Origin of the sequence: Sphaerisporangium siamense (genome assembly GCF_014205275.1) — a bacterium.
Lineage (GTDB): Bacteria > Actinomycetota > Actinomycetes > Streptosporangiales > Streptosporangiaceae > Sphaerisporangium > Sphaerisporangium siamense.
The window spans coordinates 1,194,392-1,252,062 of record NZ_JACHND010000001.1; the positions used below are offsets into that span (position 1 = coordinate 1,194,392).

General features: G+C 73.0%; 47 protein-coding genes (1 of these 47 cut by a window edge). 6 read left to right on the top strand and 41 right to left on the bottom strand.

Annotated features, from left to right (window positions below):
- Positions 1–135 precede the first annotated feature (135 nt).
- The gene (locus BJ982_RS05525; protein ID WP_203959286.1) at positions 136–1,194 is read left to right on the top strand and encodes a cytochrome P450; all 1,059 of its coding nucleotides are present in this window, start codon (positions 136–138) and stop codon (positions 1,192–1,194) included.
- A 2-nt stretch (positions 1,195–1,196) separates the two neighbouring features.
- Here the strand turns inward: BJ982_RS05525 and BJ982_RS05530 are convergent, their stop codons facing one another.
- From BJ982_RS05530 to BJ982_RS05600, 15 genes are all read right to left on the bottom strand, one after another.
- Complete coding sequence (locus tag BJ982_RS05530; protein WP_184877183.1) at positions 1,197–1,976, bottom strand: 2-keto-4-pentenoate hydratase; 780 nt, start codon at positions 1,974–1,976, stop codon at positions 1,197–1,199.
- Between the two features lie 69 nt (positions 1,977–2,045).
- The gene (locus tag BJ982_RS05535) at positions 2,046–2,276 is read right to left on the bottom strand and encodes an acyl carrier protein (protein ID WP_184877185.1); all 231 of its coding nucleotides are present in this window, start codon (positions 2,274–2,276) and stop codon (positions 2,046–2,048) included.
- Positions 2,277–2,328: 52 nt separating this feature from the next.
- Positions 2,329–3,312 (bottom strand): beta-ketoacyl-ACP synthase III, encoded by a 984-nt coding sequence (locus BJ982_RS05540; RefSeq protein WP_184877187.1) that lies wholly within the window; start codon positions 3,310–3,312, stop codon positions 2,329–2,331.
- Complete coding sequence (gene dmpG / locus BJ982_RS05545) at positions 3,309–4,334, bottom strand: 4-hydroxy-2-oxovalerate aldolase (RefSeq protein WP_184877189.1); 1,026 nt, start codon at positions 4,332–4,334, stop codon at positions 3,309–3,311. Before dmpG ends, BJ982_RS05540 begins: the two co-directional genes overlap by 4 nt.
- The gene (locus BJ982_RS05550) at positions 4,331–5,224 is read right to left on the bottom strand and encodes an acetaldehyde dehydrogenase (acetylating) (RefSeq protein ID WP_184877191.1); all 894 of its coding nucleotides are present in this window, start codon (positions 5,222–5,224) and stop codon (positions 4,331–4,333) included. The genes dmpG and BJ982_RS05550 overlap by 4 nt, the downstream gene beginning before the upstream one ends.
- A 303-nt stretch (positions 5,225–5,527) precedes the next feature.
- A complete protein-coding gene (locus BJ982_RS05555; protein WP_184877193.1) occupies positions 5,528–6,646 on the bottom strand; it encodes a cytochrome P450 in 1,119 nt (372 codons plus the stop codon).
- Between the two features lie 10 nt (positions 6,647–6,656).
- The gene (locus BJ982_RS05560; protein WP_184877195.1) at positions 6,657–7,946 is read right to left on the bottom strand and encodes an MFS transporter; all 1,290 of its coding nucleotides are present in this window, start codon (positions 7,944–7,946) and stop codon (positions 6,657–6,659) included.
- Positions 7,947–7,973: 27 nt separating this feature from the next.
- Positions 7,974–9,035, bottom strand: coding sequence for an amino acid--tRNA ligase-related protein (locus BJ982_RS05565; protein WP_184877198.1), 1,062 nt, complete (start codon positions 9,033–9,035; stop codon positions 7,974–7,976).
- Positions 9,032–10,411 (bottom strand): FAD-binding oxidoreductase, encoded by a 1,380-nt coding sequence (locus BJ982_RS05570; protein WP_203959287.1) that lies wholly within the window; start codon positions 10,409–10,411, stop codon positions 9,032–9,034. The genes BJ982_RS05565 and BJ982_RS05570 overlap by 4 nt, the downstream gene beginning before the upstream one ends.
- The gene (locus BJ982_RS05575; protein WP_184877200.1) at positions 10,408–17,898 is read right to left on the bottom strand and encodes a non-ribosomal peptide synthetase; all 7,491 of its coding nucleotides are present in this window, start codon (positions 17,896–17,898) and stop codon (positions 10,408–10,410) included. The genes BJ982_RS05570 and BJ982_RS05575 overlap by 4 nt, the downstream gene beginning before the upstream one ends.
- 17 nt (positions 17,899–17,915) lie before the next feature.
- Positions 17,916–19,142 carry a condensation domain-containing protein gene (locus tag BJ982_RS05580; protein WP_184877203.1) on the bottom strand — a complete coding sequence of 409 codons (1,227 nt, stop codon included), beginning with the start codon at positions 19,140–19,142 and terminating at the stop codon, positions 17,916–17,918.
- Between the two features lie 4 nt (positions 19,143–19,146).
- Complete coding sequence (locus BJ982_RS05585) at positions 19,147–21,819, bottom strand: amino acid adenylation domain-containing protein (protein ID WP_203959288.1); 2,673 nt, start codon at positions 21,817–21,819, stop codon at positions 19,147–19,149.
- 1 nt (position 21,820) lies between these two features.
- Positions 21,821–22,867, bottom strand: a complete 1,047-nt coding sequence (locus BJ982_RS05590; RefSeq protein ID WP_184877207.1) for a class I SAM-dependent methyltransferase — start codon at positions 22,865–22,867, stop codon at positions 21,821–21,823.
- 36 nt (positions 22,868–22,903) lie between these two features.
- The gene (locus BJ982_RS05595) at positions 22,904–23,134 is read right to left on the bottom strand and encodes an MbtH family protein (protein ID WP_184877209.1); all 231 of its coding nucleotides are present in this window, start codon (positions 23,132–23,134) and stop codon (positions 22,904–22,906) included.
- An 85-nt stretch (positions 23,135–23,219) separates the two neighbouring features.
- Positions 23,220–24,215, bottom strand: coding sequence for a class I SAM-dependent methyltransferase (locus tag BJ982_RS05600; protein WP_184877211.1), 996 nt, complete (start codon positions 24,213–24,215; stop codon positions 23,220–23,222).
- 224 nt (positions 24,216–24,439) lie between these two features.
- On the opposite strand from BJ982_RS05600, the gene BJ982_RS05605 reads away from it, so the two are divergent.
- A complete protein-coding gene (locus tag BJ982_RS05605) occupies positions 24,440–25,552 on the top strand; it encodes a histidinol-phosphate transaminase (RefSeq protein WP_184877213.1) in 1,113 nt (370 codons plus the stop codon).
- Between the two features lie 69 nt (positions 25,553–25,621).
- Here BJ982_RS05605 and BJ982_RS05610 read toward each other — a convergent pair whose 3' ends face one another.
- The 4 genes from BJ982_RS05610 to pdhA form a co-directional block, all read right to left on the bottom strand.
- Positions 25,622–26,587, bottom strand: a complete 966-nt coding sequence (locus tag BJ982_RS05610; RefSeq protein ID WP_239123289.1) for a ParB/RepB/Spo0J family partition protein — start codon at positions 26,585–26,587, stop codon at positions 25,622–25,624.
- Positions 26,588–27,282: 695 nt separating this feature from the next.
- The gene (locus BJ982_RS40270; RefSeq protein ID WP_184877217.1) at positions 27,283–28,755 is read right to left on the bottom strand and encodes a dihydrolipoamide acetyltransferase family protein; all 1,473 of its coding nucleotides are present in this window, start codon (positions 28,753–28,755) and stop codon (positions 27,283–27,285) included.
- A complete protein-coding gene (locus BJ982_RS05620) occupies positions 28,752–29,777 on the bottom strand; it encodes an alpha-ketoacid dehydrogenase subunit beta (RefSeq protein ID WP_184877219.1) in 1,026 nt (341 codons plus the stop codon). The genes BJ982_RS40270 and BJ982_RS05620 overlap by 4 nt, the downstream gene beginning before the upstream one ends.
- Positions 29,774–30,886, bottom strand: a complete 1,113-nt coding sequence (gene pdhA, locus BJ982_RS05625) for a pyruvate dehydrogenase (acetyl-transferring) E1 component subunit alpha (RefSeq protein ID WP_184877221.1) — start codon at positions 30,884–30,886, stop codon at positions 29,774–29,776. The genes BJ982_RS05620 and pdhA overlap by 4 nt, the downstream gene beginning before the upstream one ends.
- Before the next feature lie 112 nt (positions 30,887–30,998).
- Here pdhA and BJ982_RS05630 point away from each other — a divergent pair, with 112 nt between their 5' ends.
- The gene (locus BJ982_RS05630; RefSeq protein ID WP_184877223.1) at positions 30,999–31,523 is read left to right on the top strand and encodes an Lrp/AsnC family transcriptional regulator; all 525 of its coding nucleotides are present in this window, start codon (positions 30,999–31,001) and stop codon (positions 31,521–31,523) included.
- 39 nt (positions 31,524–31,562) lie between these two features.
- Here BJ982_RS05630 and BJ982_RS05635 read toward each other — a convergent pair whose 3' ends face one another.
- The 3 genes from BJ982_RS05635 to BJ982_RS05645 all read right to left on the bottom strand — a co-directional run bounded on the left by BJ982_RS05635 (position 31,563) and on the right by BJ982_RS05645 (position 33,158).
- Positions 31,563–31,856 (bottom strand): sulfurtransferase TusA family protein, encoded by a 294-nt coding sequence (locus BJ982_RS05635; RefSeq protein ID WP_184877225.1) that lies wholly within the window; start codon positions 31,854–31,856, stop codon positions 31,563–31,565.
- 177 nt (positions 31,857–32,033) lie between these two features.
- Entirely contained in the window at positions 32,034–32,972 is a 939-nt protein-coding gene (locus BJ982_RS05640; RefSeq protein WP_184877227.1) for a GlxA family transcriptional regulator, read from the bottom strand.
- 9 nt (positions 32,973–32,981) lie between these two features.
- Positions 32,982–33,158: a hypothetical protein gene (locus BJ982_RS05645; protein WP_221482276.1), complete on the bottom strand. Its 177-nt coding sequence runs from the start codon at positions 33,156–33,158 to the stop codon at positions 32,982–32,984.
- Between the two features lie 418 nt (positions 33,159–33,576).
- Between BJ982_RS05645 and BJ982_RS05650 the strand changes: the two genes are divergently transcribed.
- The gene (locus BJ982_RS05650; protein WP_184877229.1) at positions 33,577–33,981 is read left to right on the top strand and encodes a DUF6010 family protein; all 405 of its coding nucleotides are present in this window, start codon (positions 33,577–33,579) and stop codon (positions 33,979–33,981) included.
- On the opposite strand, the gene BJ982_RS05655 is transcribed toward BJ982_RS05650, so the two are convergent.
- The 11 genes from BJ982_RS05655 to BJ982_RS40280 all read right to left on the bottom strand — a co-directional run bounded on the left by BJ982_RS05655 (position 33,938) and on the right by BJ982_RS40280 (position 48,536).
- On the bottom strand, positions 33,938–35,134 hold the full coding sequence (locus BJ982_RS05655; RefSeq protein ID WP_203959296.1) for a glycoside hydrolase family 113 protein: 1,197 nt from the start codon (positions 35,132–35,134) through the stop codon (positions 33,938–33,940). The two genes, BJ982_RS05650 and BJ982_RS05655, sit on opposite strands and share 44 nt — an antisense overlap.
- 168 nt (positions 35,135–35,302) lie before the next feature.
- Positions 35,303–36,184 (bottom strand): alpha/beta fold hydrolase, encoded by an 882-nt coding sequence (locus BJ982_RS05660; protein WP_184877231.1) that lies wholly within the window; start codon positions 36,182–36,184, stop codon positions 35,303–35,305.
- Positions 36,185–36,202: 18 nt separating this feature from the next.
- Positions 36,203–38,950 (bottom strand): ATP-binding protein, encoded by a 2,748-nt coding sequence (locus BJ982_RS05665; RefSeq protein ID WP_184877233.1) that lies wholly within the window; start codon positions 38,948–38,950, stop codon positions 36,203–36,205.
- A gap of 185 nt (positions 38,951–39,135) precedes the next feature.
- Positions 39,136–40,677, bottom strand: coding sequence for an RICIN domain-containing protein (locus tag BJ982_RS40275; protein WP_184877235.1), 1,542 nt, complete (start codon positions 40,675–40,677; stop codon positions 39,136–39,138).
- Between the two features lie 440 nt (positions 40,678–41,117).
- Positions 41,118–41,966, bottom strand: a complete 849-nt coding sequence (locus BJ982_RS05675) for a ribokinase (protein ID WP_184877237.1) — start codon at positions 41,964–41,966, stop codon at positions 41,118–41,120.
- A 28-nt stretch (positions 41,967–41,994) separates the two neighbouring features.
- Positions 41,995–42,945 (bottom strand): nucleoside hydrolase, encoded by a 951-nt coding sequence (locus BJ982_RS05680; protein WP_184877239.1) that lies wholly within the window; start codon positions 42,943–42,945, stop codon positions 41,995–41,997.
- Positions 42,942–44,171: an amidohydrolase gene (locus BJ982_RS05685; protein WP_184877242.1), complete on the bottom strand. Its 1,230-nt coding sequence runs from the start codon at positions 44,169–44,171 to the stop codon at positions 42,942–42,944. The genes BJ982_RS05680 and BJ982_RS05685 overlap by 4 nt, the downstream gene beginning before the upstream one ends.
- A 55-nt stretch (positions 44,172–44,226) precedes the next feature.
- On the bottom strand, positions 44,227–45,849 hold the full coding sequence (locus BJ982_RS05690) for an ABC transporter permease (RefSeq protein ID WP_184877244.1): 1,623 nt from the start codon (positions 45,847–45,849) through the stop codon (positions 44,227–44,229).
- Entirely contained in the window at positions 45,846–46,667 is an 822-nt protein-coding gene (locus BJ982_RS05695; RefSeq protein WP_184877246.1) for an ABC transporter ATP-binding protein, read from the bottom strand. The genes BJ982_RS05690 and BJ982_RS05695 overlap by 4 nt, the downstream gene beginning before the upstream one ends.
- A 29-nt stretch (positions 46,668–46,696) precedes the next feature.
- Positions 46,697–47,734 (bottom strand): ABC transporter substrate-binding protein, encoded by a 1,038-nt coding sequence (locus BJ982_RS05700; protein WP_184877248.1) that lies wholly within the window; start codon positions 47,732–47,734, stop codon positions 46,697–46,699.
- 55 nt (positions 47,735–47,789) lie between these two features.
- Positions 47,790–48,536: an FCD domain-containing protein gene (locus tag BJ982_RS40280; RefSeq protein WP_184877250.1), complete on the bottom strand. Its 747-nt coding sequence runs from the start codon at positions 48,534–48,536 to the stop codon at positions 47,790–47,792.
- 140 nt (positions 48,537–48,676) lie between these two features.
- Here BJ982_RS40280 and BJ982_RS05710 point away from each other — a divergent pair, with 140 nt between their 5' ends.
- Positions 48,677–49,471: a nucleoside phosphorylase gene (locus BJ982_RS05710; RefSeq protein ID WP_184877252.1), complete on the top strand. Its 795-nt coding sequence runs from the start codon at positions 48,677–48,679 to the stop codon at positions 49,469–49,471.
- Positions 49,471–50,742: a CynX/NimT family MFS transporter gene (locus BJ982_RS05715; protein WP_184877254.1), complete on the top strand. Its 1,272-nt coding sequence runs from the start codon at positions 49,471–49,473 to the stop codon at positions 50,740–50,742. The genes BJ982_RS05710 and BJ982_RS05715 overlap by 1 nt, the downstream gene beginning before the upstream one ends.
- Here BJ982_RS05715 and BJ982_RS05720 read toward each other — a convergent pair.
- The 8 genes from BJ982_RS05720 to BJ982_RS05755 all read right to left on the bottom strand — a co-directional run.
- Positions 50,714–51,574, bottom strand: a complete 861-nt coding sequence (locus tag BJ982_RS05720; RefSeq protein ID WP_184877256.1) for an N-acyl homoserine lactonase family protein — start codon at positions 51,572–51,574, stop codon at positions 50,714–50,716. The genes BJ982_RS05715 and BJ982_RS05720 overlap by 29 nt on opposite strands.
- Before the next feature lie 4 nt (positions 51,575–51,578).
- On the bottom strand, positions 51,579–52,988 hold the full coding sequence (locus BJ982_RS05725) for a purine-cytosine permease family protein (RefSeq protein WP_184877258.1): 1,410 nt from the start codon (positions 52,986–52,988) through the stop codon (positions 51,579–51,581).
- 144 nt (positions 52,989–53,132) lie between these two features.
- On the bottom strand, positions 53,133–53,927 hold the full coding sequence (locus tag BJ982_RS05730; RefSeq protein ID WP_184877260.1) for an amino acid ABC transporter ATP-binding protein: 795 nt from the start codon (positions 53,925–53,927) through the stop codon (positions 53,133–53,135).
- Positions 53,920–54,585: an amino acid ABC transporter permease gene (locus BJ982_RS05735; protein ID WP_184877262.1), complete on the bottom strand. Its 666-nt coding sequence runs from the start codon at positions 54,583–54,585 to the stop codon at positions 53,920–53,922. Before BJ982_RS05735 ends, BJ982_RS05730 begins: the two co-directional genes overlap by 8 nt.
- A gap of 57 nt (positions 54,586–54,642) precedes the next feature.
- Positions 54,643–55,593 (bottom strand): ABC transporter substrate-binding protein, encoded by a 951-nt coding sequence (locus BJ982_RS05740; RefSeq protein ID WP_184877264.1) that lies wholly within the window; start codon positions 55,591–55,593, stop codon positions 54,643–54,645.
- Positions 55,594–55,664: 71 nt separating this feature from the next.
- The gene (locus tag BJ982_RS05745) at positions 55,665–56,405 is read right to left on the bottom strand and encodes a YoaK family protein (protein WP_184877266.1); all 741 of its coding nucleotides are present in this window, start codon (positions 56,403–56,405) and stop codon (positions 55,665–55,667) included.
- Positions 56,406–56,427: 22 nt separating this feature from the next.
- Complete coding sequence (locus tag BJ982_RS05750; RefSeq protein ID WP_184877268.1) at positions 56,428–57,564, bottom strand: diaminopropionate ammonia-lyase; 1,137 nt, start codon at positions 57,562–57,564, stop codon at positions 56,428–56,430.
- Between the two features lie 24 nt (positions 57,565–57,588).
- Positions 57,589–57,671: the 3' end of an SDR family NAD(P)-dependent oxidoreductase gene (locus tag BJ982_RS05755; RefSeq protein ID WP_184877270.1), read on the bottom strand. 661 nt of this gene lie beyond the right edge of the window; 83 of the gene's 744 nt are visible here — the last part of the coding sequence; its start codon lies beyond the right edge, outside the window; the stop codon is at positions 57,589–57,591.

Here is a 57,671-nt window from a genome sequence, read left to right on the forward strand (position 1 = left end):
GGAGAATGGAAATCGCCGGATCTGTCCGATCCGTTGGTGTACACCGACGGTGACGCGGAAGCGCTTTGGGCGGCGCAACGCCGTCGCGAACCGGTCTTCTGGACCGACCGGGCCGCCGCGGAGGGTTTCTGGTCCGTGCTGAGCCACGCGCCCGCGAACGACGTCCTGAGGAACAGCGAGACCTTCGTCTCCTCGCGCGGCATGCGGCTGGACTCTCCCCCGGTCCCGACCGCCGACGCGGCGGGCAGCGTGCTCATCGTGAGCGACCCTCCGCGGCACGGCGTCCTCCGCCGGATCGTCAGCTCGGCCTTCACCCCGCGCACGGTCCGCCGGCTGGAGGCGACCATCCGCACGACGGCGGTGTCGATCGTCGAGAACGCCGTGGCCGCGGGCGAGTTCGACGCGGTCGAGATGGCGGCCAGGCTGCCCGTCTCGGTGATCTGCGACATGCTCGGCGTGCCGCCGCAGGACTGGGAGAGCCTGCTGAGGCTGAGCATCACGGCGTTCGGGTCCGGCGGCGACCGCGAGGTGGAGATCGAGGCGAACAGCGAGATCCTGCTCTACTTCGAGCACCTGGTGAAGCTGCGCAGGAAGGATCCCGGGGACGACGTCGTCAGCGCCTTCGTCCACGCCGAGGTGGACGGCGTCCCGTTCACCGACGACAAGATCATCCTCAACTGCAACGCCCTTTTCTCGGCCGGGACCGAGACGACGCGGCACGCGACGGTGGGCGGGCTGCTCGCGTTCATCGATTTCCCCGGCCAGTGGGCGCGCCTGCGCGAGAACCCGGACCTGATGCCCACGGCGGTGCAGGAGATATTGCGGTATTCAAGCCCTATCCTGCACGTGATGCGCACCGCCGTCACGGACACCAGGATCGGCGACCTGGAAATATCGGAGGGCGACCGGGTCGCGGTCTGGCTGCCCGCCGTGAATCGGGACGACACCGTTTTCGACGATCCGCTCGCCTTCGATATAGGCCGCGACCCGAACCGTCATCTCGCGCTTTCCGCGGGCCCGCATTTCTGTCTCGGATCGTCGCTCGCGATGACCGAACTCGGCGTGCTGTTCGAGGAACTGCTGAAGCGCGCCGGCCACGCCGGGCACGCCGGGGCGCCGCGCCGCATGCCGTCGAACTTCGTCTGGGGATTCGAGACGGCGCCGGTGCGGCTGACGCGGCGCGGCACGGGGTGAGGTCAGGCCTGGATGGCGACCGTGCCGAGCCGGTCGAACTCGGCGACGAACCGGTCGCCGGGGTTCATGGGGACCGCGGCGTGCAACGCGCCGGTCAGGATCAGGTGGCCGGGCTCCAGGGCCACGCCGTGTTCGCCGAGCGTGTTCGCCAGCCAGGCCACCACCGCCACCGGGTCGCCGAGGGCCGCCGCCCCGGCGCCCGTGGCGACGACCTCGTCGTTGCGGCTGAACACCATGCCGATCAGGCGCGGGTCCACGGTCCGGGCGGGCACCGCCCGGCCGCCGAGCACCACGGCGCCGTTGGAGGCGAGGTCGGCGATCGTGTCGGCCAGCCTGATCCGCCAGTCCGCGATGCGGGAGTCGACGACCTCCAGCCCCGCCATGACGTCCGCGATGGCGGCACGGGCCTGGTCCAGGGTCACGCCGGGCCCGGCGAGCCCGGCGCCGAGCCTGAAGACGATTTCGGCCTCGACCTTGGGCGCGATGAACGCCTCACGCGGCACCCGGTCGCCGTCGGCGTACAGCGTGGACGCCAGGACGGGGCCGTAGTCGGGTGTGTCCACGCCGAACAGTCGCTGCATGGGGGCCGACGTCAGCCCCGCCTTGTACCCGATGACGCGGTCGCCGTCGTCCACCAGCATCCCGACCAGGTCGCGCTGGACCGCGTAGCCGTCGGCCATGCCCATCGCCGGGTCGTCGTCGGTGAACGGCGCGATCGGCACGCGGGTGGCCCTGGCCTCGTAGAGCGCCCGCGCCCTGGACCGGTGATCGGGACCGGACATGAGTACACCTGCTTTCTGTAGGGCCGGGCCGCGACCGCGCGCCGGACCGGGAACGCCGCGCCGACGGTGTCAGGCCCGCGGGCTGCGCTCCTCCATCAGCCGCACGATGTCGGCGACGGTGGAGGCGCCCATCAGTTCGTCGTCGCTGATCTCGATCCGCAGGCGCTTGCTCAGGATCATGGACAGCTCGACCATGGCGAGCGAGTCCAGGCCCGCCCCCTCCCGGTCGACGTCGGGCCGCACGTCGACGTCGGAGAGCTGTAGATCCTCCACCAGTATCGTCTTGAGCACCTCGTACACGCCGTCTCCTCGTCTGTGTCGCGGTCGGTCCATGGCACGGTCTAGGGCAGGTCTAGGGCACGGTCTCCAGGTCGGGCCAGACCACCGTGGTGGCGCCCCAGGTGAGGCCGCCGCCGAAGGCCGTGACCAGCACCCGGTGGCCGGCCGCCAGGACACCGTCCGCCGTGGCCTGCCCGAGCAGGATCGGGATCGACGCGGCCGCGGTGTTGCCCACGTCGCGGATGTTCTGCGCCTGCCGGTCCGCCGGGAGTCCGAGCTCGGCCGCCACCGCCGCCGACACCCGGGCGTTGGCCTGATGGGCGACCATCCGGTCCACGTCGTCCATCGACCAGCCGGCCGCTCCGGCCGCGGCGCGCGCCGTCTCGGCCATCCGCTCCACGGCCTGCCGGAAGACCGCGCGGCCCTCCATGCGGAAGTAGCCGTCCTCGACGCGGATCAGGTCGCGGTTCTCGCCGTCGCTGCCGAGGAGGATCGGCCCGACCGCCCCCTTCTCCGTCGCGGCGCCGCGCCGCAGGACGACCGCGCCCGCGCCGTCGCCGAAGATGGGGACCGTGGTGCGGTCGAGCGGGTCGAGCAGGCTGGTGAACCGCTCGGCGGCCACCAGGAGCACCCGGTCGGCGTGCCCGGCGGCGATGAAGCCGGTGGCGGCGGCCAGCGCGTAGAGGAAGCCCGAGCACACCGCCGAGACGTCGAAGGCGGCGACGCCGGTCAGTCCCAGCCGGGAGGCCACCTCGGGGGCGGTCGCGGGGCAGGCGCGGTCCGGCGTGGTGGTGGCCAGCATCAGCGCCTGGACCTCGTGGCCGCCGGCGGACTTCAGCGCCCTGGCGCCCGCCTCGGCGGCGAGGCCGGCGGTGGTCAGGTCCTCGTCGGCGACCCGCCGGGCGGCGATCCCGGTCCTGCTGAGGATCCACTCCTCGGTGGTGTCCAGCCGGGCGCACAGGTCCGCGTTGGTCACCACGCGCGGCGGCAGCCAGTGTCCGATGCCGCAGATCACCGCGGCGTCCCGGTCGGACGGCCGGGTCCCGTCGCCGGTCATGCGCGGCGCTCCGCCAGCTCCAGCGCGACGTCCACGATGAGGTCCTCCTGCCCGGCCACCGCCTGCCGCCGGCCCAGCTCGAAGAAGATGTCGCGGGGGTCCACGCCTTCCCGGCGGGCGATGTCGAGCACCGGCGTCTTGAAGCCGGAGAAGACGCCGGCCAGCCCGCTCACGAGGCTGACGGAGTCGATCGTCGGCGGCGCCGGCATCAGGGTCCGCGCGGCGAGGTCGGCCGCGTCCAGCAGGGCGTAGAGGTCGATGCCGGTCGCGAAGCCCATGCGCTCCAGCACCGGCACCACGACCTCCAGCTGGGTGTTGCCGGCGCCGGCGCCGAAACCCCGGGCGCAGGCGTCGATGACCTGGGCGCCCGCCTGGGCCGCGGCGACCGAGTTGGCGACGGCCATGCCCAGGTTGTTGTGCCCGTGGAAGATCACCGGCACCGAGACGGTCTCGACGATCGCCGTGATCCGCTCCGTGACGTCGGGCGGCAGGTAGTGGCCGGAGGAGTCGAAGATCCCGACCGCCGTCGCCCCGTACTCCTCCATGCGGAGGCACTCCTTGGCCAGCCGCTCGGCGTCGGCCATGTGGCTCATCAGCAACAGGCCCTGCGCCTCGACGCCCAGGTCCCGCAGGAACCCGAGGTGGCGCTCGGCGAGGTCGCTCTCGGTGCAGTGGGCGCCGAGCCGCACCACGTCCGCGCCGTGGTCCAGGGCCCGGCGCAGGTCGCGGGTCGTGCCCCAGCCGGGCAGCATGAACACGCCCATCTTGCTGGTGGGCAGCGCCTCGCGCACCACCGTCAGCATCTCGTCGTCGCTCAGCGCCGCGCGCCCGACCTGGAGCGAGGACGCGCCGAGGCCGTTGCCGTGGCCGACCTCCACCACCGGGACGCCGGCGGCGTCGGCGGCGGCCGCGTAACCGCGCAGCTGCTCGCGCCCGAGGACGTGGCGCACCGCGTGGTGGCCGTCGCGCAGGGTCGGGTCGTGGATGACGAGGCGGGGCCGGTCTGCGGAGAGCTGGTTCATGACACCCCCGTGGTGGCGATCGCCGCGTCGCTCAGCGCCCACCGCTCGGCGACGAGCACGGCCGCCGCGTTGATGATGTCCACGTTGCCCATGTGCCGCGGGATGCGCTCGCCCGCGGCGGCGACCTCGACGGCGACGAACACCCGCTCGTCGGTCACCGTGCACGCCTTGACCGCGAGGCCGGGCGCGAACGCCCGCACCTGCGCGGCCGCGTTCTCCACGTCGGCGCGGACGGACTCGGCGTCGAACCCACCGCCCAGCAGCGACATCGCCACGCGGAACATCGCCGGCGGCGACGCCGGGCTCAGGTTGACCATGACCTTGATCTCCGGCACGGCGGTGAACGTCCGCACGGCGTCCTGCGTCGTGTCGATGTACTCGTCGAGGTTCAGGCGGGTGGCCCGGCCCACGCTCGCGCTGGCCGCCGTGGTGACGACCTCGATGTACTCGGCCGGGTGCCGCCGGGTGAGCGCGTGCAGGATCGGCACCGCCGCCTGCCCCGTGCAGCTGATCAGGTTGACGTTGCGGTGGGACCGCGTGTCGGCCCCGTTCACGGTCGGCGCGACCATGTGCCCGACCATGCTCGGCGTCAGGTCGATGAGCCGGGTGCCCAGCGGTTCGAGGCGTTCCCAGTGTTCGACGTGGGACAGGGCGTTGCTCGCGTCGAACACGATGTCGAAGGGACGGTCGGCCGCGACCAGCGACCGGATCCCGTCCGCGGCGGTGGCGCAGCCGAGGGCGGCCGCGCGGCGCAGCCCGTAGGCCCTGTCGTCGCGTCCGACCACCAGCCGGCAGTCCAGGACGGCGGAACTCTGGACCTTCGTGAGGAGATCGATACCGATGAGTCCGGCTCCGAGAATGGCGACCCTCAGCGGTTCGCTTCCATTCACAGGCAAGCTCTCTTCCGACGTGAGACGGCGTCCATGAGAGAAATAGAAAACGAAATGGCCCGAGCACGAATGACCGGTGACCCTGGATGCCGCCGGCGGCGTGGCCGCGCGGCGTTCCGATTCCCTGGTCGGCTCTGTAGGTACTTTCTCAATGGGCCCTGTCCATGTCCAGCCCGCCGGCCGGGGCCTGTGGACATGGGGTTTCACCGAAGCGGAGAACGCGGATACCCGTGCACGATGAAAGGCACGGGAAGCCTGGAGAAATGGGCGCGCGCCCGATCTCGACGGAGACCGGGCGCGGGCTCAGGAAGTGACGCCGGATTCGCCGGTCAGCGTCAGGTACAGGTGCTCGAATCCGCGGTAGGTGCGGTTTCTGCGCCATCGAACCTCGCGTACGCGCGCCTCGGGACAACGCCGGGCGAACAACGTGAGCACGGTGGTGGCCGTCAGGCGCGCGAGGGACGCGCCGGAGCAGTAGTGCATGCCGTGGCCGAACGCCAGGTGGTCGGCGTGGCGTCCTTCGTGGTGGGCGGCGGGCCGGTCGGACGCCGCCGGGGGTTCGAACAGGTCGCGGCCGTCGAGCGAGACCATGACCAGCTCGCCGCGTGCGATCCGGTGGCCGCCCAGCGCGGTGTCCTCGGCGGCCACCCGGGCCACGTGCCCGAGCGGGGCGTACAGGCCGAGGACGCGTTCCACGATCGCGGCCGCCTCCTCGCCGGTTCGCGACGCCGCGACGCCGTCCTGCAGCCCGTTTTCGAGCATGTACCACAGCGCGAACGTGATGAGCGCGGCGGTGGTCTCCAGCCCGCCGAAGAGCATCATCGACGACGTGGCCAGCCGGTCGGTGTCGGTGTCGCCGGACCGGGCCCAGACGCCCTCGCCGTCCCCCTCCGGGAGGCCGTCGATGAACTCCTCCATCTCCCGGAGCGCCTCCTGGGCGCGCACCGCGTACTCGCGGCGGTAGGACGCCGCCAGGAAGTCGGCCAGCGCCCGCGCCCACCGCTGCTCGATGCCGGGCAGTTCGAGCACGTGGGCGACGGTGCGCGCCGAGATCGTGTCGGCCAGGTCCGCCACGGCGTCACCGGTCGCCGACTTCCCGAAGTCCGCCAACGCCTCCTCGACGATCGTGTGGACGACATCGCCGAGCGCGCGGGTCCGGCGGGGCGAGAACATCGGCTGGACGGCCCGCCGGGCGGTCTTGTGCCGTTCGCCGTCGAGCAGCGCGAACCACCGGCTCAGGGTGGCGATCAGGTGCGCGCACTGGTCGTGCATGTCGGCGGGCAGGTAGCTCAGGTTGGCGACCTCGAACGTCTCCGAGGACAGGCGCCGGTCCTCCAGCGCCTCCCGCGCGGCCTCGCCCCACACCACCCAGCAGGCCAGGTCGTCGTAGTAACGGACGGTGGACGTCCGGTCAGGCGGCATCGTCCCTCCCTCACCCGCCGGCGAGAGCCGGTTCCGGTTCGTAGGTCTCCGGGAGGTCGCGCTCCTTGCGCATCGGGCTCAGCGCGAGGATGAGCCAGCAGACCGCGAGGACGCCCGTCATGATCCACATGGCTCCGCGGTATCCGACCACGTCGCCGAGGACGCCGCCGAGCAGGGAACCGAGCGGGATCATGCTGTGGCCGATCGCCATGGCCGTCGCCACGACCCGGCCGAGCATGTGCGGCGGGCAGTACGCCTGCCGGAAGCTGCCGACCACGATGTTGGCCACGGCGACGCCGATGCCGACGAAGAAGCCGCCGAGCCCGAACAGCAGCATCCGCGGCCCCGGCCCGGCCATGGGCATGAGCAGCGCGAACGGCGCGGTGGTGAGCTGCAGGAGGAGCAGGCCGCGGGCGGTGCCGACCCGCCGGGTGACCCTGGTGGTCACCAGCGCGCCGACGATGCCGCCGACGCTGCCCGTGCTCAGCAGCACACCGACCGTGGCCGGGTTCAGCCCGACGGTGCGCACGAGGAACACGACCTGGACCGCCTGGTACCCCATCAGCGCCAGGTTCGTCACGGCGCCCCAGGTGACGATCGGCCGCAGGTAGCGGTCCCGGGCGACGAACCTGAGCCCCTCGGCGATCTGCCGGCCGAGGGGGTCGCGCCCCTCGCGGGAGGCGGGGGGCGGCTCGACCACGCGGATCCGGTGCAGGCAGAGCGCGGAGATCAGGAATGTCGCCGCGTCGGCCAGGAGCGCGGTGGCCGCGCCGAACGCCTGGGCGAGCAGGCCGGCCACGCCCGGCCCGGCGAACTGGGTGGTGGTCTCGCTGCCGTGCAGCTTGGCGTTGCCCTCCAGCAGGTCGCGGCCGTCGAGCACGGTGCGGACGTAGGCGTGGTAGGCGGGGTAGAAGCACGTGGCCGCGGTGCCGGAGATCAGCGCGACGGCGATGAGCTGGCCCAGGGTCAGCACGCCGAGCCACGCCGCCACCGGCACGCTCACGAACACCGCCGCGGCGACCAGGTCACACGCGATCATCAAGGGCCGCTTGCGCACCCGGTCCACCCACGCGCCCGCCGGCAGGCCCACGACCAGCCAGGGCAGCCACACCGCCGCGGCGAGGACGCCGACGGCGGTGGAGCTGGCGCCGAGGCTCACGACCGCGATCAGCGGCAGGGCGACCACGGTGATGCTGTTGCCGAGCTGGCTCGCGGTCTCGCCCGTCCACAACAGGCGGAAGTCCCGCTGGGCCAATACGCCCCACCGCGACCGGGGCCGATCCGGGGTGTCCTTCGCCACGTCCGACAAGATGCATCATCCCGTGATTTATGGCCGAACGACGGCCGAAGGGAACTCCAAGGGCTCGTTTACCCGGGATATTACAGGAATATCCCGGATGTCGTCGTGGCGCAGCACCCACATCAGAAAACGCTCCACGCCCATGCCGAAACCCGAGGTCCGCCGCGGAAATGCCTCCACCATGCGCACATACCACGCGTAGTCCTCTTCCCTGACGTTATGAAGCGCCATGGACTTACGCAAGGTCTGGGCGTCCTCGTGCCGCTCACCCGAGCCGACGATTTCGCCCGGGCCGAAAAGCAGGTCCGCGTTCCGCGCGGTTCTCCCGTCCGGGTCCTCGAATGCCTGGTAAAACGGCACGGCCAGCGCGTCGTAGTGCCGCACCCACACGAATTCGCTCACCCGCTCCATCAGCGCCCGCTCGCCCGCGCGGGTCAGCGTCCGCCAGGTGCCCTCGTCGCGGACACCGCCGTCCACGTCGGCCACCACGCGGGCCGCCTCGTCGAAGGTGAGCTGTTCGAACGACGCCCGGCCCGCCATCCGCTCCAGGTGGGAGACGTCGCCCCGGGTGGCCGCCAGACGTCCGCCGAGCCGTTCGAGGATGGCGCCGGACAGCGCGCCGACATAGCCGTCCACGTAGCCGGTCAGGTCGTCCAGCCCGCCGGGGATCTCCGCCTCGCTGTGCGTGTACTGGTTCAGGTGGGTCTGGTCGGCGGGCTCGCCGCGGAACGACGGCGCGATCACGAAGCATCCGTCCGGCGTCAGGCGGCAGCCGTACTCCAGGGCGAACTGGAGGGAGTCCGGTAAGTACGTGCGCACCCCCGCCACCGTCACCGGCACCGGCTCGGAGTCGCTGCCCAGAGCGGTCGGGCAGGTCACGGACCGGGTCGTCAGCGGCAGCGGGAACCCGCGGAGCCCGCGCGAGCGGGCGTACTCGCCGGTGGTCGCGAGGATCACGTCGTACAACTCCGCGATCAGCGCGGTCCAGGGCGAGCGCAGCGCCGTGACGAACGCGTCCGGCTCGTTGCTGTCGAACACGGCCGGTGGCCGCACCAAGTTCTGGACCGTGGTGGCCTGCGTCATGGTCATGTCCCTTCGGATGCGCTGGTCGTGGGCCGCGCGGCCGCCGGGATCCGGCCACCGCGCAGGACGTCGTCCGGGTCGTAGACCCGCTTCACGGCGGCCAGTCGCCGCAGCCGCTGTTCTCCGTAGATGTCCGGAGGCGCCCATTCCTCGTCCTGGACGTAGTTCACGTAGGCCCCCGGCATGCGCGGCCCGCTCAAGGAATGGACGGCGCGGCGGGTCCAGGCGACGTTCTCCTCGTCGTGCGCCGGGTCCGTCCACTGGGCCGAGGCCGTGACGATGTAGGGCGCGTCGCGGTTGGGGAAGGCGCCGTCGCGCTCGGGCGGGCGCGCGATCGCGCCGCGCAGGTATTCGAAGTCGATGCTGGACAGGGTCGAGGGCATCTCCTGGGCGCCGCTCAGCATCGACGCCACTGCCTCGTCGGGCAGGCCGGTCAGGTAGCCGGACTTGGTGTAGTAGCGGTGCCCGTGCGGCTCGCTGAGATCACCCATCCCCTGGAGCTCCAGGTAGGAGATCACCCGCCCGGTCGCCGTCTCCGGCGGCGCGGCGTCGAGCAGGGGCGCGATCCGCCGCGGCCCGTCCTGCGGGTCCCCGAAGTACGCGCCGCCCAACCGCAGCACGACGCCGCCGCCGTCCGCGGCGGCGGGCACCCGTTTGAGCGCGCCCACCACGTGCAGGGTGTCGGGCTGGTGCTCGGCGAAGGACCGGTAGGCGGCCAGCGCCCGTGCCGCCGTCTCCAGCGGGTACTGCGCGACATGGTGGTAGAGCGGCCCCACCGGGCGCAGCCGGAGCGTGAACCGGGTGACGACGCCGAAGTTGCCGCCCCCGCCGCCGCGCAGCGCCCACAGCAGCTCCGGGTGCCCGGTCTCGTCGGCCTCGACGATCGAGCCGTCCGCGAGCACCACCTGCGCGGCGAGGATGTGGTCGCAGGTCGGCCCCCAGGTGCGGGCCAGCCAGCCGTAGCCGCCGCCGAGGGCGAGACCGCCGAGGCCGGTGTGCGACACCACCCCCGCCGGGCAGGCCAGGCCGTAGCGCACGGTGGCGGCGTCGACGTCGCGCAGCAGGCACCCGCCGTCGGCGTACGCCACCCTGGCGCCGGCGTCGACGAGCACCCCCCGCATCGGCGACAGGTCGATCATGACGGCGTCGTCCGCGACGGCCGCGCCGGCGACGTTGTGCCCGCCGCCCCGCACGGTCACCGGGTGCCCGTTCGCCACGGCGAACCGCAGGGCGTCGGACACCTCCTCCGCCGTCCGGCAGCGCGCCACGCACACCGGGCGGCGGTCGTGCATGGCGTTCCACACCGCGCGCGCCTCGTCGTAGCCGGGGTTCCCGGGGTACAGGAAGTGCGGCCGGGACGGCCGGGGGCGGGCGCCGTTCACCGGGCCCCCCGCGCTCCGACGCCGGACCCGAGGGCGGCCGCGACCGCCTCGGCGATCAGCGTCCGCGGCTCGTCGGTCAGGACCTCCTCGTGGCGGCAGGGCAGCGAGGTCTCGGCCAGGTCGTCCACGTAGCGCTCCCAGTCCTCGGGTCTCGGCCAGTTCGGGCCGCGGCTGCGGGCCGCGGTGAAGAACAGCGCCGTCCCCCGGTACCGGGACGGCCGCCACGCCGCCGCCAGCCGGCTCGCGTTCACCCCGACGTCCACGAGCCGCTGGAGCACCCGCTCCTCCAGGCCCAGCCGGTGGAGCGCCGTGCCGCGAAGGGCGGCCAGCGCGTGCCGCAACCGGCCGGCGTCGTCCACCTCCTCCGGCGGCTCCTCGCCGAGCGTGGCCAGCAGGGAGAACTCGTCCCACTGGCTCTGGGTCGCGAAGGCGGGGTGGTTCCAGGTCTCGCCGGGGTAGGCGTCGATCAGGGCGAGCAGCTCGACCCGCTCCCCCTCGTCCTGGAACCGCGTGGCCAGCGCGTGGGCGATGTTGCCGCCCAGCGACCAGCCCAGCAGCCGGTAGGGACCGGACGGGCTGACCTGCCGGATCTCGGCGGCCATCCGGTCCAGCATCTCCTCGAAGGACTCCGGGATCGGCGCGCCGTCCCGCAGTCCGGGCGCCTGCACGCCGTACACCGTCGTGTCGGTGGCCAGTTGCCGGGCCAGGGCCCGGTAGCCCCAGGCCAGGCCGGAGGCCGGGTGCACGCAGAACAGCGGCGCCGGGTCCGCGCCGGTCCTGAGCGGCAGGAGGACGTCGAAGTCGTGCCGCGCGTCCTCACCGGCTTCGGCCGACAGGATGCCCGCCGGGGTGGGCGTCCGGAACAGGGTGCGGACCGACACGGTCAGGCCGAGGTCGGAGCGGATGTCGGCGATCAGCCGCATGGCCAGCATCGAGTGCCCGCCGAGCTGGAAGAAGTCGTCGTCCACGCCGACCTCGGGCCGGCCCAGCAGCCGGGCGAACAGGCCGCAGAGGATCTCCTCCCGCGGGGTCCGGGGCGCGGCGAGCGGACGGGCGGCCGACGGTTCGGGGGCGGGCAGCGCCGCGCGGTCCAGCTTCCCGTTCACGGTGCGCGGCAGCGCGTCGAGCACGACGAACGCGGTCGGCACCATGTACTCGGGCACCAGGTCGCCGGCCTGGCGGCGGAGCCGCTCCACCTCGACGTGCCCGCCGGCCAGTGCCGGGGTGACGTAGGCGATCAGCGCGCCCTCCGGGGAGGCCACGACCGCGGTCTGCCCCACCGAGGAGTCGGTCTCCAGCGCGGCCTGGATCTCGCCGGGCTCGGCCCGGTGGCCGCGGATCTTGAGCTGGTGGTCGGCCCTGGCGACGAACTCCAGCTCGCCGTCCCGGTTCCACCGGACCAGGTCGCCGGTGCGGTACATCCGGGTGCCCGCGGGCCCGAAGGGGTCGGCCACGAAGCGTTCCGCGGTCAGCGACGCCCGGCGGGAGTAGCCGCGGGCGACTCCGGTGCCCGCGACGTACAGCTCCCCGACGACGCCGGGCGGCACCGGGCCCAGCCGGTCGTCGAGCACGTAGCACCGGGTGTTGGGCAGCGGCGGCCCGATCGGCGCGCGGGTGCTCCCGGCCACCGCGTCGGGGCGCAGCATCGCGATGGACACGTCATCGGTGCACTCGGCGGGGCCGTACACGTTGGCCAGCGGTATGCCGGGGAACCGGTCGTACCAGCGCCGGGCCAGCTCGCCGGGCAACGCCTCGCCGTGCACCAGCATCCACCGCAGGCCGGCGAGCCGGGCCGCCGCGGCGGGGTCGGCCGCGCAGGCGTTCAGGACGGCGTCGAGCACGGCGGGCACGATCTGCAGCACCGTGACGCCGTGCCGGGCCACGGCGTCCAGCAGGGCGAACGGGTCGCGCGTGGTGTCGTCGTCCATGACGTGCACCCGCCCGCCGACGGTGAGCATGGTGAGCGCCTGCCAGATCGCGACGTCGAACGTCAGCGGCGCGTTGAACGCCATCGTGTCGCGCTCGTCGAGCCCGTACAGGTCGGCGACCACCGCCAGGTGGTTCGCCAGCCCGCGGCGGGTGACGAGGACCCCCTTGGGCGTGCCGGTGGAGCCGGAGGTGAACACGCCGTAGGCGAGCGCGTCGCGCGGCGCCTCGACGGGCGGCTCCGGAGCCGACGATCCGCCGGGCGTCAGCACCGTGACGGGATGGTCGCAGGCGGCCGCGATCGCCGCGGCCCGGTCCCGCAGGCCGGCGGCGGCGACGAGCACGCGCACCCCGGCGTCGTTGAGCATCCCGGCGGCGCGGCCCACCGGGATGCCCGGGTCGAGCGGCAGGTAGCCGCCCCCGCCGTCGAGCACGCCGAGCGCGGCGGCCACGAACCAGGGGCTGCGCTCGGACAGCACCGCGGTCATGGTGTCGATCCCGGCTCCGGCGGCGACCACGTCCCGGCGGACGGCGGCGGCCGTCCCGGCCAGTTCCGCGTAGGTCAGCGAACCGTCCGCGGCGGACACCGCGACCGCGTCCGGACGCCCGTCCACCACGTGGCGCACCGCCGCCGGGACGTCGTGCTCGGGTTCGGCGCGGTCCGCGCCGTTCCAGTCCTCCAGCAGGCGCCGCCTCTCGTCCGGCGACAGCAGGTCGATCCCGCCGATCCGCAGGTCCGGGTCGGCGACCACGGCCTCCAGCATGCGGACGATCCGGTCGCGGATCGCCACGACGGTGTCCCGGTCGAACAGGTCGGTCGCGTACTCCAGGACGACGCCGATCCCGGACGGCGCCCCCTGGGCGTCGCGGCGCTGGTCGAAGTCCACCGACAGGTCGAACTTCGCCGTCCCGGTGGACAGCGAGGACAAGGTGGCCTCGGCGCCGAGCAGCGGCTCGCTCTCGTTCATGAAGCCGTAGTCCAGGGCCACGAGGACCTGGAACAGCGGGTGCCTGCCGAGGGACCGCCGCGGGTTGCACCGTTCGACCACGAGGTCGAACGGCACGTCCTGGTGGGCGAAGGCGGCCAGTTCGAGGTCGCGGGTGCGGTGGAGCAGTTCGGCGAATGTCGGGTCGCCGGAGGTGTCGGCGCGCAGCACCAGCGTGTTGACGAAGAACCCGACCAGGTCGTCCAGCGCCGCCTCGGGACGCCCGGTGACCACCGTGCCGAGCGGGATGTCGTCGCCGACGGCGTATCGCCTGAGCACGGCCGCCACCGCGGCCTGCAGGACGATGAACAGCGTGCAGTTCTGCCGCCGGGCCAGGTTCAGCAGCTCCCGGTGCAGGGCCGGGTCCGTGACGAGCTCGACCGTGTCGCCCCGGTAGCTGGGCACGGACGGGCGCGGCCGGTCGTAGGGCAGGTCGAGCTGCTCGGGCATCCCCGCCAGCGCGGTGGCCCAGTAGTCGAGGTGACCGGCCAGCACGCTGGACTCGTCGCGCTCGTCGCCGAGCGCCGTCCGCTGCCACACCGTGTAGTCCGCGTACTGCACGGCCGGCGGTTCGAGGTCCGGCCGGGTGCCGGCCGCCCGCGCCCGGTAGGCGTGATCCAGGTCGGCGAGCAGCGGGCGCAGCGACACGCCGTCGCAGGCGATGTGGTGCACCAGGACGAGCAGCACGTGCTCGGGCTCGGGGCCGTCGGTGACCTCGAAGAGCACGCAGCGCAGCGGCAGGTCCACCGTGACGTCGAAGGCGTGCCGGCCGGCGCGGTCCAGCTCGGCGTCCACCTCGCTCCCGGCCACGCCGACGACCGGCAGGTCCAGGCTCACCTGGGCCGGTGGCATGATCCGCTGGTAGGGGGCGCCGTCGGCGGACGGGAACACGGTGCGCAGCGCCTCGTGCCGGGTGACCAGGTCGTGCAGGGCCGTGCGCAGCGTCGCGACGTCCAGCGCGCCGCGCAGCCGCACCACCAGCGGGATGTTGTAGGTGGCGCTCGGCCCCTCCATCTGGCCGATGAACCACAGCCGCTGTTGCGCGAAGGACAGCGGGATCGGGTCGGGACGCGGCCCGCCTCCGGTCAGCGGCACGGGCGCCCGGTCCGGCTCGGCGACCTGGGCCAGCACCCGCGCGACTCCGGCGGGGGTGGGTTCCTGGAAGAGCTGGGCGAGGGCGAGGTGCGCGCCCAGCACGGAGCGGATCCGGGTCACCAGCCGCATGGCGATCATCGAGTGGCCGCCCAGCGCGAAGAAGCTGTCCTGCGGGCCGACCTGCTCGACGCCGAGCGCGTCGGCGAACAGCCCGCACAGGATGTCCTCCACCGCGGTGCGCGGCGCGGCGGCCTGCCGCGACGTGGCGGCGGCCTGCGCGGCGCGCTCGGGCTCGGGCAGCGCCGCCCGGTCCAGCTTCCCGTTGGGCGTGATCGGCAGCGCGTCGAGGGGCACGAAGGCCGACGGCACCATGTAGTCGGGCAGCCGGGCGGCCACGCGTTCCCGCAGGTCCGCGAGCGCGCCCCCGTCCGCGCCGTCGGCGGGCACCACGTAGGCGACCAGGCTGCGCTCTCCCGCGTCGTCCTCGCGGACCACCACCGCGGCCAGCGCGACCGCCGGGTCGGCCTGGACCACGGACTGCACCTCGCCGGGCTCGATCCTGAACCCGCGGATCTTGACCTGGTCGTCGGTGCGGCCGGCGAACTCCAGGTCACCGGTCTCCGTGCGGCGCACCAGGTCGCCGGTGCGGTACATCCGCTCGCCGGGTCCGGCGAACGGGTCGGCGACGAACCGCAGCGCGGTCAGCCCGGGACGGCCGACGTACCCGCGGGCCAGCCCGGCGCCCGCCACGTACAGCTCGCCCAGCTCCCCGTCCTCGACCGGCCGCAGCTCTTCGTCGAGCAGGTAGGCGCGCATGTCGTCGAGCACGCCGCCGATCGGCACGTTGTCCGGGAGCTCGCCGTCGGCGGGCACGAAGTACCGGGTCGCGAAGGTGGTGGTCTCGGTGGGCCCGTACCCGTTGACCACCTGGGTGCCGGGCCGGGCGGCGCGCAGCGTGCGGATGGCGCGGGCGGACACGGCCTCGCCTCCCGTCCACACCTCCTCCAGGACGCCGAGCGCGGCGTCCTCCTCCTCCACCATCAGGTTGAACAGCGACGTGGTCATCGCGGCCGCCGCGGGCCTGTGCTCCTCGATGGCGCGCGCCAGCGTCCGCACGTCGAGGTCGCCGGGCGGGGCGATCACGCAGCATCCTCCGTTGAGCAGCGGCACCCACATCTCGTAGGTGGAGGCGTCGAACGCGTAGGAGGAGTGCACCAGCACCCGCCGGTGCGCGGCGCCGGCGAAGGACCCGTCCCGCGCCAGCGCCAGGACGTCGCCGTGGGTGACCCCGACGCCCTTCGGGGTGCCGGTGGACCCGGAGGTGAACATGATGGACGCGAGCTGGCCGGGGTTCCCGGACGTGCGCGGCAGCGGGACGTCGGGTGCGGACATCGCGCCGGGCTCGACGACGAGGATCGCGGCCTGGTGGTCGAAGCGCACGCTCAGCGACGCCGCGTCCACCAGCAGCACCCGGGCCTTGGACTCCCGCATCACGACGCCGTGCCGCGCCGCCGGGCTCCGCCGCTCCAGCGGCACGAAGGCGCCGCCCGCCTTCAGCACGGCGAGCAGCGACACGATCAGTTCGACCGAGCGGTCGACGAGCACGGCGACGGGCGCCTCCGGCCCCACGCCGAGGGCGACCAGGCGGTGGGCGAGGGCGGTGGCCCGCCGGTCGAGCTCCTGGTACGTCACCTCCTCGCGCCCGGAGACGAGCGCTGGGGCGTCGGGCCGGCGGCGGACCTGCTCGGCGAACCGGTCCGGGATGCTCGCCGCGAGGGGCTCGCCGGGCGCGGCGCGCTCCGTCAGCTCCAGCCGGTCCAGGGTGAGCGCCGGGTCGTCGGCGACCTGGTCGAGGATCCGGACGAAGTCGGCCGCGAGCAGTTCGGCGGTGTCCCGGTCGAACAGCTCGACCGCGTAGTCCAGGAAGCCGGCGATCCCCTGCGGGACGCCGTCCGAGGCGGGCAGCTCGCGCATGCCCAGCCCGAGCTCGAACTTGGCCGCCACCGTGCCGACGTCGTAGAGCTCGGCGTCCGGCAGGCCGCGCAGCACCTCCGCGTCGACCCCGGTCGCGCCGAATCCGAGGGACACCTGGACGAGGGGGCTCCAGCCACGCGAGTCGCCCGGGTTGACCGCCTCCACCACACGGTCGAACGGCACCTCCTGGTGGGCGAGCGCGGCCATGTCCGCGTCCCGCACCCGGTCCACCAGGTCGCCGAAGGCCGGGTCGCCGGAGGTGTCGGTGCGGAACACGAGCGTGTTGGCGACCAGGCCGACCAGCCCGTCCAGGTCGTCGTGGGACCGGCCGGCCACCGCCGCGGCGAACGGGATGTCCGTGCCGGCGCCGGCGCGGGTCAGCAGGGCGGCCAGCGCGGCCTGCATCACCATGAACAGCGTCGCCCTGCACCGCCGGGCCAGGGTGACCAGGCGGGCGTGCAGCGCCGCGTCGATGGTGAACGGCACCCCCGCGCCGTGATGGGACGGCACCGCCGCCCGGGGCCGGTCCAGCGGCAGCGCGAGCCGCCGCGGGATGCCGTCCAGCGCGCGCCGCCAGAAGTCGAGCTGGGCGGTCAGCACGCCGTCCGGCCCCGACTCCTCGTCGAGCAGCCGCCGGTACCACTCGCTGTACTGCCGGTAGGTCACCTTCAGCGGCGGGAAGCCGGGGGCGTCGCCGGCGAGGCGGGCCGCGTAGGCCGTGGCGAGGTCGCCGAGCAGCGGGCGGATCGACTCCCCGTCGGCGGCGATGTGGTGCAGCGACAGCAGCAGCACGTGCTCCGGCCCGCCGCCAGGTGCCGGTGTCACCTCGATGTCGGTGACCCGCAGCGGAACGTCGGTGGTGATGTCGAACGCCTCGCCGGCCGCCTCGGCCAGTGCGGCGGGCAGGCCGCCGTCCGGCACGGTGATCCGGCGCAGCAGGGGGCCCACATCGGCCATGTCCACGACGTGCTGGTACGGCACCCCGTCGACCTGCGGGAAGACCGTGCGCAGGGCCTCGTGCCTGGCCACCACGTCACGCAGCGCGGCCTCCATCGCCGCCGCGTCCACCGTGCCGCGCAGGCGCACCGCGACCGGCATGTTGTACCGGGGGGTCGGCCCTTCGAGCTGCGCCAGGAACCACAGCCGCTGCTGCGCCGACGACAGCGGGGCGCGCTCCGGCACGGCCACCTCGTCGAGCGTGGCCCAGAGTCGCGTGGCCGGGGCGCCGTCCGCGTCCTGCGCGAGCCTGCGGGCCAGCCCGGCCACCGTGGGCGACTCGAACAGCTTGCGCACGTGCGCCGCCGGTCCCAGCACGCGGCGGATCCGGTTCACCAGCCGCATCGCCAGCAGGGAGTCGCCGCCGAGTTCGAAGAAGTTGTCGTCGGGGCCGACCGACGGCAGCCCCAGCGCCTCGGCGAACAGGCCGCTCAGGATCTCTTCCTGGGGCGTGCGGAAGGCGTTGCCGCCCTGAGAGCCATGGGGGGAGCCATGGAGAGCAGACGTCATGGGGTTCCCTTCGCCGATCAACGTGGTTCCTGCAGGAGACGGCGCAGCGCGTGCTGGAACCGGCCGGCCAGCTCGCGCACGTCCCCGGTGGTGAAGGACTCGGCCTCGGCCCGCAGCACGCCGCGGATGTTGCCGACCGTGCCCCAGGTGAACTCCCACAGCGCGGGCAGGTTCGCCCAGCGTGGCGCGATGGGCCGGGGCGAGGTGCGCATCCCCGGCAGCGGCAGGTCCGGGAGCACGGTGTCGACGTTGACCACGTGCACGAGCAGCGGGTCGGCGCCGGGCCCGCGCGGGAGGCCGGCGGCCCGCAGGATGGCCGGGTAGGGCACGTCCTTGTGGGCCAGGGCGGCGTCCATCGACTCCGCGTGGACCCCGGCCAGGCCGGCGCCGCCCAGCCCGGCCGGCCACGTGGTGCGCACGGGCAGCGTGTTGATCAGCGGGCCCACCGTGGCCTGCGACGACGCGGTGTCGCGGATGGCGGCCGGCAGTCCCACGACCGACTCGCGCCCGTCGCCCGCCACCGCGACGCTCACCGCGGTGAACAGCACCGCGGCCGGCGACACCCGCGCGGCCCTGGCCAGAGCCCGGACGCCCCGGGTGTCGTCGGCGTCGAGCTCCAGGTCGGCCGCGTCGAACAGGCCGCGCCGCTCGTCGCCCGGCTCGGCCCGCGGCCGCGGCGGGACCGTCACGCCGCGCAGCCGTTCCCGCCACCACGCGGCGTCCCAGCTCTGCTCCTGCTCCCACGCGGCGTGGTCGAAGAAGTCCGGCGCGGGGCCGAGGTCCGGCACGGCGCCGCGCACCGCCGCGCCGTACGCCTCGCCGAGCTCGCGCAGCATGAGCGCCAGCGACCAGCTGTCCCCGGCGACGTGGTGGACGGCCAGCCCGAGGGCGTGCTCGTCCGGGGAGTCCGACACCAGCACGGCCCGCACCGGCGGCTCGTCGGCGAGGTCGAACAGCGTGTCCCACAGCCCGGCCAGCTCGGGCGCGCCCGCCCGTGCGGGGCCGGTCACCCGGCGCAGGCCGGGGAGCCTCCCGGTGTACGGGAGGGCGACCTCGCCGTCGTAGGTGGACGACAGGACGGGATGCCGGCCCATGACGTGGTGCAGCGCGTGTTCGAGCGCTCCGGCGTCCACGCGGCCCGTGATGGAGAAGCACACCGGCATGGTGTACATCGGGCGGCCGGTCAGGGCCTCCTGCACCAGCATGGCCTGCTGCATGCCGGTCAGCGGTCGGGCGGCGGGCACGAGATCACGCCCTCACGGCGTCCGCGGCGCGCAGCACCTCGCCGGCCCACCCCGCGAAGCTCGTGGCGCGCAGGCACCGGCCCGGGCCGATGTCGGCGCCGGTCACTTCGCGGACCCGCGCGGTGACGCGGAGCGCGAGCAGCGAGTGCCCGCCCAGCGAGACGAAGTCGTCGTCGTCGTTGATCTGGTCCATGCCCAGCGCCACCCGCCAGATCTCGCGCAGGACCTCGCGCGGGGAGCCGTCCCCGCCCGGGACGACCGCGGTCTCGGGCGGCAGGTCCGGCGGGGGCAGGTCGCGGCGGGACACCTTGCCGTTGGGCAGCCGCGGCAGGTCCTCCAGGAACACGACGTGGCCGGGCCGCATCGCGGGCGGCAGCAGGGCGGCGGCGTGCCGGTGGATCTCGCGGGCCGTCAGGAGCTCCGGAGGGCGATTCGCGCCGCCGCGGGCCGGAGATGGCGGTGCGGCGACGAGGGCGTCCGTCGCGGCCGGCAGGTGCGGCCCGTGCCGCTCGGTCGCGCGGTCGGTGGCCCTGGTGGCGTACACGTAGCTGACGTCGGCGTCGCGGCCGACCATCCAGTCGTGCTGGGTGTGCACCGTGAACCCGGCCTCCTTCAGGGCCGCCACGATCGGCGGTCCCGCGACGGTGCTGTGCTCGACCTCCAGGCAGACCTGCCGCACCCGCGCCCAGTGGTCGGGGCGGACGCCGCCGAGCACGCCGCCCTCCGCGCCCTCGACGTTGATCTTCAGCAGGTCCACCCGGTCCACGCCGTTCTGGTCGAGCACGGTGGACAGGTCGAGCGTCTGGACCGTGTACGTCGTGCCGCGCAGCCGGTCCTCGGTGTCCCGCCGCAGCTCCGCCATCTCGGCGGCCGGCACCGTGGCGGCGTGCGCGAGGTGCGACCGGACCAGGCCGGCCGCCTCCGCGCCGCGGTCCGCGCCGAGGCCGGACAGGTACGTGAGGCCGGGGAACGAGGTCAGCGTGGCGGTGCCGGCCCGGTCGGTGACCGCGACCGGGACCACCTGCGCGCGCACGTCGTTGAGGTCGAGGTTGACGCGCAGGTACGGCAGCACGTCCGGGTTGGGCTCCACCGCCACGACGCGCACCCCGGGGGCCTGGTCGTGCGCCCACAGGGCGAACAGCCCGACGTTCGCCCCGACGTCCACGACCGTGTCGCCGGGCCCGATGCGGATGCCGAACCGCGCGTACTCGTCCTCCTCGAAGATCTGGCGGTACAGGAACATCGTCTCGTCGGGGGACGGCGTGGCCATCGGCCGGCCGTTCGGCAGCCGTATCCGCCGCAGCCCGTCGACCACGGGCGAGTTCGGCCGCCGCGCGGCCACGTACGCGACGAGCTGGACGCCGCCCGCGCCGTCGGGCACGCCGACGACGGCGGCGTCCCTGACGAGGGGATGCCGGCGGATCGCGCTGCTCACGCCCTCGGGTTCCACCCGGACGCCGCGCACCTTCACCTGGTCGTCGATCCGGCCGCGGAACTCCAGGTAGCCGGCCGGGGCGAGCCGGACCAGGTCGCCGGTGCGGTAGATGCGGCCGGGGCCCCACGGGTCGGGCAGGAAACGCCCGGCGGTGAGCGCGGCGTCGTCCAGGTAGCCGGTCGCCACCCCGGTGCCGCCGATCCACAGCTCGCCGGTCCGCCCGGCGGGCACCGGGGCGAGGTTCTCGTCGAGCACGTGGCAGGTGACGCCGTCGATCGGCCGTCCGATGGGGGCGATGGTCCCGTCGAAGGGCTCCCCGGCGTCCCACGTCGTGGCGTTCACCGACGTCTCGGTCGGCCCGTAGAAGTTGACGACGCGGCAGCCGAGCATGCCGCGCAGGCGCCGGACCAGGCCCATGTCCAGGGCCTCGCCGCCGCAGAACACCCGCCGCAGCGAGGTGCAGTACCGCAGTTCGTCCTCGTCCAGCACGTAGCGCAGCACCGAGGGGATGAAGTGCGCCGTGCTCACCTCGGCCTCGCGGATGAGCCGGACGAGGCCGCGGCTGTCGAACTGCAGGCCGGGCGGGGCGATGACGAGGGTGCCGCCGGCGACGAGCGGCGCGAAGATCTCGTGGATGGCGGCGTCGAACGCGGTGGAGGCCTTGTGGAGCACCCGGTCGCCGGCCTCGAAGGCGAAGACGCGCTGCCCCCACTCCAGCCGGTTGACGAGGCCGGCGTGGTGCAACACCACGCCCTTGGGCCGGCCCGTCGATCCGGAGGTGAACAGGATGATCGCCGGCTGGACGTCGGCGGCCGCTCCGCGCCACACGTCGCCGGGGGCCACCGGTCCGAGGTGGGCGCGGTCCTCGTCGAGGCGCAGCCAGGGCGCGGCGCCGGCGTCGGCGGGCGGGGCGTCCCCGGTGTGCAGCACCACGCGGGGCCGGGCGGCGGCGCACATGCCGTCGAGCCGGTCGAGCGGGAACTCCGGATCCATGGGCACCGCGACCGCGCCCATGGTGGTGACCGCGAGCAGGGAGGTCACGTACTCGGCGGACCGCGGCAGGTAGAGGCCGACCCGGTCGCCGGGGCGCACGCCCGCGGACCGTAACTGCCTGACCGTGCGGCCGACCCGGTCCCACATGCGCGGGTAGGAGATCTCGCCGTTCACGTCGATGATCGCGGCGCGTCCCGGATCGTCCGCCGACGTGGTCCCGATCAGGTCGGGCAGGTATACGGGCGGCACCTCACGACACCCTTTCCGCGACCGCCGCGAGCGCCATGCGCGGCACCTCGGCGACGCAATATCCGGACATTTCATGAACCGTTGGGCGGTGCGGCGTGTCCGAGGCGGCGCCGATGCGCGCCAGGTACGCCGAATGGTCGAAGATCTCCTCCAGCAGGCGCCAGGAGGACTCCTTCTCTCCGGCCATGACCTGGTGGATGCCGTACATGTCGGCGACGTAGTCGCACATGCGGCGGCGCGCGGTCTCCGGGTCCCGTCCCCGCACCACGAGCGGGTCGTAGACGTCCACCACACGCACGCCCGCCGGCAGTCGCTGGAACAGCGCCACCATGTCCTCGCGGGAGAAGTGCCGGTAGTCGTGGCCCGCCGCCGAGTGCGGATGCACCAGTTCGGCGAAGAACCGGGCCATGGGGCTGGCCTCGTCGAAATCGTGGATGACCACACGTCCCCCGGGGCGGGTGACGCGGAGCGCCTCCGCCATGGCCCGGGGCCGGTCCGCGGGGGCGATGTGGTGGGTGCCGTAGGCCAGCAGCACCGCGTCCACCGACGCGTCGCGCAGGAAGAGGTAGTCGGCCGCCTGGCGCACCGCGGGAAGGCCCATGGCCAGCGCCCGTTCGACCATCGTGCCGGAGATGTCGCCGGTCAGGACGGTCGGCGCCGCCGCGGTCCCGCCGGCGTTCTCGGCCACCGCGCGCGCGATCAGGCCGTCGCCGCCGAGCACGTCGAGCACCGTAACGTCGCCGGTCGCGCCGGCGGGCGTGGCGAGCCGCAGCAACCGCCGGGCCCCGGTCCACCGCACCGACACGTCCTGCTGCGCCTTGCGGTAGGAATCGCCCCGGCCGCTCGCGTCGGTCTCGAACTCGTTCACCGTGGACACCAGGGCCGACAACCGGTCGGCCGACCGCATCCGCGCGTCGTCCAGCCTCGCGCGCAACTCCGGGTGGCGGACCGCCACCATGCGGAGGTATTCGTCAAGGGAGGCGGACGGAAGATATCGGTCCTTGGCCGGTGATCGCACAGCGGTTTCCAGGCGTGAGTTGACGGTCATGAAGCGCGGCTCCTGCTCGCTGGAGAGAACACCGGTCTACTCCGCGGGCCGCCGGGCGGATTCGTCCAGGGCGCGCGCCAGACTCGCCGGGCGCAGGTCGGTCCAATTGCGCTCGACATAATCCAGGCAGTCGGTTCTCGATCCTTCGTGGACCACGTCCCATCCCGCGGGAACGTCCACGGAAGGCAGCCAGAGAGAATGCTGACGCTCGTGGTTGACGAGGACCAGGAACGCACCATCGACATGGTCGAAAGGGTTTTCCGGCACACTGAGCCCCTTTGGCAGGAATAGGTGGGTCGGCCGATCGGCGGCCCGCGTCACGGAGCCCGTCCGGCGACGCGAACGGAGCGGGTCAGCCGCCGGCCACGAACATGCGGCCGCCCGGCATGCGGTGCGGCACGGACGTGACGTCGGTGTAACCCGCGCGGCGGAACAACGCCAGCCATTGTTCTTCGGTGGGCAGCCGAACGTTCATCGACGTCCCGTGCAGATAGGTGAAAAGCGCGCTGAAGGCCCGTTCCCGGGACGCGGGCACGTACGGCACCGCGTCGGTGACGATCAGGCGGCATCCTTTCGCCGTCGCCTCCCGGCAGGCGCGCAGGACCGCCGTGAACGTCTCGGGGTCGCCCACGACGTCGTGCATGACGAAACCGGCGTGCACGACGTCGGCGTCCCGCACCGGCGAGGGGTCCTCCACCAGCGACTCGATCTTCCGGTTCACCACGGTGAGGCGGTCGGCCACCCCGGCGCGCCGCGCGGCGCGCCCGGCCTCCTCGCAGGCCGCGGCGCTCATGTCGATCGCGGTGCCGACGCTGTCCGGGAGCGTGCGCAGCAGGTGGATGAGCAGGCCGCCCACGCCCGCGCCCAGGTCGGCCACCTTGGCCGGGCGGAGGTTCACGATCTCGGAGAAGGCGCGGGGATAGAAGCCCTGCGACCCGACCCAGCGCGACGACGTCGCCACCCATCGGCCGTCGCGGTCGTACTTCCTGGCCGCCCCGCCGGGATCCCTGAGAAACTCCGGCGCGTTCTCGATGTACGGCCGGTTGGCGTTCATGGCCCACAGCACGTACCCCGCCTCGTACCTGCGGTCGGCCATGTCAGGGCTGGGCTGGAACCGCTCGGAGTCGCCGACGCGATCGATCAGTCCCGCGGCCAGCAACGCGTTCACGAATTCGGCGCAGTTTCCCGCGGGAGCCGCCGCCGCGGTGGCGACGTCCTCGATCGTGAAAGGCTCCGCCCGGTCCAGCAACGGGGATATTCCGATTTCCTCCGCGATCTCCAGCAGAGCGGCGACCGCCGCCAGATCCGCGGCCGTCTCACCGGGATGAATGGATTGGTCGATGCTCATTGGTCGCTCCAAAGTCAAGGGCTGCGTCCAAAAAGAGGAGTATCGGCAGGGGTGTACCGGGTGGTGCCATCGTCAGGCCTGCGCCGCCGTCCAATCAAGTAATCCCGTACCGCGATAAGAACGCGGCGGGCGTCGCGCGGACGAAGCGTCCGCCGTTCACGGCGCGCTGTCGCCGCCTCGGCGCGTTGGCTACCGTCGGAACCGACTTGGGATGAGGAGGATTCATGGGAAAGCCGCGTTTCCGCTCTATATTCGATGGTCTGCCCGCCTATGAACCGTCGAGAGCCGTTCGGTCGGCGGCGGGCGATTCTCACCTTCTCGCGGCGAACGAGTCCCCGCACGAGCCGCTCACCGACATCGTCGCGGCGATCACCGAGGCGGCCCGGACGATCAACCGCTATCCCGATTTCGGCGGGACGGAACTGACCGCGCGGATCGCCCGGGCGCACGGCGTCACCGAGGACCGGGTGGCACTGGGCGCCGGTTCCGTCGCCCTGCTCCAGATGCTCCTCCAGGCCGTCGCCGACGCCGGCGCCGAGGTGATGTACGCGTGGCGGTCGTTCGAGCTGTATCCGGTGCTCGCCGACCTCGCCGGCGTCCGCGGCGTCCGCGTCCCGCTGGTGGACGAGCGCCCCGACCTGAACGCCATGGCCGACCGCGTCGGGGAGAACACCCGGCTCATCCTGGTCTGCAATCCGAACAACCCGACCGGCACCCTGCTCGGCCACGACGACCTGCGCGCGTTCGCCGACCGGGTGCCCGCGGACCGCCTGATCGCGGTCGACGAGGCCTACTTCGAGTACGTGCGCCACCCCGGGGCGCGCAGCGCGATCGCCCTGACCGCCGACCGTCCCAACGTCGTCGTGCTGCGCACCTTCTCCAAGGCCTACGGGCTCGCGGGCCTGCGCGTCGGATATCTCGTGGGCCCGCCCGACGTCGTCGCCCTGCTGCGCAAGGCCTACCTCCCCTATTCGGTGAGCGCCGTGGCGCAGGCCGCGGCGCTGGCGGCGCTGGCCCGTCAGAAGGAGCTGTTCTCGCAGGTCGACGAGGTGGTCGCCGAACGGGCGCGGGTGCACGGGGAGCTGGCCGCCGCGGGGTGGGCCGTGCCGCGCAGCGAGTCCAACTTCCTGTGGCTGCGCATGGGCGCCGCCGCCGGCAAGTTCGGCGACCGGTGCGGCGACGCGGGGGTCGCGGTGCGGGTGTTCCCCGGGGAGGGGCTGCGGGTGTCGATCGGATCGCCCGCCGACAACGACGCGTTCCTGGCCGCGGCGGCGGCCTGGCGGGCGAAGAGCCCGTCACCGGAGGCCGACGGCCCGGCGAGGGTGTCCAACTGCTGACATCTGCAGTTGGACACCGTCAGGTCGTCCAACCGCGGACGTCGGCGGCCGGACACCCCGCCCGTCGTGTCACGCGCTCGGCTGGCTCGCCGCCTGGCTGCTGACCTGGTCGGCCAGCCGGGCCCAGTCTTCGGCGCACGATTTGGCGAGTTTCGCCACCTGCTGCACCCGGTGGCTCGGCACGGCGCGCAGAATGTCGTCCCACTCCCGCACCGCCACCTGGGAGAGCTCCAGCCAGCGCAGCAGCAGCCGGCCGCCCGCCGAGAAGCGCAAGGACGGGTCCCGGCGCAACGCGTGGACGAGGGCCACCTGTTCGTCGTGGGACGCCAGCCCGTTCGGGATCCGCCCGACGACCCGGCCCGGTTGCGCGCGCGCATGGCCGGCGTCGTGCCGGGGGCGGCCGCCACCGCCGGACCGGGTGCGACGGCTCTGCGGCACCGGATCCTCGCCGCGCTCCACCCGGTTCCGCACGTCGCGCACGGTCTCCGGCGAGATCCCCGCGATCTTCGCGATCTCGCGCAGCGACGCGTCCGGCCGCTCGGCGACCAGCCAGCCGGCGAGCTTGCGGCCGCTGGCCGCGTCGACCGGCCGCGCGCGCCCGTCGCGTCCGAGCCGTACCTCTCCCGCCCTCCGCAGGGAGTCGCTCGCGGACCGGATCTCGGCCACCGTCTTCGGCGACAGCCCGACGACGGCGGCGATCCGCCGGTCGGACCAGTCCGGGTGGGACGTCATGATCCTCGCGGCGGCGGTCCTGCGCTCGGCCGCGGACAGAGGCAGTCCGTGTCTGACGTTCTCCTCGACCGCCCTGACGAACGCGCTGTCCTCGCTGCCCTCGAAGAACCTGACCTCGACGGTGTCCCTGCCGACCAGCTGCGCGGCGCGCAGCCGGTGCATGCCGTCGATGACCCGCATGGTGCTGCGGTGGACGATTATGGGGGGCAGTTCCTCGACGACCTCCATCAGCCGCCGGGCATGCGTGACGTCCACCCCTGTTAATCGCGGACCGTCCCCCACCGCCAACAGCTCGATGGGCACCGAATGAGTATTGCTCTTATCCGCTCCCTCGCCCGATCTGAGCTCGCTCAACTTCCGCTCCTCCCCCGTCGACCATCTGCGTGGAAACGTCAGGCCACCTCCCGGCGTATGGCGCGCGAGAAGAACACCGCTCGCGATCGGATCGTCTTCGCGCGCCGAAATCATCTATTGGGTTGGCGTCCGGGGATCATTCAACTAAGGGTTCGACCCCCATCGTCAATGGCAGCCGTGACGAAGACGAGCGCCCTCCACCGCGTGGGCCCCGTACCATTGAATTCGGAAGATGCCCCGCAGAGAGGGCATTACCCGCGGCGTGTCAGCCGAACGTGCCGCGGCACCTCAATGTGCGCTCGTCGCCCTCGATCACGGACCGGCTCCGAAACCGAGGCGGGAATCGGAACACCATTCACGAGTCGCACTCACATTGTCGTCGGCCTTTGCTCGAACACCGGGCCGGAGCTGCCTGCACGACTGCGGGGCCGACGCTGCATGACAACTCCGATCGTCTCACGAAGGCACGCGGAACGGTTGTTAGTCGTTGATCAGCAAGATCTGATTATTGCGGAGTGTCCGGATGACTACAACCTCGACTGGACACCCTTTAGGGTTGGTCAGGATGCCGACCTTCACCGGCTTTGGTGCGACCGCTTTGGGCGCCGGGGCCGCCGTCGTGACACCACCGCGTGCCGTGGCTCTCACAGGTTGGCGACCAGCACCTCCGGGCGCTCGACACAGTCGGCGACGAAGCGGAGGAACCCCCCGGCGACTCCCCCGTCGCAGACCCGGTGGTCGAACGTGAACGACAGTTGCGTGACCTTGCGGAGCCTTATCTCGCCCTCGTGCGCCCACGGCCGGTCGATGATCCGCCCGACGCCGAGCATGGCGGCCTCGGGATGATTGATGATCGGCGTGGAGCCGTCCACCCCGAAGACTCCGTAGTTGTTGAGGGTGAACGTCCCCCCGGTGAGCCGCCGCGGCGTGAGGGCGCCCGCGCGGGCCTGCTCCGTGCGCTCCCGCAGCCGGGCGGCGAGCTCGGTCAGGGTGAGGCGGTGCGCGTCGTGCACGACCGGGACGACGAGCCCCCGGTCGGTCTGCGCGGCGAAGCCCAGGTTGATCCGGGGCAGCCGCACGATCTCCTCGCGCTCGGTGTCCACGTAGGCGTTGAGCTCGGGGAACTCCCGCAGGCCCGCCACGCAGATCCGCGCGAAGAGCGCGAGCATCCCGACCCCGGCGTCCGGGCGGGCCCGGGCGATGCCGGCCTTGAGCTCCACCAGGGCGGAGGCGTCGACGTCGACCCAGGTCGTCGCGTCGGGGATCTCGCGCCTGCTCCGGGCGAGCTTCTCGGCGACGGCCCGCCGCACTCCCCGCAACGGGACCCGCACCGGCTCCCCCGCCTCCTCCAGCACCGAGGGCCCGGCCTGCGCCGGCACCACGGCGTCCGGCCTGCCCTTAACGGGCACCACGGCGTCCCGTGCGGTCTGGGCGGTCTGGGCGGTCTGGGCGGTCTGGGCGGTCTGGGCGGACGCCGCGGCGTCGATGTCGCGGCGGAGCACGACGCCGCCGGGACCGCTGGGGGTCAGCCCGGCGAGGTCGACGAGACGCTCGCGCGCCAGGCGGCGTACGACGGGAGAAATGACCCGCGGCACCTCCGCCCGCACCGGCACGCCGGCCGCCGCGGCGGGCCCGGACGACGCAGGCGAGACGGCACCGGACGGCGCGGACGATGCCGTACCGGACGAATGGAACGAGCGGGCCGATGGGGACGACGCAGCCTTGGTGCGGCGCGCGGCGCGGCGGCGGGATCGGCGTGCCGGGCCGGTGCCGTAGCCGACGAGCACGTTGCCCGAGCCCGCGCGTTCCTCTTCCCGGTACCGCTCGTCCTTCCCGTCCCGCTCCTCCTTCCCGTCCCGCTTGCCGGCGGTCGTCACCGCGATGAGCGGCTCGCCCACGCCGACGACCGACCCCGGCTCGCCGTACAGCCGTGCGACCGTCCCGGCGACCGGGACCGGCACCTCGACGGCGGCCTTGGCCGTCTCGACCTCGACGACGATCTGGTCGACGGTGACGACATCACCGGCGGCCACCCGCCATTCCAGGATCTCGGCCTCCGTCAGTCCTTCCCCGAGGTCGGGCAGCCGGAAGATCTGCTCCGCGCCGGACGCGTTCACGCCACACCTCCGGCCAGGAGGTAGCGGGTATCCGGCTCGTCGTCGCGCTGCAGGCGGTCCAGCGCGTCCAGGATCCGGTCGACGCTCGGCAGGTGGTGGTGCTCCAGCATGGGCGGCGGGTAGGGGATGTCGAACCCGGTCACGCGCAGCACGGGCGCGAGCAGGCTGTGGAAGCAGCGCTCCTGCACCCGCGCGGCGATCTCGGCGCCGACGCCGCCGAACCCGGCGGCCTCGCTCAGCACCACGCACCGGCCGGTGCGGCGCACCGACGCGACGACGGTGTCGTCGTCGAAGGGCACGATCGTGCGCAGGTCGAGGACCTCCAGGTCCCAGCCTTCCTCCGCCGCGGCCTCGGCGGCCTCCAGGGCCACCGGCACGGCGGGCCCGTAGGCGACCACGGTCGCGTCCGCGCCGGGGCGGCGGATCGCGGCGCGGCCGAAGGGCTCGGTGCGCGCCGGCAGCGCGACCTGCGCCTTGGACCAGTACAGCTTCTTGGGCTCCAGGAAGATCACCGGGTCGGGGTCGTCGATCGCCTCGCGCAGCAGCGAGTACGCGTCCGCCACCGTGGCGGGCGTGACGACCTTCAGCCCCGGCGTGTGCGCGTAGTACCCCTCGCTGGAGTCGCAGTGGTGCTCGACCCCGCCGATCCCGCCGGCGTAGGGGATCCGGATGACGATCGGCAGCTCGACCCGGCCGCGGGTGCGGTTGCGCATCTTGGCCACGTGCGAGGCGATCTGTTCGAAGGCCGGGTAGGCGAACGCGTCGAACTGCATCTCGACCACGGGCCGGAAGCCGCCCATGGCCATCCCGACGGCGAAGCCGACGATCCCGGACTCGGCGAGCGGCGTGTCGAAACAGCGGTCCTCGCCGAACTTCGCGGTCAGGCCGTCGGTGACGCGGAAGACGCCGCCGAGCGGGCCGACGTCCTCGCCGAAGACCAGGACGCGTTCGTCGCCGTCCAGGGCGTCCCGCAGCGCGGCGTTGAGCGCCTGCGCCATCGTCGTACCGGCCGCCGGGGTCATGCCGGCACCTCCTCGGCCTGGAGTTCGGACCGCAGGAGCGCGCGCTGCTCGGCCAGTTGCGGCGTCGGCTCCCGGTAGACGTGGGCGAACAGGTCGAGGGGGGCGAGGTCGGGGTCGGCGTTCATCCCGGCGCGCAGCCGGGCCGCGACCTCCTCGGCCTCGGCGGCGATCGCGGCCGCCTCGTCGTCGCCGAGCCGCCCGCTGCGGCGCAGGTACGCCTTCAGGCGGGCGATCGGGTCGCGCCGCCGCCACTGTTCGGTCTCCGCGTCCGCGCGGTACCGGGTGGCGTCGTCGGCGTTGGTGTGCGGTTCCAGGCGGTAGGTGTGCGCCTCGACGAGGAACGGCCCTCCGCCCGAGCGCGCGTGCGCGACGGCGGCGCCGAGCACGGCGAGCACCGCCACGGCGTCGTTCCCGTCCACCTGCTCCGACCGCACGCCGTACCCGATGCCCTTGTACGCCAGGGCGGGCGCCGCGGTCTGCCGCTCCAGCGGCACCGAGATGGCGTACCTGTTGTTCTGCACCAGGAACACCACCGGCGCCCGGAACACGGCGGCGAAGTTCAGCGCCTCGTGGAAGTCGCCCTCGCTGGTCGCGCCGTCGCCGACGAAGACGAGCACGACGCGGCCGCTCCCCTTGCGCCGTTCGGCGTAGGCGAGACCGGCGGCGTGCACGGTCTGGGTGGCCAGCGGCGTGCACTGCGGCGCGACGTGGTGGCGGTGCGGGTCGTAGCCGCAGTGGGCGTCGCCCCGCAGCAGCGAGAGGACCTCGACCGGGGGGATGCCGCGGGTCACCAGCGCGACCGACTCCCGGTAGGTGGGGAACAGCCAGTCGCCGTCGTCGAGGGCGAGCACGGCGCCGACCTGGCACGCCTCCTGCCCCCGGCTGGAGGGGTAGACGGCGAGGCGGCCCTGCTTGGTGAGCGCGGTGGCCTGGGCGTCGAAGCGGCGGCCCACGACCATGCGCCGGTAGGCCCGCAGGAGCAATTCCTGATCGGGTTCGGGGTAGGGGTGACGGCCGCGCGCGGGCGTGCCGCCGTCGGTCAGGAAGCGGACCGGCCGCTCCGAGGGAAGCAGCGGCCCGGGGCGGCCGCCCTGGTGTCGATCCGTCATACGGGCACCGACCTCCTTGCTCGGCCATCTGGGTAGGAATATGAGCCAATACGGCCATATGTCTCAAGAGCTGGGATAAAGTCGGGATATTTGGCTCTGAGAGGCTGTTCTGATGGACCATCTGTCGTTCCCCGCGTTGCCGGACGCCGATCCGGCGGGACGATCGGCGGCGCTCGACGACGTCGACCACGCGATCCTGCGCGAGCTGAGCGCCGACGGGCGCATGTCGATGCGCGCCCTCGCCGAACGCGTGCGCGTCTCCCGGTCGAACGTCTACGCGCGGGTCGAGCGCATGGTCGAGGACGGGGTCATCACCGGGTTCACCGCCCGCATCGATCCGGCCCGCGCCGGGCTCGGCCTCACGGCGTACGTCCTGGTCACCATCGACCAGAACGCGTGGCGGACGGTGTCCGGCACGCTGTGCGACGTGCCCTATGTCCAGCATCTGGCGTTCGTCGGCGGCGACGTGGACCTCATCATGCTGGTGCGCGCGCCCGGCACCGCCGCGCTGCGCGACATCGTCCTCGCCAGGATCCACGCGGTCGAGGGCGTCCGCTCCACCCGCACCTGGCTGGTCTTCGAGGAGCAGGCCGGGCCGCTCGCCCCCGGGGGAACGGCGTCGCACGACGCCGTCTGAGCCGTCCGGCGAGCGCTCGCGGGGCGGGGGGTGAAGGGGTCAGGGGCCGCTGATGCGCCAGGGGGACTGGGGGTGGGTGGCGCGGGCCTCGGTCCGGACCTGGAGGGCGTAGGTGGGGCGTTCACCGGCGGAGACCGGGCCGAGGTAGGCGTGGCCGGTCAGGTGGCACCAGGCGGGCAGGTCGATCGGCGCGGCCGGGTCGGTGGCGATCAGATGCACGACGGTGCCCGCGGGCAGCTCCGCGACCAGACGGCGCAGCTCGATCAGGAGTTGGACGCAGCGGCGGTCGCCACCATCCATCACCACGGGCGCGCCGCCCTGCCCGGCGGTCATGCCGCGGCCCCGGCCGCCAGGCGGCGCGTCGTACGACGTTCCGGCTTCACCACAGACCTCCGATAATCCGGGAACAGCGTAGAAGACAGCAGGTGGCCGGACGGAACGGGACACGCCGGACCGGAGCCGCGGACGGCTCAGCGGAATCGGACACGCCGGACCGGCGCCCTGGACGGTTCAGCGGAACGCGCGCCGGTAGGCGTGCGGGCTCACGCCCGTGACCCGCTTGAAGCGGTCCCGGAACGCGGTGGGCGAGGTGAACCCGACCTCGGCGCCGATGCGTTCGACCGTGTGATCGGTGCTCTCCAGCAGGTGCTGGGCCTGGCGGACGCGGGCCCGGTGCAGCCAGCGAAGCGGGGTCGTGCCGGTCTGCTCGCGGAAGCGGCGCAGCAGCGTGCGGGGGCTCATGCCCGCGTGGGCGGCGATGTCGGCGAGGGTCAGTTCGCGGGCCAGGGACTCCTGCAGCCAGGTGAGCAGGGGCTCGAACGCGGAGCCCCGCGGCATGGGCGCGAGGGGCTGGACGATGAACTGGGCCTGGCCGCCTTCCCGCTCCAGCGGCATGACCGACAGCCGGGCGGCGTCGGCCGCCACGGCCGAGCCGTGGTCACGGCGGATCAGGTGCAGGCACAGGTCCAGCCCGGCCGCGGCGCCCGCGGAGGTGAGGATCTGCCCGTTGTCGACGTAGAGGACGTCGGGGTCCACCTCGATGTCCGGGTACGTGGCGGCCAACCGGCCCGCCGCGGCCCAGTGGGTGGTGGCGCGCAGGCCGCCGAGCAGTCCCGCGGCGGCCAGCGTGAAGGTGCCCGAGCAGATGGAGGCGATACGGGTGCCGCGGGCGGCGGCGGCCCTGAGGGCGTGGCGGACGGCCGGCGACGGCGGGTCCGCCGGGTTCGCGGTGCCCGGGACGATGATCGTGCCGGCGTCCGCGAGGCCGTCCAGCCCCCACGGGGCGCGCAGCGTGAACACGCCCGCGTCCACCTCCGGACGCTCGGCGCAGACGCGCACCTGATAACCGGGACGGCCGTCCGGCACTCTCGTGCGGGTGAACACCTCGATCGGGGTGGACAGATCGAACGGGATCACCTGATCGAGCGCCAGCACGGCGACAGTGTGCATGCCCGAAAGCTATCCACCTCCCCCTCCACCCACCGTCCCCGCGTCCACCTCCGGACGCTCGGCGCAGACGCGCACCTGATAGCCGGGACGGCCGTCCGGCACTCTCGTGCGGGTGAACACCTCGATCGGGGTGGACAGATCGAACGGGATCACCTGATCGAGCGCCAGCACGGCGACAGTGTGCATGCCCGAAAGCTATCCGCCACCCCCGTCCACCCACCGCCCCCGCCCCACCTCCCCATCCCTCCAGTACCCCGTCCTCCGGGCCCCCTCTCGGAATCCCCGCCCCTCTGGCACTCGTCCCTCCGGGCCCTCCTCCGAGCACTCCCGCCCCCTGGCACTCCGCCCCTCCAGCACCCCCGTCCGTCCGGTGCTGTGGACCCGCGCCGGGGACGGGGGCCGCTCCCATGCGCGTCCCGGCCCTGGCCGCCCGGCTCCATGCGCGCCGGGCGTATGGCGGTATCCCGTTGGGAGGTGTCGGAAACGCCACTGGGGCGCGGCCGGGCGGCCCGGCTAGCGTCGGGGGCGCTCTCCGGGGCTCGATGAAAGCCCGGCCCGTCCACATCCGCGTCGGCACGCGACGCACAGGGGTACTGAAATGATCATGACTGTCGTCCCACCGATATTGATCGGCCTGCTCTACGCCGTGGTGACGTCACTGATTCCCGAGCCGAACCGGCGCCGTTTCAACGCCGTCATGGTGGCGGGAGCCGGAGCCGCGTACCTCAGCGGCGGCGGCCTCGGCGGCTGGGAGTTCGCCTTCACCGCCGCCGTCACCTACTGCGCCTACCGCGGGCTGGAGTCGTGGACGTTCATCGGCGTCGGCTGGCTGCTGCACACCGCCTGGGACGTCGTGCATCACCTCAACGGCAACCCGATCATCCCGTTCGCCTTCGACTCCTCCCTCGGGTGCGCGATCTGCGACCCGGTCATCGCCCTGTGGTGCCTGGCCGGCGGGCCGTCGCTCATGGAGTTCGCCCGCCGCCGGGCGACAGGTCTGCGGAGCTAGCCGGTTCGCTTCGGTGAACGCCGCCGGCCGCCCGGGCGAAGTGCCGGGCCACGGTGTGGAAGGACTCCTTCGGCGCCCAGTGCCAGGACGGCGTCGGGGCGTCCCGGCTCTTCCATATCGCCTTGGTCAGGCTGTAACCGGCCATGTCGAGGTCGTGGCGCGGTTCCCGGCGGTGCGGCGCGTCCGGGGTGACGAACTGGTACACCATCGCCGCGTGCAGGTTCATCCGCTCGAACACCTCCAGCACCTGGGCCAGGTACCGGGCCTGGACGTGTTCGCCGCGCCTCAGGTCTCCCCGGATCTCCGGCTCGGGCCCGCCGTAGTCGACGACGTCCCAGCCCATGCCGCCGGCTTCGGGCGCCCCCTCGAAGGTGCAGGTGCCGCACTCGGTGACGGCGACCGGCTTGCCCCACTTCCGGTACGGCGCCAGCTCCTTGACGTACCCGGCCGGATCGGCGAAGTAGGAGTAGTAGTTGACGCCGACGATGTCGAACAGGCGCCAGTCCACGGTGTCGCCGTGCCCGGCGCCGTAGGTCAGCGGACCGGTGAAGACCCGGCGTCCGGTCCTGGCCGCCTCGGCGATGAAGCGGTCGAGCAGCCGCTGCGCCTTCTCGGGGTCCCAGTTCCCCTTGATCATGTTCTGGATCCGCTCGACCGCGGTGTCTCCGGGGACGATGCCGGGCACGAACAGCACGAACTCGCAGCCGACACTCAGGTGTACCCGCGCGCCCTGGCGGCGCAGCCGCTCGGCCCGCCGGCCGGTCTCCGCCAGGTGATCGAGGATCTCGCGTTCGGGACGGTCACCCAGGCGCGGCTGGAGCCATACGTGCATGCCCTGCCCGGCCGCCTCGGTCGCGGTGGCCGTCATGCGGTCGACGCCGGTGCCGAACACCACCACCGAGTTGGCGTGCAGCCGCCGCCTGATCGCCCGCATGTCCGCCCGCATGCGGGCGCGGTCCCACCCGGTGTGCGGCGTCTCGCCGTCCGCGCACTCGTACATCACCCCCCGGTAGGTCAGCCCGCGCCGGGGTGACGCCGGTCCCCGCCGCGCGGTGGCGGGCGCCCCGGCCGCCGGCGCCGCGGCCAGGAGCGTCCCGGCCGCCGCCGCGGCCCCGGCGAGGAAGCGCCCCCTGCTGATCACCTTGTTCCACATTCGCCCGCTCCAACCGCCGCCGTCTGATCGCCTCCAGGCTCGGTCCGGGCGCCCGCGGTGCTCAATCGTTCATCGGTCTACCGGCCACGACGAAAGTAGGAACCCGCGCCGTCGCGAGCGCACACCCGCCCCCCATCATCGGGAGCCGTCGGCGAGGGGGTGTGCCTCCTACGACTCGGCCGTGTGGGCGAGGATGGCGGCGGCCAGGTCCTCGTGGACCTCGGGCGGCAGGGTGTGGCCCATGCCCGGCACGATCATCAGCCGCGCTCCCGGGATCCGCTCGGCGATGACCGCGCCGTGGCCCGGCTTGACCGGCTCGTGATCGCCCTCGATGACCAGGGTGGGGGCCTTCACCTGGTGCAGCGCGCCCACGGGCTCGAAGTCGGGCTTGGCCATGGCGGCCAGCCGGTGGTTGGCCGCCGCCGACAGGTCGCGGGCCCGGTCGTAGATCCGTTCCTGCAGGCGCCGCGCCGCGTCCTCGTCGAACGGCAGCCCGGTGCCGTGCAGCACGCGCTGCTCGGCGATCATGCCGTCGATCAGCGCCCGCCGGTCCCGCGGCGGCGGGGCGGCCATCAGCGCGCGGAAGTGGGCCACGAACTCGGGCGCCGGCTCCGGCAGGCCGCCCTCCGGCTGCGGCTGCCCCGTCAGCGCCCGCACGAGCACCTCGCCCTCGCCGCCGCCGAGCGGCGAGGAGGCGATGACGGTCAACGAGCGGACCCGCTCCGGCCGCTCCACGGCGGCGAACTGGCCGAGCAGGCCGCCCGCCGAGTGGCCGACCAGGTGCGCGCTCTCCAAACCGTGGGCGTCCATCACCCGGTAGACGTCGTTCTTGACGTCGTCCCAGGTGTACGGCTCCGCCGCGAAGTCGACGGTGCCCGACATGCCGGTGTCACGGTGGTCATACCGGATCACCCGGCGGCCTCCGGCGGTCAGGCGGCCGACGAGCTCGTCCGGCCACAGGATGCCCTGCGACATCGAACCCATGATCAACAAGATCGGCGCGTCGGTCCCGGCGCCGAACTCTTCACTCCAGATGGTGACCTTTCGCATGTCCCTCAGCTTGTCGTCTCAGGTCACGGGCGCCTTCCGTAGAACTACCAGCCGCGCCAGGTCCGTACGGGAGCCGATGCCCAGCTTCGGATAGATCTTGTACAGGTGGTACTCGACCGTGCGCGGGCTCAGGAAGAGCTGGGCGGCGATCTGCTTGCTGGACAATCCGTCGGCGACCAGGCCCGCGATGCGCAGTTCCTGCGGGGTCAGCGCGTCGAGCACGGCCGCGGGCGGGGCCTGCCCGCTCTCGCCCGCCGCCCGCAGTTCCTCCCGCGCGCGCCGCGCCCACGGCCGGGCGCCCGCCTGCTCGAACGTCTCCCAGGCCGTGCGCAGATGGGCTCGCGCCTCGCCGGGCCGTTGCGCGCGACGCAGGCGCTCCCCCAGCAGCAGGGCCGTCCTGGCCGCCTCGAACGGGTTGGTGTGCAGCCGCAACGCCTCGGCGAGCGCGTCGTCGGAGGAGCCGGCCAGGCCGCGGCAGCGGGCCAGCAGCGCGCGGGACTCGGGCGTCGCGGCGTGCGCCGACCACCGTTCGTACGCCTCCAGCGCCGCCCGCGCGCCCGCCTCGTCGCCCGCGGCCACGGCGGCCTCGACGTGGTCCGGCGCGGCCCGCCACGCCACGGCCGGGTGCCCGGCGCCCGGTCCGGCCGCGGCGATGGCCGTGAAGCGGTCGTGCGCCGCCGCGTAACGGCCCAGGCACAGGTCGAGCGTCGCCAGCGCGTACGCGGCCACACCCGCGCGCAATCCCACCCGGTGCGGGATGGCGATGGCCAGCGCCTCGCGGGCCTGCCGCTCGCAGGGCTCCTCCTCGCCGCGCAGCGCCGCCACCACCGCCAGGTTGGCCAGGTGCGCGGCCACCGTGTTCTCGTACCCGGCCTCCCGGGCCAGCGCCAGGCCCTCCTCGGAGATGGCCTGGCTGCGGGCCAACCGACCGGCGATGCGCTCGGCGGTCGCCACGAACTCCAGCACGACCGGCAGTTGCCCGGTCATCCCCGACACCCTGGCCACCTGTCCGGCCCGGGTGGCCATCTCGGCGGCCAGATCCGACTCGCCGAGAGCGCTGGCCGCGGCCGCCGCCCACAGGTACCCCGCCGCGTCCTCCAGCTCGCCGGCCCGCGCCAGTGCCCGCCGCAGCAGGCCAGGCCCGGCGTCGTCGCCGTCCATCGTCAGGCCGATCCCGGCCACCGCGTCGCGCAGGAACCCCTCGGGGTGCGCCGCCGCCCTCCGGCCGAGCTCGGCGACGGCGGCGGTGTCGCCGACGTACGCGGCCGCCTCCGAGGCGTCGGCCAGCATGTCCAGGCCGTCGCCCGCCGCCAGGATCCGCAGGGCCTCGGCGGCGTTGCCCGAGTTCAGCGCGAACCGGCCCCGGAGCTGAGCGATCTCCATGGCGAGGGTGGCGTCCTCGCCGCCCCGCTCGCGCGCCTCGGCCAGCAGCGACTCCGCCTGTCCCGGCCGGCCGCCGAGCCAGGCCGCGACCGCGGCGTCCTTCAGCCGGACGGCGCGGGCGCGCGGCTCGGGGGTCAGCTCGGCGGCCCTGGCCAGGGCCGTGGCGGCGGTGCCGTACCCGCCGCGGTCGCGCGCCCGTTCCGCGGCGGCCACCAGCGCGGCGGCGACCCGCTCGTCCTGGCCCAGGGCGGCCGCGGCCAGGTGCCAGGCGCGACGGTCGTCCCCGGTCAGCTCCGCCAGGACGGCGTGCACGCGGCGGACGTCGGCGGGGGTGGCCGCCTCGTGGACCGCGGATCGGATGAGCGGATGGCGGAAGCGCACGCGCGTGCCGGACACCTCGGCCAGCCCGGACTCCTCCAACTCGGCCACCGCCACCCGCCCCGCCCCGGCCTCCATCCCGGATCCCACGTCCCTCCCGGATCCCGCGTCCGTCGCGGGCCCGGATGAGGCCGCCCGGTGCGCGTTCGCGTCAGAAGGGTTCTCGGCGAACAGCCGGTCGGTGGCGCGAAGGATCAGGTCGAGGTCGGCCTCGACGGCGGCGACCAGGGCGACCAGCCGGGCGGTGGCCGGCAACGCGGCCACCCGGTCGCCGAAGAGCCGGGCGCCGCCGGGCAGCGGGTCGGGCAGCGGGTCGCGTCCGGCGAGCTGCGCGGGCGTCAGGCGGGCGGCGATCTCGCCCAGGGCGAGCGGGTTGGCGCCGGTCAGCGTGACGAGCTCCCGTCTCACCCGGGCGGGCAGCCCGCCGTGGCGGGACTCCAGCAGCTCGGCCGCGGCGGACTCGGGCAGGCCGCGCACGTCCACCGTCAGCGGCACGCCCTTCACGGGAGCGTCCCCGCGCACGGCGAGCAGCATCGCGACGCGTTCCGTCCCGAGCCGCCTGGCGGCGAACAGCAGCGCGTCGGCCGAGGCGCGGTCGACCCACTGGAAGTCGTCCACCACGCAGATCAGCCCTTCCGGCGTGGCGGCCTCGGCCAGCAGTGAGAGCACCCCGGCGCCCAGCAGGAACCGGTCGCCCGCGCCGCCGGCGGCCAGCCCCAGGGCCGCGCGCACGGCGAGGCTCTGCGGCTCGGGCAGCGCGCCGAGCGAGCCGGTCACCGGCCACAGCACCTGGTGCAGCGCCGCGAACGCGAGGTCCGACTCGGACTCGACGCCGGTGGTCCGCAGGACCCGCATCGCGCCGCCGCGCCCCGCCGCCGCGTCGAGCAGCGCGGTCTTGCCCGTCCCCGCCTCGCCCCGCAGCACCACCGCCCCGCCGTGGCCGTCGCGAGCCCGCGCGATCGCCTCGTCGAGCGCGCTGATCTCCGCAGACCTTCCGTAAAGCACGGACACCCACTGTAGGGGGCCGTCGAGGGATGCGCGGCAAGCCTCCGGACCGCCCCTCACCTGGCATTTGATCGGTTCTCGGCCAGGAAGATCGCTGGAGGTGAGTGCGCCGGCCCCGGCGGACCGGTTCCGCTCGTGGAGCGGAGAGCGCGGTCCACCGAGGCCGGCGGAGTGATCTCGTAGGGTCAGCCGACCTGGTTGCTGGTCCAGCGCTGGGTCGGCGCCGAGGAGTTGCAGGTGGCGAGGACCAGGGTGGTGCCGGCTCCGGTGCCGCCGCCGTTCGCCTGGACGCACTGGTTGGTGCCGACGCCCGCCTTGATCTGGTAGGTCAGTCCGGAGATCGAGGGGAACGTCCACTTCTGCGCGGTGGCGCCGCTACAGGTGACCTGGACCACGGCGGTCCCCGCGGTACCGCTGCCGCCGAGCGGGGTCAGGCACTTGCCGCTGTGCGCGCTCTTGATCGTGTACGCCGAGCCGCCGGCCGTGTCCAGCCGCCACCGCTGGTTGTTGAGGCTGTTCTGCGGCCATTCCACGATGGAGGCGTTGTCGGCGGTGCTGAAGGAGTACAGGTCCATGGCCATGTTCGGCCCTGAGGAGTCCACGACGTCGTTGGTGAAGACCGTGGTGATCCCGTCCGCGACGGTGCCGGCGGGCACGCCGCTCGTCCCGGTCAGGACGATCAGCGAATCGGACTCGGCCGAGGTGCGGGTGACCCCGCCGTAGGTGATCCGCTCCCGGACGGTGTATCCGGCGCTGGAGTTGGACGGCAGGCCCGTCACCCGGACCGAGCGCTGCCAGATCGGGACCGTGGCCACGACCGTGCCGTTCCGCAGCACCTGGACCTCGCGGGTGACGCCCGAGCCGTACACCGTGGTGCTCGGCTCGTAGGTGAACACGATCTCGGTGCCTTCCACGTCCACGCCGGTGAACAGTTGGGGCGCCAGCGGCGGGATCGTCGTCATGGCCGGGACCGAGGACCCGTGCTCCAGGTAGAGGCTGTGGTTGGCGGCGTTCCAGTTGTTGGTCAGGTAGGTGCCGACCGGGGTGACGCCGAAGTAGTCGTCCTTGCCGCAGTCCATGAGGCGGACGGCCAGCGGGTCGGCGCAGACCACCGTGGCGCCGCCCTGGCAGAGCGTCTCGTTGGAGTCGCTGCAGTGAGCGCCCCCGCTGCGGTTGGGCGCACCCGGCAGGACGCCGCCCAGCGCGTGCGCGAGCTCATGGGTCATCTCGTGCCCCGTGGAACACCCCGGGGAGAGCGTGACCCAGGTGGCGTACTGATTGTGGCGGTTGCCGGTCCCGGCGGTGGCGTCGTCGGCGATCGGGCCGTCGCCCAGCGTTCCCCCGCAGCCGGTGCTGTTCTCGAAGTAGGCGATGTAGATGTGGTCGGTGTCGGTGTAGCCGAGGTTCTCCAGCGCCTCCTTCCACTGGCCGTTCGCCGAGCCCGCGGGGACCTGGACGGAGTCGATGTCCAGGTCGCAGCCGGTGGATCCGGTGGTCTCGAAGCGGATCCAGCGCTCGGCGCCGTCCCGGCGGGCGCTGTCGTTCACGTTCTCCTGGGTGACCCACGCGGCCTGCCGGATCAGCGGCTCCTTCTCGGCGAACCGGTCGGAGCCCGGCTCGTAGGCGTAGATCAGCTTGACCCGGTGGCCGCTGGTGCCGTCGCCCACGCAGTGGACCTGCGGAACGATGAGGGCCCCGCCGGTGGCGGCGGCGGGCGTCGCGGACACCACGCCCCCTAAGGCCCCTAACAACAGGGTTGACAGCACGACGGCGAACGCCCGCGCCCACAAACCCTTTCTCACACCCGTCGATCTCATCGGAAATCAACCTCCCCCGCGACTTCCGGCCGTTTTCGCGCACGCCGAACGGACCCCGTGCGATGGTGAAATGAATCGATGCGCGTCCGGCGTGGAAATACGTGCCGAAATTACTGGTCGCGATCCGTAGTGGTGAACCTCGCCCCCGTTGGCGTGATCGATTCCATACGATAACCGCTCGCGAATCACGCGGGAACAGGCCGACCATAACGGAAAAGAAACTTTACAGGTGTGCAAGAAGTGACGCATGCCGGGATAATCCGATTCGCGGGACTCCTCGATTTGTCAAGCGAATTTAATTCCTCCGGCCGCCCGCGAACCGGGACGGCCACGCGCCCCGGCGAGGGGATTCAGCAGGGACCGGGCCGGTCGCGGACGTAGTCGTCCAACGGCTTCAGCGGAGGCTGGGAGGACGGGTCCTGGACGGCGGCCGCGCCCACGGCGCAGGCCGCCGCGAGCGCCCGGTCGTGCGGCAGGCCGCGGCGGAGGGCCAGGACCAGGGCGGCGGTGAACGCGTCGCCCGCGCCGACGCTGTTCACCGCGCTCACCCGCGGGGACGCGGCCCGGGCCACCTCGGCGCCGTGGTCGAGCAGCGCCGCGCCGCGGGCGCCGAAGGTGACGGCCACGAGCCGTCCCCTCCGCAGCGACGGCATCGCCTCGTACTCCGACCGGTTGACGATGACCAGGTCCGCGCGCGCCAGCAGTTCCTCCGGCAGGGTCGTCGCGGGCGAGGCGTTGAGCGCGAAGAAACCCCGCGCCCTCTCCGCGAGGTCGAGCACGACGCGCATGTCGATCTCCAGCTGGGTGAGGACGGCCTCGCCGGGGCCGAACTCCATCTCCGTGAGATCGACGCGCGCGTTCGCGCCCGGGCAGACCGCGATCTGGTTCTCGCCCGACTCCTCCACCATGATCAGCGCGGTCCCGGTGGGGTCGGCGACGGTCCGGACCTTCGAGACGTCCACCCCGACGGCGGCCATCCGCCCGAGCAGGTCCCGGCCCTCGTCGTCGGCGCCCACGGCGCCGACGAACCGGACCGTCCCCCCGAGCCGGGCCGCCGCCACGGCCTGGTTCGCGCCCTTGCCGCCCGGGTGCCGCGACAGCACGCCGCCGCCCACGGTGACGCCCGGCGCGGGCAGCTCCGGCACCCGGGCGACCAGGTCGACGTTGACACTTCCCACGACGGTCAGCGTGTCGCGCATTCTCGGCTCCCTTGCCGGTCGGCCGTTCCTACAGGGCGAGCAGTCGTTCCATCAGGATCGGGGCCAGGGGCTGCGTCGTCGACAGGACCACGCGGCTGCGGACGCCCGGCTGCTCCGGGTAGTCCCGCCACTGGCCGCGCAGGTCGCAGATCGTCTGCCCGCGCCCCGGCCCGTGCGTGTCGTCGATGGTGACGGACACGCGCGGCGCGACCAGCGGCTCGACGCAGCCGATCGCCAGGGCCGCCGCCAGCGGGTCGTGCAGGGCGGCGCAGCGCAGGCCGTAAACCGACACGTAGAAGTCGAAGTAGCGGTTCAGGATCAGGCCCAGCGTCCGGGCGACGGGCCGCCCGGACTCCTCCAGCCGCCGCCGGTCGTCCTCGGTGAGCCGGTTGACCAGCGTGACGTCCAAGGGGACGAGCGTGATGTCCCACGGCGCGGCGAACACGCGCCGGGCGGCCTCGGGGTCGTTGCCGATGTTCGCCTCGGCCACCGCCGTGATGTTGCCCGGGCTGCGCGCCGCGCCGCCCATGACGGTCACGCTCGCGACCCGCTCGGGCAACGTGTCGTCCAGCTCGAGGGCCCTGGCCAGGTTGGTGAGCGGGCCGACCGCCACGACGTGGAGCCGGCCGGCGTGGGCGTGGGAGAGCCCGATCAGCAGTTCGGCCGCGCTCTCCGCCGCCGGGCTCTCCCCCGGGGCGGGCAGCAGGACGTCGCCGAGCCCGTTCGCGCCGTGGATGTGCGGCACGGGGACGCTGGCGTTGCCGGCGCCGACCGCCACGGGAACCCCGGCCCGCCCGGCCAGGGCCAGCAGGGCGAGGGTGTTGGCGGCGGCCTGCTCGGCGCCGGTGTTCCCGCTCACCGTGCCGACCCCCACCAGGTCCGCTTCGGGGCTGGCCAGCAGCAGGGCGAGCGCGAGCGCGTCGTCGACGCCGGTGTCGCAGTCGAGGTAGACGGGCGTCGGCCGCGCCGAGGGCGTCACGACGTCCTTCCGGACCCGGGGGCCGCGCCGGCCGTGAGGGCGCCGGAGCGGGCGACGATCTTCCCGCGCTTCATGACGAGCGTCCGCTGCGGCGGCGCCACGACGATCTCGCCGATCGCCTCGCCGGGCAGGACGACCAGGTCGGCGACGTCCCCGGCCTTGAGGTCGCACGCCTCGAAGCCGAGCGCCTGGCGGCCGAGGGTCGTGCCCATGGTGAGCGCGAACTCCAGGTCCTCGTCCCTGCGCCAGTAGCACTTGTAGGCCATGAACATCGCCCTGGACAGGATGTCGCCCTCGCCCCACGGCGACCAGAGGCTGCGCGAGGAGTCCGACCCCAGGCACATCCGCACGCCCATCGCGTGCAGGGCCTTGACGTCGGGCACCGGCAGGAGCCCGTGGACGCCGACGGCGACGGTGATGCCCGCCTCGGCGAGCACCGATCCGAGGTGGGCGAGCTGCGCCGGCGTCGGGTCGGCCAGGCTGAACACGTCGCAGAGGCTGACCTTGTGCCGCATGCCGAGCGCCTTGACCCGCGCGGCGATCCGCTCGATGAGCCAGATGCCGAGCTCGCCGGACTCGTGCAGGTGGAAGTCCACCGGCACCTGGTACTTCTCGGCGAGGCCGAAGACGACGTCGAGCTGGCGGGACGCGTCGCCGTCGACGCCCGCGGGGTCGATCCCGCCGATCGCGTCGGCGCCGTCGCGCAGGGCCTGTTCGAGCAGTTCGGCGGTGCCCGGCTTCCTGAGCAGGCCGAGCTGCGGGAACGCCACGATGCTCAGGTCGGTGAGCTCGGCCATCTCCTCGCGCACCTGGAGCATGCCGTGGACGCCGTCGAGGCCGATCTCCGGTGCCACGTCGGCGAAGGTCCTGATGGACGTGGACCCGTAGGTCACGCACTTGTCCAGGAAGGCGCGCGCCCGGGTGGCGACCGGGGTCGTGGTGGCCTCCCACTGCCGCAGGGTGTCCTCGAACATCTGCTCCATCGTGATCGGCGCCGACGTCCGCCGGGCCCACGGCTCGCCCCACATGCTCTTGTCCGCGTGGGCGTGGCCGTCGACGAAGCCGGGCAGGAGGATCTGCCCGCCGAGGTCCTCGACGTGGTCGGCGGGGCCGAGGTCGGCGGGCGCCTGCGCGCCGACGGACTGGATCCTTCCGTCGGCGACCGTGACGACCTGCGGGTCTCCCGCGCCGTTCACCCGGACGTTGGACAGGACAATTCTGGGCATAGTGATTCCCACGCTGTTCGAAGTTGCTGATACGTGAATCGTTGGGATTTGTCGGTTACTCCAGGCGCCGGAGCGCGGAGTCCTCAAGAGCGCCGGCCAGGTGATAGGCCAGGAGCGAGGCGAGCAGGACGATGGCGACCCCGCCCCAGACGAAGTCGTAGTCCGACAGAGTGGCGGCGACGGTCATCGACGCGCCGAGCCCGTAGCCGGTCGCGAGCCACTCCGCCACCATGGCCGCGCCGATGGACAGCGGCAGCGCGATCTTGACCGAGGCCAGCAGGGCGGGCAGCGCGTACGGGATCAGCAGCTTGGTCAGATGGTGCCACCGGCCGGCGCCGACCGCGGTGAGCAGGTCCTTGGCGCTCCGCGGCACCGCCCGCATGGCGAGCAGGACGTTGACGAGGATCGGGAAGAACGTCATCACCGCGATCAGGACGGTGACGGCCAGCAGGCCCCGGCCGAAGATGAGCGCCAGCAGCGGCATCGCGGCCACGATCGGGATCGACCGCAGCGCGATCGACATGGGCATCAGCACCCGCTCGATCACCGGGAACTCGTGCGCGACCACGGCCATCGCCAGCGCGAGGACCAGCCCGACCACGAAACCGACGCCCGCGTCGCCGATGGTCTGCAGCAGCGACGTGAACATGTACGGCAGCGGATCCTCGGGCTCGCCCGAGGCGGTGACGAGCTGGGTGTCGCCGGTCAGGAAGTAGGACACGACCTCCACCGGGCCCCGCGCCACCGCGCCGCCGCCCGGCACCACGAGGACGAGCAGCCACCAGCAGAGCGCGACCCCCGCCACCGTGCCCGCCACCGTGCCCGCCGCCGCGAGCACGCCGCGCCGGACGCGCGCGGCCTCGCCCCCGCCACGCCGGCCGCGGCGGGCCGCCCGCGCCCCGAGCACGGTGTCCATCGCGCGGGTCCACGGCAGCGCCGTCCGCGCGATCAGCGGCAGTGCCACGAACGCCACGGCGGCGACCAGCGAGGTCACGATGGCCAGGCCCCAGGCGCGGGGGATGTCGAAGGCGCCCTGGGCCTGGATCATCGCGACGCCCATGCCCTGCGTGCCGCCCATGTACTCGCCGATGATGGCGCCGAGGATGGCGGCGGGCGCCGCGACCTGGAGGCCGCCGACGAAGCTCGGGATCGCCGCGGGCAGCCGGACCTTGCGGATCACCGTCCACTCCGAGCCGCCGCAGGCGCGGACCACGTCCACCGACGTCCTGTCCACGCTGTTGAGGCCGAGGATGGCGGCGACCAGGGTGGTGAAGAGCACGGCCTGCGCGGCGAGGATCACGCTCGGCACCTCGCCCCGGAAGGTGATCGCGAGGATCGGGGCGATGGCGATGAGCGGCAGCGCGATCGCGCCGACCGCGACCCGCTCGAACATGGCCTGGACGCGCGGGAACGGCAGCGTGCACAGGGCCAGGCCGATGGCGAGGCCGTTGCCCCACAGGTAGCCCTGCAGCGCGGACGACATCGTGACGGACAGGTTCGGCAGGTAGTAGCCGGCGTCGTCCCGCATCTGCCCGAGCACCTCGCCGGGCGACGGAACCAGCGTTCCGAGGCTGGTCAGCGACGCCGCCTGCCAGGCGAGGCCCACGACCACCACGGTCAGGAGCGGCGCGACGGCGTGCCGCGTGCGCAGGGGCAGGCCCCGGGCCACGGCGCTCACCGGGACGTCCCGTCCCCGTGGCCGGCGAACAGCTTCTCCGACAGCTCATCGCAGATGGCGTGGAAGGCGGCGTCGTGCAGGATCTCGGGCGTGCGCGGCCGCGGCAGGTCGACGCGGACGACGTCCAGGATCGTTCCAGGGCGCGGCGACATCAGGACCACGGTGTCGGAGAGCAGCACGGCCTCGGCGATGCCATGGGTGACCAGCACGGTGGTCGTGCCGCGCTCGGCCCAGATGCGCTGCAGTTCGAAGTTGAGCCGCTGGCGGGTCAGGTCGTCCAGCGCTCCGAACGGTTCGTCGAGGAGCAGGAGGTCGGGATGGGTGACCAGGGACCGGGCGAGCGACACCCGCTGGCGCATGCCCCCGGACAACTGCGACGGCCTGGCCTTCTCGAACCCGCTGAGGCCGACGAGCCGGATCAGTTCGGCGACCGTGTCGCCGTCGCGGCGGCCGGCCACCTCCAGCGGGAGCCGGATGTTGGCCTCCACGCTGCGCCACGGCAGCAGGCCGGCGTCCTGGAAGGCGATGCCGACGCCGTGCCCCTCCCGCAGCTCGCGCGGGGTGCGGCCGTGGACGGTGACCGTCCCGCCGCTGGGGGTCTCCAGGTCGGCCAGCACCCGCAGGACCGTGGACTTGCCGCATCCCGACGGCCCCAGCAGCCCGACGAACTCGCCGCGCCGGGACTCGAACGAGAAGTCGCGGAGCGCCTCGACCGACGCCCCCTTGTCCACGAAGGTCTTGGTCAGGCCCTGGGTGCGGATGCCTTCCGACGCGCGCGTGTCCGCCGTGGCGTCGCCGGTCGCCGCCGTTTCGAGCACTGTTCTCTCCTCAGATCCGGTGCGGCCGGTCACCCGAGCAGCTCGTTCGTGAACAACGACGCGTCGAGCTTGATCCCGATGCTGCTCAGGCTCGTGATCGTCTCCTGGATGAGGGCGTCGGACATCCAGAAGAGGCCCTTGCCGCCGGCGGCGTCGTCGCCGGTGACGTACGGCGCGATGGCGTCGAGCGACTTGATCTGCTCGTCGAGCTTCAGGCCGAGGTCGGCGCCGTACTTCTTGATGATGACGTCGGCGCCGTGCTTGTGGTCGCGCAGCGCCGCCTCCCAGCCCTGCCTGCTGCCGGCCATGAACTTGCGGGCGTTCTCGCGGGCGGCGGGGTCGTCCAGTGTCTGCTGGGAGACGAAGAAGACGCTCTGCATGCGGTTGAACCCGTAGTCGGCCAGCGGCATCACGTGCGTCTCCACCCCGCGCAGCGCCAGCGACACCGGCTGGTTGGAGGCGAAGCCCCAGATGGCGTCGACCTCGCGGGCGGCGAGGGGAGCCGGGTCGAACTGGATCGGGACGAGCGTGACCTTACTGACGTCCACGCCGTTGCGCTTCATGAACACGAGCGCGGTGTTCTTGCCGGCCAGCGTGATGCCGAGCTTCTTGCCCTCGATCTCCTTCGGGCTCTTGACGGGGTTGTCCGCGAGCGAGATCCAGCACTCGGGGCTCTTCTGCAGCCCGGCACCGACGATCTTCAGCTTCGAGCCGCGGGCGACGGCGGTGGCGACGTTCTCCGGGATCGCCTCGACGCCGACGTTGACGCGGTTGGTGGTGACCATGGGGACGACCGCGGAGTTCGGCCCGCCCGGGAGGACGTCGACGGTGAGCCCCTGCTTGGTGTAGAAGCCGTCGTTGACGCCGACGAAGACGCCCGCGTACTCCACGTTCGGGATCCAGGCCAGTTTCACCGAGAGCCGGCTCGGCGAGGCGGCGGTCTCGCCGCTCCCGCACCCGGACAGCCAGGTGACCGCCGAGCCGGCCGCCACGACGGCCGCGCCTCGGCCGCCGATGCGGAGGAAGGAACGCCGGCCCATGCCGGGCCGGACAGAGGTACGAGTCATTCGTGCTCCCGAGAACGCGGTCGTCGTGATCGCCGTGGTGATTGGAGTGAGCGCTCTACGCGAGATCGATTTCCGCGAGCAGCGTGTGGATGAGATGAGCGTTGCCGCTGTTGGCGAATTGCTCGGTTTCACGGATCATTCCGTCGAGATGCACGACCATGAACCGCTCGGCGCCGTCCGCGTCCCGGTCTGAGATGCTCGCGACGATGTCACGGTGCTCCTGGTCCCAGCGGACCAGCGCATCCTGCCTGATTCCGATCATGATGAGCAGGCGTTCCAGCGGGTCGAGGCGCTCGTCGAAGAGCGTCGTGCTGATCGCCTGGACCTGCTTGTTGTGCGAGGCCTGACCGATCGTCTTGTGGAAGGCGACCCGCTCCTGCAGGCGCGCGGAGCCGCCCGCCTCGACCATCGCGCGCAGGTGGGACACCTCCTCCGGGCGTGCCCGGAGCGCGGCGGCCCGCGCGGCCTCCCGTTCGATCCCCCGGCGGCAGGCCAGGTGGTCGACCAGGTCGTGGACGTCGCGCAGGCTGAGCGCGTCGGCGAACGACGACGCCCTGCGGCTGTCCAGCCGCTGGTTGGCCGCGACACGACGCCCCTCCTCGGTGAGGACCCGGCCCTTCTTCCCCAGCGACCGGGTGAGGGCCCGTTCGTCGAGGTCGGTGAGCAGCCGGCTGACGGTCGACTCGCTGATGTCGAATCCGTGCTCACGGAGATGCCGGGTGGCGGCGCGCGCCCCCACCGGGCCCGCATGGGAGTTCATGATCGCCAGAAGCGCGGACTCCATCGCCGGCGTGTGCCGCACGGTTCCTCCTCGTCGTCGAGACCTTGTGTCGTCGAGACCGTAGCCGGAACCGTAGAAGTCCGATGAATGTATGTCAATAGTGACGAACATTGACTAGATATGACACTCTAGCGTCGCAATTGACGGATGGAAGGAGTCGGATGAGCACCGACAAGCTGGCCCACCACCTGCACCTGCGCGCCGGGGACGTGGGAAGGTACGCTCTGCTGCCCAGCAACCCCGACCACGTGGCGGCGATCGCCGCGCTCCTGGACGGCGCGGAGTTCGTGGCGCGCAACCGGGAGTTCGAGACCTGGCGCGGCACGGTGGCCGGCGAGCCCGTCGTCGTCACCTCCACCGGCGTGGGCGGGCCGTCCACGGCGCTGGCCGTGGAGGAGCTGGCCGCGCTCGGGGTCGGCACGATGCTCCGGGTGGGGGTGTCCGGTTCGATGCGGTCCGACACGGTGAACGGCGAGCTGGCCGTGCTCACCGGCGCGATCCGCGACGAGGGCACGACGCGGCAGTACCTGCCGGTCGAGTTCCCCGCGATCGCGTCCATCGACGTGGTGCTCGCGCTGCGGAGCGCCGCGGCCCGCGCGGGCGTGCCGTACCGGTGCGGGACCGCGCACACCAAGGACTCCTACTACGGCGAGATGGAGCCAGAACGGATGCCGCTCGCGGCCCACCTGACCGAGCGCTTCGAGACCTGGCGGCGCGGCGGGGCCGTCTGCTCCGAGATGGAGACGGCCGCGGTGTTCATCGTCGGCGCGGTCCTCGGCGTGCGCGCGGGCAGCGTCGTGATGATGTGGAGCCAGGAGGCCATGGCCACCGGCGCCGCCCCCTCGACGGACCCGCTGTTCGCCACCGCCGTCGACGCGATACGCGCGCTGGTCGCGGCGGACACCAGGGACACGGCCGACGCCGAGCCGGCCGCCCGGCCCGTCCTCGGGGTGTGATGAACCACCGCCACAGGACCCACGAGGACGCGAGGGCGCCCGCCACGTCGCCGCCCGGTCACGCGCGCGGCAGGCGGCGGGCGCTCGGCATGCTGGCCGGGGTCGTGCTCGTCGCCCTGAACCTGCGCGTCGCGGTGACGAGCCTCGGCGCCGTGCTCGACCAGGCGCGTGCCGATCTCGCCATGTCGGCCGTCGCCGCGTCCACCGCGGCGGCGCTGCCGGTCGTGTGCTTCGGCGGCGTCGCGCTGGCCGTGCCGTGGCTGATCCGGCGCGTGGGCGCGATGGCCGGGCTCGGCGTCACGGTCGGGCTGCTCCTGGCCGGCCTGCTGATCCGGGTCGCCGGCGGCGAGATCACGTTGCTGACCGGCACGTTCGTCGCCTGCGCCGGCATCGCGGGCGCGAACGTGCTCATCCCCGTGATCGTCAAGATGGAGTTCCCGGCACGCGTCGGCGAGGTGACCGGCGCGTACAGCGCGGCCATGTCCGCCGGGGCCGCGATCGGCGCCGCCGCGACCGTGCCGGCCGGCGACGTCCTCGGCGGCTGGCGGGGCGGCCTCGCCGTCTGGTCCGTGCTCGCCGCCGCCGCCCTGGCGGTCTGGCTGCCCCTCACCCGGCGCGGCGCCGCGCCGGCCGAGCCCCGCGCCCGGACGTCCGCTCTGACGCGCAGCCCGGTCGCCTGGACGGTGACGTTGCTGTTCGCGACGCAGTCGCTGCTCGCGTTCGTCGTGATGGCGTGGCTGCCCACCATCTACCTGGACATCGGCTACACGCCGGGAGAGGCCGGCACGCTGCTGGCCGTCGCCCTGGTCGTCGGAGTGCCCGTGTACTTCGCCGTGCCGATCCTGGCCGCGCGCATGCGGCGCCAGGGGGCGTTCGGCGTGGGCATGACCGCCGTCCACGTCGCCGGACTGCTCGGCCTCCTGCTCCGTCCCGAGTCGGTCCCCTGGCTGTGGGCGCTGTTCATCGGCGTCGGCGGGGGCGTGTTCCCGCTGACCCTGGCGCTGTTCAGCATGCGCACGCGCACGGCGGAGGACACGGCGGCCCTGTCGGCGATGGCGCAGAGCGTCGGCTACCTTCTGGCCGCGTTCGGTCCGTTCACCGTCGGCCTGCTCCGGGAGGCCACCGGATCGTGGTCCGTGCCCGTCGCGCTCCTGGTGGCGATCTGCGTGGTGCAGGCGGCCCTCTGCCTCGGCGCGGGGAGGCCGCGCTTCGTGGAGCGGGGCGCGAGGGCCGCCGTGCCGGTCAGCGATGGCCGCCGGCGGGGTGTCTGATGGCGTTGTGCACGATCTGGTCGTGGCCGGGAATCAGGCGGGCGCGTAGCCGCCTGGCCTCGCCGAGCAGCCGTTCGAGGGAGTCCTCCGCCGCTTTCTCGTCGGCGGGGGTCCCCCCGGCGCAGGAGCCGCAGGGAACCCTGTCGTGGAAGTTCTGCGCGAGGTCGGCGGCGTCCATGGCGAAGAGCCACGTGCCCGTCTCGGGGAGATCGACGCGGTAGGACATGTGCCCGGGGGTGTGTCCCGGGGTCGCCACGGCCCACACCCCCGGCGCCAGCTCGGCGTCGCCGTCGAGGAGCCGCCAGGCGACCTCGTGCTCCCAGTCCTGCCGCCGGTAACCGTCGTCCAGCGTCGGCACGCCGCTCCTGGCGAACTCCAGCTCGGCGCGCTGGATGGCCACCGGGACCCCGGCCGCGGCCAGGGTCGGCACGCCGCCCGAGTGGTCCAGGTGCATGTGGCTCACGCAGGCCAGCGAGAGGTCGCCGGGGCGCAGCCCGACGCCGGCGAGCGCCCGCTCCAGCGGGTCGCCCGGCAGGCCCCAGTTCCAGCGTCCGGTCACGGGAGGAGCGGGGTACAGGTGCCATTCGGTCTCTGCGGGGTCGGCCCCGTAGGCGTCGGCGGCGGCCGCGTACGCCCGCTGGTTGGCCTCGTCCTCCAGGGCCGCGCGGCCCATCCCGGTGTCGAGGAGCACCCACCCGGTCTCGGTCTCGACGACGACGCCGGTCAGCGGCTCCCAGTACAGGACCCCGGAGCCGCCGCGCATGGACAGCCCCTTGGTCACCCGTTCCGCGCCGTACTGCAGCGAGTACATGCGGCGTGCCTGCGATGTCATCAGATCACACCCTGTCGAGCACGTGCTGGGGACGCCGGGCGCTCCGGCGGCCCATCAGCAGGAGGTACACGGCGCCGGTGACGACGGTGCCCGGGATCCAGGACAGGTCCGCGCCGCCGAGCGCCTCGGACAGCGGGCCGGTGTACCAGGTGTTGCCGACCAGCGGGATCGAGGCGAGGACGCCGACGACGTAGGACAGGATCGCCTTCCACGCGATGCCCTTCCACGTCCAGGTGGCGGCGTCTTCGTAGTACGGGCCGCGCGGCTCGAAGAACGCGTTCACGTCGTAGTCGCCGTGGCGGACCAGGTAGTAGTCGATCAGGTTGACGGCTCCCCAGGGGACGAACCCGAGCATCAGGAACGAGAGGAAGTTGCTGAGGTTCGTCACGAAGTTGTCCGACGCCCACATCGCGACGGCGAGCCCGATGAGGAACGTCGGGAGCAGCATCACGACCCGGAACGTGACCGACGCCTTCACCTTGACCGCGGAGCTCACCGCGGTGATCAGGTTGAGCATGCCGCCGTAGAGGTTCAGGGCGTTGTTCCCGCCGATGGCCGCGGCGCCGACGATGAGGACCACGAAGGTCAGCGGGCCGTCGCCGAGGACGGCGCGGACCGCGGCCATGGAGTCCAGGTCCTTGAACTGCACGGCGAGGAACGCGCCGACCAGCCCGGCGGCGAAGTACCCGGTGGTCGCGCCGAGGAAGGTCCAGCCGAAGGTGGACCTGGCGGGGGTGTCCTCGGGCAGGTAGCGCGAGTAGTCCGAGACGTACGGCGCGTAGGTGAGCAGGAAGGTGGCGACCAGGCCGATCGCGGTCAGGAACGGCCCCCAGGAGAAGCCGCCGAGCGACCAGTCGAGCCCGCCGTGCCGGATGCTCGCCACGGCGACGATGAGCACGCTGACGGACAGCGGCCAGACGGCGAGCCGGGCGGCCAGGTGGATGACGCGGTACCCGATCAGCGCCAGGCCGATGCTGACCAGCGAGACCAGGATGGTGGCGATCTCCGGCTCGGCCGCGGGGACGGCGGCGGTGAGCGCCTGGCCGCCGATGATGGCGGTGACCACGAAGAACCCGCCGTACAGCAGCGCGGCCAGGATGACGGGGAGCAGCGCGCCGTAGTAGCCGAACTGGCCGCGGCTCTGGATGAGCTGGGGCACGCCGAGCCGGGAGCCCTGCGCCGAGTGCAGGGCCATGAACGCCCCGCCGACGACGTTGCCGATCACCAGGGCGACGACCGCCCACAGCAGGTTGTTGCCCACGATGACGGCGAGGGCGCCGAAGACGAACTGGCCGATGCTCAGGTTGGCCGAGCACCAGACGGCGAAGAGGTCGCGGGCCCTGCCGTGGCGTTCGGATGGGGCGACGACGTCGATGTGGTGGACTTCCACACCGCGGCTCTTTCCTTCGCTCATATGATCACATTCCTTGGGGGTGGGGCGAGGCGAGGAGCGACGACCTGCCCGGGCATCCGCGGGAGAGAGTGCCCGAGGCCGCACGCCACCGGGGTCGTCAGCCTGGGTGGCACGTGGGTGGGGACGGTAGGAGCCGGGGGCGGGTCATGCGTCCTCACCCCACAGCAGGACGTTCAGGAACTGGTGCAGCCGCTCGGTCTCCGGCCGGCGCAGGATCACGCCGGGCGGGCCGTCCTCGACGATCAGGCCGCCGTCGATGAAGACGGCGCGGTCGGCGACGCGGCGGGCGAAGCCCATCTCGTGGGTGACGATGATCATCGTCATGCCCTCGGCGGCCAGCTCGCGCATGGTGTCGAGCACCTCGGCGCGCAGTTCGGGGTCGAGGGCGGAGGTCGGCTCGTCGAACAGCATGATCTTGGGGTTCATGGCCAGCGCGCGGGCGATCGCCACCCGCTGCTGTTGTCCGCCGGAGAGCTGGCGCGGCTTGGCGTCCGCCTTGTGCTCCAGGCCGACCTTGGCCAGCATCCGGCGGGCGGTCTCCTCCGCCTCACGCGCGGACTTGCGCTGCACGGTGCGCTGACCCTCGATGACGTTGGCGAGCACGGTCATGTGCGGGAAGAGGTTGAACTGCTGGAAGACCATGCCGATCTCCCGCCGGATGCGGTCCAGCCGGGCGCCCTTGGCGTTGATCTGCTGCCCGAGTACGTGCACCTCTCCGCTGGTGGGGATCTCCAGCAGGTTGACGCAGCGCAGCAGGGTGCTCTTGCCGGACCCGCTCGGCCCGATGATCGTCACGACCTCGCCCTCGCGGACGTCGAGGTCGACGCCGCGCAGCACCTCGTTGTCGCCGAACCGTTTGTGCAGGTTCCTGATCCGGATCAGCGGCGGCCGTCCCGTCTCGCTTCCGGCGCCGCGCCGGGCCGTCTCCGTCTCAGACATGGATGTTGTGCCTTCGGTTCAGCCGCTCGGCGTACGCGGCGAGCGGCAGGTTGATCACCAGGTAGAAGAGAGAGATGAAGAGCAGGACCTCGATCTGCCGGAAGGTCCGGGCGCCGACGGTCTGGGCGGTGTTGAACAGGTCGGCGACGCCGATGACCGACACCAGGCTGGTGTCCTTGGTGAGACCGATGAGCATGCTGCCGATCGGGGGGAGCATGCGCCGGATCGCTTGAGGATAGATGACGCGGCGCAGTGTCTGGAGGCGCGTCATGCCCATGGCGTCGGCGGCCTCCCACTGCCCTCTGTCCAGGCTGAGCACCCCGGCCCGGAAGATCTCCGAGAAGAACGCCCCGTAGTTGAGGCTCAGCGCGATGACGCCGCTCGTGAACGCGGGCACCTGGACCGCGAACAGCATCGGGAGCAGGAAGAAGACCGCGACGATCTGGAACAGGACCGGGGTGAGCCGGAAGAAGTCCACATAGACCCGGGCCGGGACGCGCAGCCACGCGTGCCTGGACATCAGCATCTGTCCGGTGACCAGGCCGATCGCCATGGACAGGATCGCGGCCCACAGGAGGATTTGCACGGTGAGCGCGGCGGCGCGCGCGAAGACGGGCAACGTGTCGGGGACCCAGGCGAAGTCGAACTCATAGCTCATCGGAATCTGCCCTCGTTCTCCGCGCGCCGTCCTCGGTGACGCCCGGACGTCGTACGGTCAACCTGCGATGTTCTGCGCCAGCCAGTAGTCGATGCGCTGGTCCATGCGCCCGCTCGTGGTGGCGTCCTCGACCCAGGCGTCGACGCAGGTCCGCCAGCCCGGATCGGTCTTGCCCAGGCCGAACGCGACCTTGAAGGGGTCGATGATCTCGTCCTTCCGCGCCTTGTCCCCGGTGACCCGGCCCTTGAGTCCGATCGCCGCCAGCGCGGGGCTCCGGTACTTCTTCAGCAGGACGGCCATGGGGGCGGCCTCGACCATGCTGACGTCGGCCTGGCCGCTGGCCAGGAACTCGTACAGCAGGAGCTGGCCGCGAAGAGGGGCGTCCGACACGCCGGCCTTGGGGATGTACTTCTCCGCGAGCGGTCCCTGGCCGCCGCCCGTGCCGTACACGAAGCGGACCCCGGCCTTGTTCATGTCGTCGATGGTCTGGAAGGAGGAGTCGGCCCGCACGTAGAAGAGCTGGCCCGACAGGTAGTAGGGCGTGCTGAAGTCCATGGCCTTGGCACGTTCCGGCGTGATGAACAGCTGCGCGCCCACGATGTCGGCCTTCTTCGACTGGAGGGCGACGGTCATGAGGCTGTAGTCGTAGTCCTGGATGACGGGCCGTACGCCGAGGATCGCGGCGAGTTCCTGGGCGTTGTCGGCCTCGACCCCGCCCCAGCTCCCGTCGGGCTGCTTGAAGCCGAAGGGCGGGGAGACGCCGATTCCCCAGCGGAGCTCGCCCCGCTTGCGGATCTCGTCGATCGTGGGTGACGCGCCGGCCTGGCAGGCCGTCGTCACCGCCGAAGGGAAGCCCGTCGTGCGTGGCGCTCCGGCGCGGTCCTCGGCCTTGGGAGCGCTCGCGGTGCCGCTCGTGGACTCGACTCCGACGGCACACGCACTGGTGATGGAGGCGGCGACCATGGCCATGACCAGCACGGCTCCGCGTCGTGTCCTCGATGTTCTCATCGATGACCCCCTAGAACGTTGTGGGTGGAAAGCACCGTAGTAGAGATGAGGTAAAATGGATAGAGTATAAATTATTTAACTTTGGTCCCCTGCGGCTGTGAAGCACCGTGTAACCGGAAGACCGCGACGAGGATCACGACCAGGACGACGGCGGGCCCCGCCACGGCCGCCGCCAGGGGCGACACCCGCATGAGGACCGCGCCTGCGGCCGCGCCCACGGCCAGCCCCACGATGACCAGCGACCGCTGCGCCGAGCCGCCACGCTCGCCCGCGACCAGGCCGCCGCACAGCGACGTGAGCGTCCCGGTGACGAACGTGGTGGTGATCCCGTACGCGTTGAGCTGCCGCGCGGCGGCGGTCTGGATCCCCATCGCCGCGGACGACAGGACGATCAGCCCGACCTCGGCCCACGGCCCCGGGCGCGCCCCCGTACCGGCCCACCAGGCGAGGAACACCACCTGAAGGGCCAGGTCGGCGACGAGCGCCCAGGTGACCCGCCGTGGCCACAGCTCGTCGCGCGCGGGCGAGCGCGCGATGCGGAACCCGGCCAGGAGGCCCGCCGCGAACGCCAGGACGGCCAGCCCGCAGCGCACCATCTCGCCGCCGGCCCCCTCTCCCGCGGCGAGCCCGAACAGCACGATGTTGCCGGTCATGTTCGCCGTGAAGACCCGGTCGAGGCCCACGAACCCCACCACGTCCACGACACCGGAGACGACCGTGAGCAGCACGAGCAGGGTGTCGCGGGTCCGTGGCCCGGCGGAGGGCGCCGCGCGGGCACGTCCGGCGGTGCGCGCCGCCGCGCCCGCGCTCATGCCGCCCCCACGGCGCGGCCGGTCACGAGGCGGCTCCGACGATGCCGCGGTAGGCGTCCGGATCGGTGGCGCCCTCGGTGTTGAGGATGAGCACCCGCGATTCCGGCGTGAGCCCGAGCGCCTCGGGCCCGGCGGCCAGCAGGCCCGCCGCCCCCGCCGCGCCGGTCTCGCCCGCGACGACGGACTCCTTCGCCAGCACGCGCATCGCCTCGCGCGCCGCCTCGTCCTCCACGCTGAGGAAGACGTCCGTGCCCTGGACGACCAGCGGCCATGCCAGCGGCGAGGGACGGCCGCAGTTGAGCCCCGCCATGATGGACGGATGCGGGCCGGGGACCTCGGCGAGCGCGCCCGCCTCGGCGGAGGCGAACAGGCAGGCGGCGGTCTCGGGCTCCACGATGATCACGCGGGGCGGGACGGCGAGGGAGCCGGCGCGGAAGTGCCGCACGGCCGCCGCCGCCAGCGCGCCCACGCCCGCCTGGACGACCACCGCGTCCGGCTGTCCCGCGCCCGTCGCGGCGAGCTGGTCGGCGACCTCGTGGAACAGCGTCGAGTACCCCTCGATGACGGCGCGCGGCACGGACTCGTACCCGGGCCAGGAGGTGTCGGAGATCACCAGAGTGCGTTCGCCCGCCTCCGCGGCCGAACGCTCGATCGCCTCGTCGTAGGTGCCGTCGACCACGGTGACCTCCGCGCCCTCGGCCCTGATGGCCTCCATCCGCGCGGGCACGGTGCCGAGCGGCACGAAGATGTGCGCCCGCCATCCGAACAGCGCCGCCATGCGCGCCACGCCCCGCCCGTGGTTGCCGTCGGTGGCGGCGGCGAGCGTCCGGTCGCCGAGCGGGCGCAGCAGGTCCCGCATCTCCTCGACGGACCGGCAGGCCCTGAGGTCGGCGCCCCATTCCTCGCGCACGGCGTGGGCCACCGCCCACGACGCGCCGAGGATCTTGAACGACGGCAGCCCGAGGCGCGACGACTCGTCCTTGACCATCACCTCGGCCACGCCGGCCCGTTCCGCGAGGGACGGCGCCGCGGTCAGCGGTGTCCGGGCGTAGCCGGGCAGGCGCCGGTGGAACTCCAGGGGGGCACGGTCGGGCGGGTTGAACGCGCCCAGGTCGGCCCGCGGACGGGCGGCGCGGTTGACCGACAGGCGGTAACGCATGAAGAACTCCTGCTGGTGGGGGTGTCAGACGGCGGAGTATCCGCCGTCGATGACGATCGACTCGCCGGTGATGTAGCCGGACTCCGGTGCGGCGAGGAACATCACCA

What these genes read in the sequence shown, in the direction of transcription:
- BJ982_RS05740 (WP_184877264.1), bottom strand. Translation starts at nt 55,593, where the DNA reads ATGAGAACATCGAGGACACGACGCGGAGCCGTGCTGGTCATGGCCATG.
- BJ982_RS05715 (WP_184877254.1), top strand. Translation starts at nt 49,471, where the DNA reads ATGAACCACCGCCACAGGACCCACGAGGACGCGAGGGCGCCCGCCACG.
- BJ982_RS05530 (WP_184877183.1), bottom strand. Translation starts at nt 1,976, where the DNA reads ATGTCCGGTCCCGATCACCGGTCCAGGGCGCGGGCGCTCTACGAGGCC.
- BJ982_RS05640 (WP_184877227.1), bottom strand. Translation starts at nt 32,972, where the DNA reads ATGCACACTGTCGCCGTGCTGGCGCTCGATCAGGTGATCCCGTTCGAT.
- BJ982_RS05540 (WP_184877187.1), bottom strand. Translation starts at nt 3,312, where the DNA reads ATGACCGGCGACGGGACCCGGCCGTCCGACCGGGACGCCGCGGTGATC.
- BJ982_RS05565 (WP_184877198.1), bottom strand. Translation starts at nt 9,035, where the DNA reads ATGACCATGACGCAGGCCACCACGGTCCAGAACTTGGTGCGGCCACCG.
- BJ982_RS05620 (WP_184877219.1), bottom strand. Translation starts at nt 29,777, where the DNA reads ATGACCCCGGCGGCCGGTACGACGATGGCGCAGGCGCTCAACGCCGCG.
- BJ982_RS05675 (WP_184877237.1), bottom strand. Translation starts at nt 41,966, where the DNA reads ATGCGCGACACGCTGACCGTCGTGGGAAGTGTCAACGTCGACCTGGTC.
- BJ982_RS05750 (WP_184877268.1), bottom strand. Translation starts at nt 57,564, where the DNA reads ATGCGTTACCGCCTGTCGGTCAACCGCGCCGCCCGTCCGCGGGCCGAC.
- BJ982_RS05650 (WP_184877229.1), top strand. Translation starts at nt 33,577, where the DNA reads ATGACTGTCGTCCCACCGATATTGATCGGCCTGCTCTACGCCGTGGTG.
- BJ982_RS05635 (WP_184877225.1), bottom strand. Translation starts at nt 31,856, where the DNA reads ATGACCGCCGGGCAGGGCGGCGCGCCCGTGGTGATGGATGGTGGCGAC.
- BJ982_RS05630 (WP_184877223.1), top strand. Translation starts at nt 30,999, where the DNA reads ATGGACCATCTGTCGTTCCCCGCGTTGCCGGACGCCGATCCGGCGGGA.
- BJ982_RS05720 (WP_184877256.1), bottom strand. Translation starts at nt 51,574, where the DNA reads ATGACATCGCAGGCACGCCGCATGTACTCGCTGCAGTACGGCGCGGAA.
- BJ982_RS05590 (WP_184877207.1), bottom strand. Translation starts at nt 22,867, where the DNA reads ATGACCGTCAACTCACGCCTGGAAACCGCTGTGCGATCACCGGCCAAG.
- dmpG (WP_184877189.1), bottom strand. Translation starts at nt 4,334, where the DNA reads ATGAACCAGCTCTCCGCAGACCGGCCCCGCCTCGTCATCCACGACCCG.
- BJ982_RS05660 (WP_184877231.1), bottom strand. Translation starts at nt 36,184, where the DNA reads ATGCGAAAGGTCACCATCTGGAGTGAAGAGTTCGGCGCCGGGACCGAC.
- BJ982_RS05725 (WP_184877258.1), bottom strand. Translation starts at nt 52,988, where the DNA reads ATGAGCGAAGGAAAGAGCCGCGGTGTGGAAGTCCACCACATCGACGTC.
- BJ982_RS05555 (WP_184877193.1), bottom strand. Translation starts at nt 6,646, where the DNA reads ATGCCGCCTGACCGGACGTCCACCGTCCGTTACTACGACGACCTGGCC.
- BJ982_RS05645 (WP_221482276.1), bottom strand. Translation starts at nt 33,158, where the DNA reads ATGCACACTGTCGCCGTGCTGGCGCTCGATCAGGTGATCCCGTTCGAT.
- BJ982_RS05575 (WP_184877200.1), bottom strand. Translation starts at nt 17,898, where the DNA reads ATGACGTCTGCTCTCCATGGCTCCCCCCATGGCTCTCAGGGCGGCAAC.
- BJ982_RS05710 (WP_184877252.1), top strand. Translation starts at nt 48,677, where the DNA reads ATGAGCACCGACAAGCTGGCCCACCACCTGCACCTGCGCGCCGGGGAC.
- BJ982_RS05685 (WP_184877242.1), bottom strand. Translation starts at nt 44,171, where the DNA reads ATGCCCAGAATTGTCCTGTCCAACGTCCGGGTGAACGGCGCGGGAGAC.
- BJ982_RS05605 (WP_184877213.1), top strand. Translation starts at nt 24,440, where the DNA reads ATGGGAAAGCCGCGTTTCCGCTCTATATTCGATGGTCTGCCCGCCTAT.
- BJ982_RS05735 (WP_184877262.1), bottom strand. Translation starts at nt 54,585, where the DNA reads ATGAGCTATGAGTTCGACTTCGCCTGGGTCCCCGACACGTTGCCCGTC.
- pdhA (WP_184877221.1), bottom strand. Translation starts at nt 30,886, where the DNA reads ATGACGGATCGACACCAGGGCGGCCGCCCCGGGCCGCTGCTTCCCTCG.
- BJ982_RS05700 (WP_184877248.1), bottom strand. Translation starts at nt 47,734, where the DNA reads ATGACTCGTACCTCTGTCCGGCCCGGCATGGGCCGGCGTTCCTTCCTC.
- BJ982_RS05745 (WP_184877266.1), bottom strand. Translation starts at nt 56,405, where the DNA reads ATGAGCGCGGGCGCGGCGGCGCGCACCGCCGGACGTGCCCGCGCGGCG.
- BJ982_RS05600 (WP_184877211.1), bottom strand. Translation starts at nt 24,215, where the DNA reads ATGAGCATCGACCAATCCATTCATCCCGGTGAGACGGCCGCGGATCTG.
- BJ982_RS05730 (WP_184877260.1), bottom strand. Translation starts at nt 53,927, where the DNA reads ATGTCTGAGACGGAGACGGCCCGGCGCGGCGCCGGAAGCGAGACGGGA.
- BJ982_RS05655 (WP_203959296.1), bottom strand. Translation starts at nt 35,134, where the DNA reads ATGTGGAACAAGGTGATCAGCAGGGGGCGCTTCCTCGCCGGGGCCGCG.